This is a genomic window from Streptomyces sp. A1136, from assembly GCF_004795055.1.
Taxonomy (GTDB): domain Bacteria; phylum Actinomycetota; class Actinomycetes; order Streptomycetales; family Streptomycetaceae; genus Streptomyces.
Genome location: NZ_SSBJ01000006.1, coordinates 230,687 through 285,925 on the forward strand (window position 1 = coordinate 230,687; position 55,239 = coordinate 285,925).

Annotated in this window: 43 protein-coding genes and 1 pseudogene; 25 read left to right on the forward strand and 19 right to left on the reverse strand. The window is 71.4% G+C overall.

All coding sequences use genetic code 11. From position 1 onward, the window contains the following. Nucleotides 1-34: 34 nt before the first annotated feature. The 10 genes from acnA to E6R62_RS08365 all read left to right on the forward strand — a co-directional run bounded on the left by acnA (nt 35) and on the right by E6R62_RS08365 (nt 15,228). Complete coding sequence (gene acnA / locus E6R62_RS08320) at nt 35-2,749, forward strand: aconitate hydratase AcnA (RefSeq protein ID WP_136212663.1); 2,715 nt, start codon at nt 35-37, stop codon at nt 2,747-2,749. Nucleotides 2,750-3,062: 313 nt separating this feature from the next. Further along, nucleotides 3,063-4,511, forward strand: a complete 1,449-nt coding sequence (gene ngcE / locus E6R62_RS08325; RefSeq protein ID WP_136212664.1) for an N-acetylglucosamine/diacetylchitobiose ABC transporter substrate-binding protein — start codon at nt 3,063-3,065, stop codon at nt 4,509-4,511. A gap of 22 nt (nt 4,512-4,533) precedes the next feature. Beyond that, entirely contained in the window at nt 4,534-5,478 is a 945-nt protein-coding gene (locus tag E6R62_RS08330) for a carbohydrate ABC transporter permease (protein ID WP_136212665.1), read from the forward strand. A 14-nt stretch (nt 5,479-5,492) separates the two neighbouring features. Further along, a complete protein-coding gene (locus tag E6R62_RS08335; RefSeq protein ID WP_136212666.1) occupies nt 5,493-6,419 on the forward strand; it encodes a carbohydrate ABC transporter permease in 927 nt (308 codons plus the stop codon). Nucleotides 6,420-6,678: 259 nt separating this feature from the next. After that, complete coding sequence (locus tag E6R62_RS08340; protein ID WP_136212667.1) at nt 6,679-7,893, forward strand: ROK family transcriptional regulator; 1,215 nt, start codon at nt 6,679-6,681, stop codon at nt 7,891-7,893. A gap of 117 nt (nt 7,894-8,010) precedes the next feature. After that, nucleotides 8,011-9,123: a sugar ABC transporter substrate-binding protein gene (locus tag E6R62_RS08345; protein WP_136212668.1), complete on the forward strand. Its 1,113-nt coding sequence runs from the start codon at nt 8,011-8,013 to the stop codon at nt 9,121-9,123. 225 nt (nt 9,124-9,348) lie between these two features. Continuing rightward, nucleotides 9,349-10,137, forward strand: coding sequence for an ATP-binding cassette domain-containing protein (locus E6R62_RS08350; RefSeq protein ID WP_136212720.1), 789 nt, complete (start codon nt 9,349-9,351; stop codon nt 10,135-10,137). A 95-nt stretch (nt 10,138-10,232) separates the two neighbouring features. Further along, on the forward strand, nt 10,233-11,453 hold the full coding sequence (locus E6R62_RS08355; protein WP_240801551.1) for a sugar ABC transporter permease: 1,221 nt from the start codon (nt 10,233-10,235) through the stop codon (nt 11,451-11,453). Between the two features lie 253 nt (nt 11,454-11,706). Continuing rightward, on the forward strand, nt 11,707-13,623 hold the full coding sequence (dxs, locus tag E6R62_RS08360; protein ID WP_136212669.1) for a 1-deoxy-D-xylulose-5-phosphate synthase: 1,917 nt from the start codon (nt 11,707-11,709) through the stop codon (nt 13,621-13,623). Nucleotides 13,624-13,731: 108 nt separating this feature from the next. Next, entirely contained in the window at nt 13,732-15,228 is a 1,497-nt protein-coding gene (locus tag E6R62_RS08365) for an amino acid permease (protein ID WP_136212670.1), read from the forward strand. Between the two features lie 31 nt (nt 15,229-15,259). Here E6R62_RS08365 and E6R62_RS08370 read toward each other — a convergent pair whose 3' ends face one another. After that, entirely contained in the window at nt 15,260-16,330 is a 1,071-nt protein-coding gene (locus E6R62_RS08370; RefSeq protein ID WP_136212671.1) for an LCP family protein, read from the reverse strand. Between the two features lie 159 nt (nt 16,331-16,489). On the opposite strand from E6R62_RS08370, the gene E6R62_RS08375 reads away from it, so the two are divergent. The 6 genes from E6R62_RS08375 to E6R62_RS08400 all read left to right on the forward strand — a co-directional run bounded on the left by E6R62_RS08375 (nt 16,490) and on the right by E6R62_RS08400 (nt 26,685). After that, complete coding sequence (locus E6R62_RS08375; RefSeq protein ID WP_136212672.1) at nt 16,490-18,088, forward strand: hypothetical protein; 1,599 nt, start codon at nt 16,490-16,492, stop codon at nt 18,086-18,088. 222 nt (nt 18,089-18,310) lie between these two features. Then, on the forward strand, nt 18,311-19,492 hold the full coding sequence (locus tag E6R62_RS08380; RefSeq protein ID WP_136212673.1) for a CDP-alcohol phosphatidyltransferase family protein: 1,182 nt from the start codon (nt 18,311-18,313) through the stop codon (nt 19,490-19,492). After that, on the forward strand, nt 19,489-23,928 hold the full coding sequence (locus E6R62_RS08385; RefSeq protein ID WP_136212674.1) for a glycosyltransferase: 4,440 nt from the start codon (nt 19,489-19,491) through the stop codon (nt 23,926-23,928). The genes E6R62_RS08380 and E6R62_RS08385 overlap by 4 nt, the downstream gene beginning before the upstream one ends. A 21-nt stretch (nt 23,929-23,949) precedes the next feature. Continuing rightward, nucleotides 23,950-24,717, forward strand: coding sequence for a rhamnogalacturonan acetylesterase (locus E6R62_RS08390; protein WP_136212675.1), 768 nt, complete (start codon nt 23,950-23,952; stop codon nt 24,715-24,717). Continuing rightward, nucleotides 24,714-25,430, forward strand: a complete 717-nt coding sequence (locus E6R62_RS08395; RefSeq protein WP_136212676.1) for an Ig-like domain-containing protein — start codon at nt 24,714-24,716, stop codon at nt 25,428-25,430. Before E6R62_RS08390 ends, E6R62_RS08395 begins: the two co-directional genes overlap by 4 nt. Then, entirely contained in the window at nt 25,423-26,685 is a 1,263-nt protein-coding gene (locus E6R62_RS08400) for a phosphodiester glycosidase family protein (protein WP_136212677.1), read from the forward strand. The genes E6R62_RS08395 and E6R62_RS08400 overlap by 8 nt, the downstream gene beginning before the upstream one ends. 92 nt (nt 26,686-26,777) lie before the next feature. Here the strand turns inward: E6R62_RS08400 and E6R62_RS08405 are convergent, their stop codons facing one another. The 5 genes from E6R62_RS08405 to E6R62_RS08425 form a co-directional block, all read right to left on the reverse strand. Continuing rightward, complete coding sequence (locus E6R62_RS08405; RefSeq protein WP_136212678.1) at nt 26,778-28,907, reverse strand: 3-hydroxyacyl-CoA dehydrogenase NAD-binding domain-containing protein; 2,130 nt, start codon at nt 28,905-28,907, stop codon at nt 26,778-26,780. After that, nucleotides 28,904-30,130: an acetyl-CoA C-acyltransferase gene (locus E6R62_RS08410; protein WP_007267189.1), complete on the reverse strand. Its 1,227-nt coding sequence runs from the start codon at nt 30,128-30,130 to the stop codon at nt 28,904-28,906. The genes E6R62_RS08405 and E6R62_RS08410 overlap by 4 nt, the downstream gene beginning before the upstream one ends. A 387-nt stretch (nt 30,131-30,517) precedes the next feature. Further along, nucleotides 30,518-31,789 (reverse strand): ribonuclease D, encoded by a 1,272-nt coding sequence (locus tag E6R62_RS08415; protein WP_136212679.1) that lies wholly within the window; start codon nt 31,787-31,789, stop codon nt 30,518-30,520. 136 nt (nt 31,790-31,925) lie between these two features. Then, nucleotides 31,926-32,588 (reverse strand): response regulator transcription factor, encoded by a 663-nt coding sequence (locus tag E6R62_RS08420; RefSeq protein ID WP_007267191.1) that lies wholly within the window; start codon nt 32,586-32,588, stop codon nt 31,926-31,928. Nucleotides 32,589-32,872: 284 nt separating this feature from the next. Further along, on the reverse strand, nt 32,873-33,529 hold the full coding sequence (locus E6R62_RS08425; RefSeq protein WP_136212680.1) for a DUF3000 domain-containing protein: 657 nt from the start codon (nt 33,527-33,529) through the stop codon (nt 32,873-32,875). Nucleotides 33,530-33,620: 91 nt separating this feature from the next. Here E6R62_RS08425 and hemE point away from each other — a divergent pair, with 91 nt between their 5' ends. After that, nucleotides 33,621-34,685, forward strand: a complete 1,065-nt coding sequence (hemE, locus tag E6R62_RS08430; protein ID WP_136212681.1) for a uroporphyrinogen decarboxylase — start codon at nt 33,621-33,623, stop codon at nt 34,683-34,685. A 52-nt stretch (nt 34,686-34,737) separates the two neighbouring features. On the opposite strand, the gene E6R62_RS08435 is transcribed toward hemE, so the two are convergent. Continuing rightward, complete coding sequence (locus E6R62_RS08435; RefSeq protein ID WP_136212682.1) at nt 34,738-36,120, reverse strand: FAD-dependent oxidoreductase; 1,383 nt, start codon at nt 36,118-36,120, stop codon at nt 34,738-34,740. A gap of 161 nt (nt 36,121-36,281) precedes the next feature. On the opposite strand from E6R62_RS08435, the gene hemG reads away from it, so the two are divergent. Both hemG and hemQ read left to right on the forward strand, forming a co-directional pair. Then, nucleotides 36,282-37,742 carry a protoporphyrinogen oxidase gene (gene hemG / locus E6R62_RS08440; protein ID WP_206308685.1) on the forward strand — a complete coding sequence of 487 codons (1,461 nt, stop codon included), beginning with the start codon at nt 36,282-36,284 and terminating at the stop codon, nt 37,740-37,742. Between the two features lie 23 nt (nt 37,743-37,765). After that, on the forward strand, nt 37,766-38,479 hold the full coding sequence (gene hemQ / locus E6R62_RS08445; RefSeq protein ID WP_136212683.1) for a hydrogen peroxide-dependent heme synthase: 714 nt from the start codon (nt 37,766-37,768) through the stop codon (nt 38,477-38,479). A 113-nt stretch (nt 38,480-38,592) separates the two neighbouring features. Here hemQ and E6R62_RS08450 read toward each other — a convergent pair whose 3' ends face one another. The 4 genes from E6R62_RS08450 to E6R62_RS08465 form a co-directional block, all read right to left on the reverse strand. Beyond that, on the reverse strand, nt 38,593-40,131 hold the full coding sequence (locus tag E6R62_RS08450) for an alpha/beta hydrolase (protein ID WP_136212723.1): 1,539 nt from the start codon (nt 40,129-40,131) through the stop codon (nt 38,593-38,595). A 233-nt stretch (nt 40,132-40,364) separates the two neighbouring features. Further along, entirely contained in the window at nt 40,365-41,405 is a 1,041-nt protein-coding gene (locus E6R62_RS08455; RefSeq protein ID WP_136212684.1) for a TIGR04222 domain-containing membrane protein, read from the reverse strand. Next, a complete protein-coding gene (locus E6R62_RS08460) occupies nt 41,402-42,754 on the reverse strand; it encodes a DUF692 domain-containing protein (protein WP_136212685.1) in 1,353 nt (450 codons plus the stop codon). The genes E6R62_RS08455 and E6R62_RS08460 overlap by 4 nt, the downstream gene beginning before the upstream one ends. 130 nt (nt 42,755-42,884) lie before the next feature. After that, nucleotides 42,885-43,658 carry an aminoacyl-tRNA hydrolase gene (locus E6R62_RS08465; RefSeq protein WP_136212686.1) on the reverse strand — a complete coding sequence of 258 codons (774 nt, stop codon included), beginning with the start codon at nt 43,656-43,658 and terminating at the stop codon, nt 42,885-42,887. A 71-nt stretch (nt 43,659-43,729) separates the two neighbouring features. Here E6R62_RS08465 and E6R62_RS08470 point away from each other — a divergent pair, with 71 nt between their 5' ends. Both E6R62_RS08470 and E6R62_RS08475 read left to right on the forward strand, forming a co-directional pair. Beyond that, nucleotides 43,730-44,404: an AIM24 family protein gene (locus E6R62_RS08470; RefSeq protein WP_136212687.1), complete on the forward strand. Its 675-nt coding sequence runs from the start codon at nt 43,730-43,732 to the stop codon at nt 44,402-44,404. Between the two features lie 38 nt (nt 44,405-44,442). Next, nucleotides 44,443-44,670, forward strand: coding sequence for a hypothetical protein (locus tag E6R62_RS08475; RefSeq protein WP_136212688.1), 228 nt, complete (start codon nt 44,443-44,445; stop codon nt 44,668-44,670). 14 nt (nt 44,671-44,684) lie between these two features. On the opposite strand, the gene E6R62_RS08480 is transcribed toward E6R62_RS08475, so the two are convergent. The 5 genes from E6R62_RS08480 to zapE form a co-directional block, all read right to left on the reverse strand. Further along, nucleotides 44,685-45,575: a polysaccharide deacetylase family protein gene (locus tag E6R62_RS08480; protein ID WP_240801544.1), complete on the reverse strand. Its 891-nt coding sequence runs from the start codon at nt 45,573-45,575 to the stop codon at nt 44,685-44,687. Nucleotides 45,576-45,593: 18 nt separating this feature from the next. After that, nucleotides 45,594-46,493: a PPK2 family polyphosphate kinase gene (locus E6R62_RS08485; protein WP_136212689.1), complete on the reverse strand. Its 900-nt coding sequence runs from the start codon at nt 46,491-46,493 to the stop codon at nt 45,594-45,596. Nucleotides 46,494-46,565: 72 nt separating this feature from the next. Further along, complete coding sequence (locus E6R62_RS08490) at nt 46,566-47,915, reverse strand: alkaline phosphatase PhoX (protein WP_136212690.1); 1,350 nt, start codon at nt 47,913-47,915, stop codon at nt 46,566-46,568. A gap of 242 nt (nt 47,916-48,157) precedes the next feature. After that, on the reverse strand, nt 48,158-48,583 hold the full coding sequence (locus E6R62_RS08495) for an OsmC family peroxiredoxin (RefSeq protein WP_136212691.1): 426 nt from the start codon (nt 48,581-48,583) through the stop codon (nt 48,158-48,160). An 86-nt stretch (nt 48,584-48,669) separates the two neighbouring features. After that, on the reverse strand, nt 48,670-49,776 hold the full coding sequence (gene zapE / locus E6R62_RS08500) for a cell division protein ZapE (RefSeq protein WP_136212692.1): 1,107 nt from the start codon (nt 49,774-49,776) through the stop codon (nt 48,670-48,672). 36 nt (nt 49,777-49,812) lie between these two features. On the opposite strand from zapE, the gene E6R62_RS08505 reads away from it, so the two are divergent. The 4 genes from E6R62_RS08505 to msrB all read left to right on the forward strand — a co-directional run bounded on the left by E6R62_RS08505 (nt 49,813) and on the right by msrB (nt 53,105). Further along, entirely contained in the window at nt 49,813-50,586 is a 774-nt protein-coding gene (locus tag E6R62_RS08505; RefSeq protein ID WP_136212693.1) for a pyrimidine reductase family protein, read from the forward strand. Nucleotides 50,587-50,733: 147 nt separating this feature from the next. Beyond that, nucleotides 50,734-51,201, forward strand: a complete 468-nt coding sequence (locus tag E6R62_RS08510) for an indole-3-glycerol phosphate synthase (RefSeq protein WP_136212694.1) — start codon at nt 50,734-50,736, stop codon at nt 51,199-51,201. Between the two features lie 46 nt (nt 51,202-51,247). Continuing rightward, the gene (murC, locus tag E6R62_RS08515) at nt 51,248-52,675 is read left to right on the forward strand and encodes a UDP-N-acetylmuramate--L-alanine ligase (RefSeq protein ID WP_136212695.1); all 1,428 of its coding nucleotides are present in this window, start codon (nt 51,248-51,250) and stop codon (nt 52,673-52,675) included. 22 nt (nt 52,676-52,697) lie between these two features. Beyond that, nucleotides 52,698-53,105, forward strand: coding sequence for a peptide-methionine (R)-S-oxide reductase MsrB (msrB, locus tag E6R62_RS08520; protein ID WP_136212696.1), 408 nt, complete (start codon nt 52,698-52,700; stop codon nt 53,103-53,105). Nucleotides 53,106-53,249: 144 nt separating this feature from the next. Here msrB and E6R62_RS08525 read toward each other — a convergent pair. From E6R62_RS08525 to E6R62_RS08535, 3 genes and pseudogenes are all read right to left on the reverse strand, one after another. After that, a pseudogene (locus tag E6R62_RS08525) lies at nt 53,250-53,684 on the reverse strand (restriction endonuclease); the annotation flags it as partial. A gap of 88 nt (nt 53,685-53,772) precedes the next feature. After that, complete coding sequence (locus E6R62_RS08530; RefSeq protein ID WP_206308686.1) at nt 53,773-54,672, reverse strand: NAD(P)-dependent oxidoreductase; 900 nt, start codon at nt 54,670-54,672, stop codon at nt 53,773-53,775. Next, a partial coding sequence (locus tag E6R62_RS08535; RefSeq protein ID WP_136212698.1) for a cytochrome P450 occupies nt 54,669-55,239 on the reverse strand: 571 nt, incomplete at its 5' end. The genes E6R62_RS08535 and E6R62_RS08530, both read right to left, overlap by 4 nt.

Here is a 55,239-nt window from a genome sequence, read left to right on the forward strand (position 1 = left end):
TATACGCGCGAAATCATGCATGAAGGAGACTGTCGTGTCGGCGAACAGCTTCGACGCCCGCAGCACGCTGCAGGTGGGCGACGAGTCGTACGAGATCTTCCGGCTGGACAAGGTCGAGGGCGCGGCGCGTCTTCCCTACAGCCTGAAGGTGCTGCTGGAGAACCTGCTCCGTACCGAGGACGGCGCGAACATCACCGCCGACCACATCCGGTCCCTCGGCAACTGGGATTCGCAGGCGCAGCCCAGCGAGGAGATCCAGTTCACGCCGGCCCGCGTGATCATGCAGGACTTCACCGGCGTCCCCTGCGTCGTCGACCTCGCCACGATGCGCGAGGCCGTGAAGGCCCTCGGCGGCGACCCGTCGAAGATCAACCCGCTGGCCCCGGCCGAGCTGGTGATCGACCACTCGGTCATCGCCGACAAGTTCGGCACGAACGACGCGTTCGCCCAGAACGTGGAGTTGGAGTACGGCCGCAACAAGGAGCGCTACCAGTTCCTGCGCTGGGGCCAGACCGCCTTCGACGAGTTCAAGGTCGTCCCCCCGGGCACCGGCATCGTCCACCAGGTCAACATCGAGCACCTGGCCCGCACGGTCATGGTCCGAAATGGCCAGGCCTACCCCGACACCCTCGTCGGCACCGACTCGCACACCACCATGGTCAACGGCCTGGGCGTGCTCGGCTGGGGCGTCGGCGGCATCGAGGCCGAGGCCGCGATGCTCGGCCAGCCGGTCTCCATGCTGATCCCGCGCGTCGTGGGCTTCAAGCTGACCGGCGAGCTGCCGACCGGCACCACCGCCACCGACCTCGTGCTGACCATCACCGAGATGCTGCGCAAGCACGGCGTCGTCGGCAAGTTCGTCGAGTTCTACGGTGAGGGCGTCGCCGCCACCTCCCTCGCGAACCGCGCCACCATCGGCAACATGTCGCCGGAGTTCGGCTCGACCGCCGCGATCTTCCCGATCGACGACGAGACGCTGAAGTACCTGCGCCTGACCGGCCGCGACGCCCAGCAGGTGGCGCTCGTCGAGGCGTACGCCAAGGAGCAGGGTCTGTGGCTGGACCCGGCCGCCGAGCCCGACTTCTCCGAGAAGCTGGAGCTCGACCTCTCCACGGTCGTCCCCTCCATCGCCGGCCCCAAGCGCCCGCAGGACCGCATCGTCCTCGCGAACGCCGCCGAGCAGTTCGCCGTCGACGTGCGCAACTACGTCAGCGACGACGAGGAGGCCGGCAAGGAGTCCTTCCCGGCGTCCGACGCCCCGGCCTCCGCCGACGGCATCCCGACCAAGCCGACCCTGGTCACGCTGGCCGACGGCACCTCGTTCGAGATCGACCACGGCGCCGTCACCGTCGCCGCGATCACCTCCTGCACCAACACCTCGAACCCCTACGTCATGGTCGCCGCGGCGCTCGTGGCCAAGAAGGCGGCCGAGAAGGGCCTGACCCGCAAGCCGTGGGTCAAGACCACCCTGGCCCCGGGCTCGAAGGTCGTCACCGACTACTTCGACAAGGCCGGCCTGACCCCGTACCTGGACAAGCTGGGCTTCAACCTGGTCGGCTACGGCTGCACCACCTGCATCGGAAACTCCGGTCCGCTGGACGAGGAGATCTCGAAGGCGATCAACGAGGCCGACCTCGCGGTCACCTCGGTCCTCTCGGGCAACCGCAACTTCGAGGGTCGCATCAACCCCGACGTCAAGATGAACTACCTGGCCTCGCCGCCGCTGGTCGTCGCGTACGCCATCGCCGGCTCCATGAAGGTGGACATCACCAAGGACGCCATCGGCATCGACACCGAGGGCAAGCCGGTCTACCTCCAGGACATCTGGCCCTCCGAGGCCGAGGTCAACGACGTCGTGGCGAACGCCATCGGCGAGGACATGTTCAACAAGTCCTACCAGGACGTCTTCGCGGGCGACGCCCAGTGGCAGGCGCTGTCCATCCCGACCGGCAACACGTTCGAGTGGGACCCGCAGTCCACCTACGTCCGCAAGCCCCCCTACTTCGAGGGCATGACGATGGAGACCACCCCGGTCTCCGACATCGCCGGCGCCCGCGTGCTGGCGAAGCTGGGCGACTCGGTCACCACCGACCACATCTCCCCGGCCGGTGCTATCAAGGCCGACACCCCGGCCGGCAAGTACCTCACGGAGCACGGCGTCGAGCGCCGCGACTTCAACTCCTACGGTTCCCGTCGTGGCAACCACGAGGTCATGATCCGCGGTACGTTCGCCAACATCCGCCTGCGCAACCAGATCGCGCCGGGCACCGAGGGCGGCTTCACCCGCGACTTCACGCAGGCCGACGCGCCGGTCTCCTTCATCTACGACGCCTCGCAGAACTACCAGGCCGCCGGCATCCCGCTGGTCATCCTGGCGGGCAAGGAGTACGGCTCGGGCTCGTCCCGCGACTGGGCCGCCAAGGGCACCGCGCTGCTCGGCGTCAAGGCCGTCATCGCCGAGTCCTACGAGCGCATCCACCGCTCGAACCTGATCGGCATGGGCGTCCTCCCGCTCCAGTTCCCCGAGGGCGCCTCGGCGGCCGCGCTGGGTCTGACCGGCGAGGAGACCTTCTCCTTCACCGGCGTGGAGGAGCTCAACAACGGCACCACCCCGCGCACGGTCAAGGTCACCACCGACACCGGTGTGGAGTTCGACGCGGTCGTCCGCATCGACACCCCCGGTGAGGCGGACTACTACCGCAACGGCGGCATCATGCAGTACGTGCTCCGCAACCTGATCCGCGGTTAGTCACGCGGACGCCGAGCGGCACCGGAGGGCCGTATCCCCGAAAGGGGGTACGGCCCTTCCGCTTTTTCGGGACGTCGGGTATCGGCCGGCCAGGTGACGGTGAGGTCTCAACTCGGAAAAGCCGGGGCAGATACTTGTGCACGATCTTGCTCACCCGAGCGGAAGTGGACTATACCTGTGGCCGTCCGGGCCACCGAGAAGCGAGCGGCCCCGGACGGGGGGACGGTGGGGACCTGCGGCGATGCCGCGCGCACGGCAGCCGCCGTGGTGTTCCTTCCTCCTTCACACCCCTGACGAAGGCGAGGACTTGAGCATGGGATCCACCTCCGCCCACGGCGAGAACAGCACCGGTGAGGGCCTCGGCCGCCGGGACCTGATCAAGCGCTCCGCGGCACTCGGCCTGATCGCCGTCCCGACGATGAGCCTCCTTTCCGCCTGCGCCTCCGGCGGCGACACGACGACGAAGGGCCCCGCGAAGGGAGCCGTCTCCAAGGAGAACCCCTTCGGCGTGGCCAAGGGCGGCAAGATGGACGTCGTCGTCTTCAAGGGCGGGTTCGGCGACGACTACGCCAAGGCCTGGGAGACCGCCTTCGACAAGAAGTGGGGTACCACCAGCTCCCACCTCGGCACCCAGGAGATCACCGGCAAGCTCCAGCCGCGCTTCAACGGCGGCAACCCGCCGGACGTCATCGACGACTCGGGCGCCCAGCAGATCAAGGTCGACGTCCTCGCCAAGGGCGGTCAGCTGGCCGACCTCACGCAGGTCCTCGACGCGCCCTCCCTGGACGACCCGTCCAAGAAGGTCCGGGACATGCTGATCCCCGGCACCGTCGAACAGGGCACCCAGGGCGGCAAGTTCGTCGCCCTCTACTACGTCTACACCGTGTTCGGCTTCTGGTACTCCGGCAAGCTCTTCAAGGAGAAGGGCTGGACCGAGCCCAAGACCTGGGACGAGTTCCTCGCCGTCTGTACGAAGGCCAAGGAGGCCGGCATCGGCGGTCTCGCCCACCAGGGCAAGTACCCGTACTACATCAACGTCGTCATCATGGACCTGATCGCCAAGAAGGGCGGTCTGGAGGCGATGAAGGCGATCGACAACCTCGAACCGAACGCCTTCGAGGGCAACCCGGCCGCCCTCGCGGCGGTCGAGGCGGTGTACGAGGTCGTCGAGAAGGGCCTGCTGATGCCGGGCACCAACGGCCTCACCCACACGGAGTCCCAGACCGCCTGGAACCAGTACAAGGCGGCCTTCATCCCCTCCGGCTCCTGGCTGGAGAACGAGCAGCTCAAGCAGACCCCCGAGGACTTCGACATGAAGTTCCTGCCGGTCCCGCTGCTCGCCGACAGCAAGCTGCCCTTCGAGGCCATCCGCGCCGGGGCCGGCGAGCCCTTCATCGTCCCCGAGAAGGCCGCCAACAAGGCCGGCGGACTGGAGTTCCTGCGCTCGATGCTGTCACGCGAATGGTCGACCACCTTCGCCCAGCAGGCCAACTCCCTCACCGTCGTCAAGGACGGCGTCAACCCCGACGTCAAGCTGCGTCCGGGCACCCAGTCGGCGGTGGCGGCGGTCAAGGCGGCCGGGACCAACACCTTCAACTACCTGTACCCCGACTGGTACAGCGAAATGGACACCGACATCCAGAACGCGTCCAATGAGCTGATGGCGCAGCGGATCCAGCCCAAGGAATGGATCAAGCGGGCCCAGGCTGCGGTAGACAAGGCCGCCAAGGACCCGAACGCGAAGAACAACCGCCGCAGCTGACGTCACGGACGGGACGGACACCATGAGCCACGTTGCCCGCGGCAGAGGAGGGGGCGGTTTCATCACCGGCTTCCTGATCCTGCCGCTCGCGCTCTACCTGACCTTTGTCATCTGGCCCTACATCCAGACGTTCGGCTACTCCTTCACCAACTGGTCCGGGCAGTCGCCGACGTTCGGGTTCGTCGGCCTCGACAACTACGCGGCGTTGATGAAGGACGAGGTCTTCCGCGGCGCCCTGTGGCACAACCTGCTGCTCCTGGTGTTCGTCCCGGTGATCACCATCCTGCTCGCCCTCTTCTTCGCCTTCATGGTGAACGCGGGCGGCCGCAGCGGCGCCGGCGGGGTGCGGGGCGTCCGGGGATCGGGAATCTACAAGATCGTCTACTTCTTCCCGCAGGTCCTCTCCCTCGCCATCCTCGCCGTGCTCTTCGGCGCCGTGTACCGCAGCGACGGGGGCGGCCTGCTCAACGGTTTCCTCGTCAAACTCGGCCTCGTCGACCCGACCCGCCCCGTCGAATGGCTCAACGAGCCCAACCTCGTGCTGTGGTGCCTGCTCATGGTCGTCGTCTGGCACGGCGTCGGCTTCTACCTGGTGCTCTTCTCCGCCGCGATGCAGTCCGTCCCGAAGGACATCTACGAGGCCGCGCTGCTGGACGGCGCGGGCCGGGCCCAGACCTTCTTCAAGGTCACCCTGCCCCTGCTGTGGGACTCGGTACAGACCTCCGCCGTCTACCTGGGCATCGCCGCCATGGACATGTTCGTCCTCGTGTCCACCATGACCTCGGGTCAGTTCGGCGGCGGCCCGGACCACCACAGCGAGGTCATGGCCACGGTGCTGATGCGCAACTTCCTCTACTTCGGCAAGAGCGGATACGCCTGCGCCATGGGCGTGGTCATGCTCGTCCTGACCATGATCCTTTCCATCGTCACGCTGCGCGCCACCCGCCGCGAGCGCATCGAGTTCTGAGCGGGGAGACACCGATGACCACAGTGATCAAGGCCCCCGGAGAGGGCGCCACCGAGCGGCCCGGCGGCGCCGGCCGCGCCAAGGAGGGCGGCGGCGGCCGCTCCGACGGCACGGTGCTCAACGTCTTCTCGCACGGGTTCCTGGCCGTCTGGGCGATACTGATCGTCCTGCCCCTGATCTGGCTCGCCCTCGGTTCCTTCAAGACCGACTCGCAGATCGGCGGCTCGGCCCTGAGCCTGCCCTCCAACTGGCACTTCGACGCCTTCTCCCGCGCCTGGGACAAGGGCATCGGCGACTACTTCGCCCACACGCTGATCGTGCTGGTGTTCTCGGTGCCGCTGACCATGCTGCTCGGGTCGATGGCGGCGTACGTGCTGGCCCGCTACCCCTTCCCGGGCAACCGGGTCGTCTACTACTTCTTCGTCAGCGGGGCGATGTTCCCCGTCTTCCTGGCGCTCGTCCCCCTGTTCTTCATGGTCAAGCGCCTCGACATGCTCAACACGTACCAGGGCCTGATCCTCGTGTACGTGGCGTACTCGATGCCGTTCACCGTCTTCTTCATGCACTCGTTCTTCCGGACGCTGCCGACGGCGGTCCACGAGGCCGCGGTGATCGACGGGGCGTCCGACACCCGGATCTTCTTCCAGGTGATGCTGCCGATGGCCAAGCCCGGCCTGATCAGCGTGGGGATATTCAACGTCCTGGGCCAGTGGAACCAGTACATCCTGCCCTCCGTGCTGATGCAGCCCCAGAGCGGCTCGGACCCCGAGCGCTACATGCTCACCCAAGGCCTGATCCAGCTCCAGTACCAGATGGGATACGAGACGGACCTGCCGGTGCTGTTCGCCGGCGTGACCATCGCGATGATCCCGATGCTGGTGGTCTACCTCTCCTTCCAGCGCCAGATCCAGGCCGGTCTGACCTCCGCCACCCTCAAGTAGCGACGCCCGCGGGCGGGCCCCGGGGGGTCGGACCGGCCCGGGGCCCGCGGCGGCCGTCTCACGATATGGAGTGGCTTCGTCCCATAAACATCCCCTGGTGACCGATTCGTGCCGCGTCAGCCTCTTGACGTCTGGAGAGCCAAAGGCTCGACTTAAGGTTCACAAGTTGGAGAGACGCCGGTGTCTCGGAGCACTCAGCCCTGATCGCCGGCCGGGGGGCGACGGTCCGCCGTCGCTTATGGGCAGGAGTGGATGAGTCGTGCAGACTCCCGGATCGCAGTCGTCGCTGCATCGCGCGAACCTCGAACGCGTCGTACGGGCCGTCCGGCTGGCGGGCTCCCTGACGCAGGCGGAGATCGCCCGTGCCACCGGACTGTCGGCGGCCACGGTCTCCAACATCGTCCGCGAGCTCAAGGAAGGCGGGACCGTCGAGGTCACCGACACCTCCGCGGGCGGCCGGCGGGCCCGTAGCGTCTCGCTCAGCGGGGACGCGGGCATCGTGATCGGCGTGGACTTCGGTCACACCCACCTGCGGGTCGCCGTGGGCAACCTCGCCCACCAGGTACTCGCGGAGGACTCGGAGCCGCTGGACGTGGACGCCTCCTGGACGGAGGGCTTCGACCGCGCGGAAGCGCTGGTCGGACGGCTGATCGAAGGCGTGGGGGTGGGACGCGACAAGGTCATCGGCGTGGGCCTGGGCGTCCCCGGCCCGATCGACGTGGAATCCGGCACCCTCGGCTCCACCGCGATCCTGCCGGGCTGGGCGGGGATCAATCCGCGCCGGGAGCTGTCCAGCCGTTTGGGCGTACCGGTCTACGTGGACAACGACGCCAACCTGGGCGCCCTCGGGGAACTGGTCTGGGGGAGCGGTCGCGGGGTCAAGGACCTCGCCTACATCAAGGTCGCGAGCGGTGTCGGTTCCGGCCTGGTGATCAACGGCCAGATCTACCGCGGACCCGGCGGCACGGCGGGCGAGATCGGGCACATCACCCTCGACGAATCGGGCCCCGTCTGCCGCTGCGGCAACCGCGGCTGCCTGGAGACCTTCGCCGCCGCCCGCTACGTCCTGCCCCTCCTCCAGGGCAGCCACGGGCCGGAGTTGACGATGGAACGGGTGGTCGAACTGGCCCGCGAGGGCGACCCCGGCTGCCGTCGGGTCATCACCGACGTCGGCCGTCACATCGGCAGCGGCGTGGCCAGCCTGTGCAACCTGCTGAACCCCAGTCGGGTGGTGCTGGGCGGCTCGCTCGCCGAGGCGGGTGAACTCGTGCTGGCCCCCATCCGTGAATCGGTGGGGAGGTACGCGATCCCCAGCGCGGCCCGGCAACTGTCGGTGCTCACGGGCTCGCTCGGCGGGCGCGCGGAGGTGCTCGGCGCGTTGGCCCTCGTGCTGAGCGAGATGGGCGATTCGACGCTTTTGGCGGAAAATGGAATCGGAGTACGGGCTCCCGCCCTGTTGTCTTCAGTTAGATAACGGATGGCACCGTTGTCATCTCGTTAAGGATTCACTCCTTGACGGCAAACTGCGGCCGGGGTTGACTCGCATCCACCTCGGCCGCACTGCTGCGGCCTCGTCAGGGAGGTTCAACCAATGAACACTCGTATGCGCAGAGCCGCTGTTGCCGTCGCCGCCGGCGCCATGGCCGTTTCCCTCGCCGCATGTGGGAGCGCGAAGGAGTCCGGCGACAAGGCGAAGGAATCGGCTGCCGCCAAGGGTGACGCGGTCACCGTCGGCCTGCTCCTTCCCGAGAACCAGACGGCCCGTTACGAGAAGTTCGACAAGCCGCTCATAGAGAAGAAGGTCGCCGACCTCACCGGCGGCAAGGCCAAGGTGGTCTACGCCAACGCCAAGCAGGACGCGACCACGCAGAACTCGCAGGTCGACACGATGATCACCAACAAGGTGGACGTCCTGATCGTCGACGCGGTGGACGCCAAGGCCATCGCCGGCTCGGTCAAGAAGGCCAAGGACGCCGGCATCCCGGTCGTCGCCTACGACCGCCTCGCGGAGGGCCCGATCGACGCCTACACCTCCTTCGACAACGAAGAGGTCGGCAAGGTCCAGGGCAAGGCGCTGCTCGACGCGCTGGGCGACAAGGCCAAGGACGGCCAGATCGTCATGATGAACGGCTCCGTCACCGACCCGAACGCCGCCCTGTTCAAGAAGGGCGCGCACTCCGTCCTCGACGGCAAGGTGACCATCGGCAAGGAGTACGACACCAAGGAGTGGAAGCCGGAGAACGCCAACACCAACATGGCGGGCGCCCTCTCGGCGATCGGCAAGGACAAGGTGATCGGCGTCTACTCGGCCAACGACGGCATGGCCGGCGGCATCATCACCGCCCTCAAGGCGGCCGGTCTGTCCCCCCTGCCCCCCGTGACCGGCCAGGACGCCGAGCTCGCCGGTGTGCAGCGCATCGTCGCGGGTGAGCAGTTCATGAGCGTCTACAAGCCGTACGCGCCGGAGGCCTCGGCCGCCGCCGAGATGGCCGTGGCGCTCGCCAAGCACGAGAAGATCAGCGACATCGTCAACCAGAACGTCGACAGCCCGACCACCAAGGGCGTCCCGTCCGTGCTGATCCCGGTCGTCTCGCTCACCAAGGCGAACATCAAGGACACCGTCGTCAAGGACGGCGTCTACACGACCGACGAGATCTGCACCGACAAGTACGCGGCGGCCTGCGCCGCCATCGGCCTGAAGTAAAGGCCCCGGCCCGAGGCCGAGGCGCCGGGCTTCAACCGAAGCCCTCCGCCCGAACCGAAGGCCACGTCGCCCCGAACGGGACGACCCCCCGCCTGTCCGGCGCCCCGCCCCCTTTCCCCGCCATCCGCGGGGCGCCGGTACAGAAACGTTCCCTCTGTATTTCCCAGCCCCATTCGCGTTCCTGCTCTTTTGCACGACATCCCCGCCGGTCAGGCGGCGAAGGAGATGGTTCATGTGTCCGCTGCGCCCGTGCTGGCGTTGCGAGGGGTCTCGAAGCGGTTCGGCGCCGTTCAGGCCTTGACCGACGTAGAACTCGAGATCCACTCCGGTGAGGTGGTCGCCCTCGTCGGTGACAACGGCGCCGGCAAGTCCACGCTGGTCAAGACGATCGCCGGCGTGCACCCGATCGATGACGGAGTCATCGAGTGGGAGGGCCGCCCGGTCTCCATCACCAAGCCCCACGACGCCCAGAACCTGGGCATCGCGACGGTCTACCAGGACCTCGCGCTGTGCGACAACATCGACGTCGTCGGCAACCTCTTCCTCGGCCGCGAGCTCAAGCGCCGCGGCGTCCTCGACGAGGTGGAGATGGAGCGCCGCGCCCGCGAGCTCCTGACCACCCTGTCCATCCGGATACCCAGCGTCCGGATTCCCATCGCCTCGCTGTCCGGCGGTCAGCGCCAGACCGTGGCGATCGCCCGTTCGATGCTCGGCGAGCCCAAGCTCGTCATCCTCGACGAGCCCACGGCGGCCCTCGGCGTCGAGCAGACCGCCCAGGTCCTCGACCTGGTGGAGCGGCTGCGCGAGCGCGGCCACGCCGTCATCCTCATCAGCCACAACATGGCCGATGTGAAGGCCGTCGCCGACAAGGTGGCGGTCCTGCGGCTGGGCCGCAACAACGGCGTCTTCAGCGTCGCCGACACCTCGCAGGAAGAGATCATCTCCGCCATCACCGGGGCCACGGACAACGCCGTGACCCGTCGGGCGGCCCGCACCGGGGAGGCCCGCAAGTGAGCACCCAGAATCCTCCCGCCGGTCCGCTGGACAAGGGTCCCGCCGACCAGGCGCAGCACGTCGATCCGGTCAACCCGGCCGCCGCGACGAACGCCATCCCGGCCGTGGACCCGCGCCTGCTCGTCCGCGAGCAGGGCCTCGCCGGCTACCTCAGCGAGTTCGGCCGCAAGATGAAGGCCGGCGACCTCGGGTCCATCCCGGTCGTCCTCGGCCTGATCATCATCTGGGGCATCTTCCAGGGGTTGAACGCGAACTTCCTCTCCCCGGAGAACCTCACCAACATCGCCATCACGATGGTCGCCACCGGCATGATGGCCGTCGGCATCATCTTCGTGCTGCTGCTCGGCGAGATCGACCTCTCGGTCGGCTCGGTCAGCGGTGTCTCCGGCGCGATCGTCGCCGTCCTCGCCGTCACGCACGGCGTGAACGAGTGGCTCGCGATCCTGGTCGCCGTCGCGGGCGGCGCGCTGATCGGCGCCATCCACGGGTTCTTCTTCGCCCGGATCGGTGCCCCGGCCTTCGCCGTCACCCTGTCGGGCCTGCTGTTCTGGTCCGGCGCGATGCTGCAGATCCTCGGCAGCAACGGCACGATCAACCTCGACCCGGACGGCGTCGTCGGGCAGCTCACCACGTACTACTTCACGGACGTGGCCGCCGCCTACGGCCTCGCCGCGATCGCCGTGGCGGCCTACTTCCTGGCCTCCTTCTTCGACAACCGCCGCCGGCAGGCCGCGGGCGTCCCCTCCCGGCCGCTCGGCGAGATCGTGCTGCGCACGGCCGTGCTCGCGGTGTTCACCTTCGGCCCGGCCGCGGTGTTCAACCAGTACAAGGGCCTCCCGCTCGCGGTGGTGCTCTTCCTGGTCGTGCTGGTCGGCACGGACTTCGCCTTGCGCCGTACCTCCTTCGGCCGCAACATCTTCGCGCTCGGCGGCAGCGTCGAGGCCTCCCGGCGAGCCGGCATCAACGTCACCGGCATCCGCATCGCGGTCTTCTCCATCGCCGGCACCTTCGCCGCCATCGGCGGACTCTTCTGGGCGTCCAAGATCGCGGCGGCCAACCAGAGCGCCGGCGCCGGCGACCTGCTGATGAACGTGATCGCGGCGGCCGTCATCGGCGGCACCAGCCTCTTCGGCGGCCGGGGCCGGACCTGGAACGCCCTCCTCGGCGTCATGGTCATCACCTCGATCCAGTACGGTCTGGCCCTGGAAGGCATCGCGACGCCGATCCAGTACATGATCACCGGCGCGGTCCTGCTGGCGACCGTGGTCATCGACTCGGTCACCCGCAAGACCCAGAAGACGGCCGGACGCGCCTGACGGCGCGGTCGCCGGGGGTGACCCGGCGGTAAGAACCGTCACAGTGCCCGGCGCCACTTCGTGTGGCGCCGGGCACGTGTGCGTACATGTGTGCGTACGACTGTGTGGGTATGGGCCCGTTTGGGATGTGTGACTTCGCAAGGACGTGTACAGGTATGTCAAAGGCGTGACCGTCCCGGTATCGCCCGATGATGCTCGTCGCGAGCGGAACATTAGACTCGACAGACCAGCAAGCAACTGCAAGGAGGCACGGGTGCTGCTGACCCGCATCAAGGGACCGCGCGATCTGGACCGGCTCAGTCAGGAGGAGCTCACTCAGCTCGCCGCCGAGATCAGGTCCTTCCTCGTCGACGCCGTCTCCAAGACCGGCGGGCACCTCGGCCCCAACCTCGGCGTGGTCGAACTGACGATCGCCCTGCACCGGGTCTTCGACTCGCCCAAGGACAAGGTCCTCTTCGACACGGGCCATCAGGCCTACGTCCACAAACTGCTCACGGGCCGCCAGGACTTCGGGAACCTGCGCTCCAAGGGCGGGCTGTCCGGCTACCCCTCGCGCGCCGAGTCCGACCACGACGTGATCGAGAACTCGCACGCCTCCACGGTGCTCGGCTGGGCCGACGGCCTGGCCAAGGCCAACGAGGTGCTCCGCCGCGAGGACCACCACGTCGCCGCCGTCATCGGTGACGGCGCGCTGACCGGCGGCATGGCCTGGGAGGCCCTCAACAACATCGCCGCCGCCAAGGACCGCCCGCTCGTCATCGTCGTCAACGACAACGAGCGCTCCTACGGGCCCACCATCGGCGGCCTGGCCAACCACCTGGCCACCCTGCGCACCACGGACGGCTACGAGCGCTTCCTCGCCCGCGGCAAGGAACTCCTGGAACGTACCCCGGTCGTCGGCAAGCCGCTCTTCGAGACCCTGCACGGCGCCAAGAAGGGCCTGAAGGACTTCATCGCCCCGCAGGGCATGTTCGAGGACCTGGGGCTGAAGTACATCGGCCCCATCGACGGCCACGACATCGAGGCCCTGGAGTCGGCGCTCCAGCGCGCCAAGCGCTTCAGCGGCCCCGTCATCGTGCACTGCCTCACCCAGAAGGGCCGCGGCTACACCCCGGCCCTGGAACACGAGGCGGACCGTTTCCACGCGGTCGGGGTCATCCACCCGGACACCGGCCTGCCGGTCAAGACCGCCGCCGCCAGCTGGACCTCCGTCTTCGCCGACGAGATGGTCAAGCTCGGCCACGAGCGCGAGGACATCGTCGCCATCACCGCGGCCATGCTCCACCCGGTCGGCCTCAACAAGTTCGCCGAGGCCTTCCCGGACCGCATCTTCGACGTCGGCATCGCCGAGCAGCACGGCGCCACCTCGGCCGCCGGCCTCGCCACCGGCGGCGTCCACCCGGTCTTCGCGGTCTACGCGACCTTCCTCAACCGCGCCTTCGACCAGGTCCTGATGGACGTGGCCCTGCACAAGTGCGGGGTCACCTTCGTCCTGGACCGGGCGGGTGTCACCGGCGACGACGGCGCCTCCCACAACGGCATGTGGGACATGTCCATCCTCCAGGTGGTCCCGGGCCTGCGGTTGGCCGCCCCGCGCGACGCCGAGCAGCTGCGCGCCCAGCTCCGCGAGGCCGTCGCGGTCGAGGACGCGCCGACCGTCGTGCGCTTCTCCAAGGGCGTCGTCGGCCCGGCCGTCCCGGCCGTCGGCCGGATCGGCGGCATGGACCTGCTGCGCGCCCCGGCACCGGAGGTCACCCGGCCCGACGTCCTGCTCGTCTCGGTGGGCGCGCTCGCCCCGATGTGCCTGGAAGTCGCCGACCTGCTCGACAAGCAGGGGATCTCCTCCACCGTAGTCGACCCGCGCTGGGTCAAGCCCGTCGACGAGGCGCTGGCCCCGCTCGCGGAGCGGCACCGCGTGGTCGTGACCGTCGAGGACAACGGCCGCACCGGCGGCGTGGGCGCCGCCGTGTCGCAGGCGTTGCGCGACGCGGGTGTCGACGTACCGCTGCGCGACTTCGGCATCCCCCAGCGCTTCCTGGACCACGCGCTGCGCAAGGAGATCCTCGCCGAGATCGGGCTCACCGCGCCCGACATCGCCCGGCAGGTCACGGGCCTGGTCGCCAAGCTGGACGGCCGCTACGACAACGAGCCGGCCGCCACCGTCGACTGACCGAACGGGCCGCGCGCGGTTGCACGCGACGGGCCGGGAGATCACCCTTGAGGGGGTGGGCCTCCCGGCCCGTTCTCGTGTGCCTCGTCACCCGCCGGAGGTGCGTCGGTGAGCAGGAATCTGAAAAGCCCCTTCCGGACCAAGACGGTGGAGCAGTCCATCCGTGACACGGAAGAGCCGGAACACGCGCTCCGGAAGTCGCTCTCCGCCTGGGACCTGACGGTCTTCGGGGTCGGCGTCATCATCGGCACCGGCATCTTCGTCCTCACGGGCATCGCGGCGCGCAACAACGCCGGACCCGCCACCGCCCTGGCCTTCGTCGCGGCGGGCATCGTCTGTGCCCTCGCGGCGCTCTGCTACGCGGAGTTCGCCTCCACCGTGCCGGTGGCCGGTTCGGCGTACACCTTCTCCTACGCCTCGATCGGCGAACTGCCCGCCTGGATCATCGGCTGGGACCTCGTGCTGGAGTTCGCCCTCGGCACCGCCGTCGTGGCGGTCGGCTGGTCCGGGTACGTACGCCACCTCTTGAGCACCAACCTGGGCTGGGACATGCCCGCCGCGCTGTCGGGGCCCGACGGGGGAGGCACCTTCGACCTGTTGGCCTTCCTGCTGGTCCTGGTGCTGACCGCGATCCTCGTCGTGGGGACGAAGCTGTCGGCCCGGATCACCGCGATCGTCGTCGCCATCAAGGTGACGGTCGTGCTGCTCGTCATCGTCGCCGGCCTGTTCTTCATCAAGGCGGACAACTACAAGCCGTTCATCCCCCCGGCCCAGGAGCAGCCCCCGGGCAGCGGTTGGAAGGCGCCCCTGGTGCAGCTCATCTTCGGCTACGCCCCCACCAACTTCGGTGTCATGGGCATCTTCACCGCGGCCTCCCTCGTCTTCTTCGCCTTCATCGGCTTCGACGTCGTGGCCACCGCGGCGGAGGAGACCAAGAACCCCCAGCGGGACATGCCGCGCGGCATCCTCGGTTCGCTGGTCATCTGCACGGTGCTCTACGTCGCCGTGACGCTGGTGGTCACCGGCATGGAGAAGTACACGCAGATGTCGGCCACCGCCCCGCTCGCCGAAGCCTTCAAATCCGTGAACCAGCCCTTCTTCTCGGGCGCCATCAGCCTCGGGGCGTCCGTCGGCCTGATCACGGTGTGCATGATCCTGCTGCTCGGCCAGACCCGCGTGTTCTTCGCGATGAGCCGTGACGGACTGTTGCCCCGCTTCTTCTCCGTCACCCACCCGAAGTACCGCACGCCCTACCGGGCGACCATCACGCTCGGCGTGCTCATCGCCGTCATCGCGGGCTTCACGAGCCTGGAGAAGCTAGCGGAACTGGTCAACATCGGCACGCTGTTCGCGTTCGTGGTCGTCGCCCTCGGCGTCATCGTCCTGCGCCGCACCCGTCCGGACCTCCACCGGGCCTTCCGTACTCCCTGGGTGCCGGTGGTGCCGATCCTGTCGATCGCGGCGTCGCTGTGGCTGATGCTCAACCTGCCCGCCGAGACCTGGCTGCGGTTCGGCGTCTGGATGGTCATCGGCTTCGTCGTCTACTTCCTGTACAGCCGGCGCAACAGCCGCCTCGCCCGCGCGGGCCAGGCGGCGGAGTTCTAGTCGCCGGGGCGCGCGGGCCGGGTGTCAGGGGTCAGCCCTTGGCGGGGGAGTCCTTCGCCGAGGCGGGGACCTTCTGGTCCGCGCGCAGGGCGTCCCACAGTTGGGAGGCCTGCGGCTGGGCGACGATGACCCGGTTGGGGTCGACCTTGTCGTAGGCCACCGGCAGCATGATGGTCTCCATCGTCTCCGGATCGACGCCCTTCATGCTCTGCGCGAAGTCGGCCAGCGCGGTGAGCGAGGCGAGCTGGGAGTCGGTGGTCAGCGACTTGGTGCCGGCGTCGGCGAGCTTGTAGAGCCGCGCCGGGTTGCCCAGCGCGTCCTGCTTCTTCATCTCGGCCAGCATGGCCAGCATGAACTTCTGTTGGAGCCCTATGCGTCCGAGGTCGCTGCCGTCGCCGTAGCCGTAGCGGGTGCGGACGAACTTCAGCGAGTCGGTGCCGTCCAGCCGGTGCGTGCCCGCGTCCAGCTTGAGGCCGCCCTTGGCTCCGCTCATCGGCTTGTCGAGGGTGACTGTGACCCCGCCGAGGGCGTCGACCAGTTCCTTGAAACCGGCGAAGTCCACCTCGACGAAGTGGTCCACGCGGATGCCGGAGAGCTGCTCCACGGTCTTGACCACGCAGGCCGGACCGGCCACCGAGTAGACGGAGTTGAACATGACCCGGTTCGCGGGCGGCACGGTGGCGCCGTCCTTGTCCTTGCACTCGGGCCGGCTGATCAGGGTGTCGCGGGGGATGCTCACCGCGGTGGCCCTGGACCGGCCCTCGGGTATGTGGACCAGCATCGCGGTGTCGGAACGGGCTCCGCTGACGTCGCCGTGGTCGAGCTCCCCGTTGGCGCCGGCCCGTGAATCGGAGCCCAGGACCAGGACGTTCTGGGCGTTCTCGACCACCTTGGGCGGGCGGTTGTCGCCGATCGCCCGGTCCAGGTCGACGCTGTCGATGTTGCCGTTCAGGTGGCTGTAGGCCCACCAGCCGGCTCCCGCGGTGCCCAGGATCAGCACGGCGGCCACGAGCAGGACGATCCTCAACGCCCGGCGCTTGCGCGGGCGCGGCCCCCGGTCCGCGGTCCTGCGGCGCCTGCGGGTGGCGGTGTCTTGGGTCATACTGCTCGAATCCTCGGGGGGCCTGGGGCGGACGTCCGGATGCCGCTGCACTATAAGCAGATTTCTGAGTCGCAGGGGAGAGCGCTTATCGTCCTCCTGGTCCGTCGCGAAGCGGAAGTCCCGGAGTCCGCGAGGCGCCAGGGAGGAGGAGAGGAAGCCGTGGCCCGAGCAACCAGACGCCGTGCCCGACGCGGTGAGACGTCCCGCGAACCGCTGCCGGGTACCGGTCCGCGACCCGGCCGCGCGGCGCCGGTGGCGATCGTCGTGGCCGGCCCCGCGGATGCCGTCCCCTTCATCCGTTCCGAACCGGCCGGCTCCGTGATCGCGGTCGTCTGCCTCGACGGCGGCGGTGACGCCGAGTACCGCGCGTTGGAAGCGGCCGTCACCGAGGCGCGCGGACGCGGTTGCGTCTTCCGCGGAGAACCGTTCTTCCTCGATGCCGAGGCGGGCAACCTCACCGGCCGGATCCTCGACACCCTCCACGACATCGGGCCGCTGCGCGTGCGGACCCTCGATCCGGATCCCGTTCACGACGACATCGACAAGGAACGCAAGCTGCCGGTCGTCAACGAGCCGGAGGCGCGCGGCCGGGTGGCCCGCAGTGCGTTGAGAGCCGCCCGCCGCTACCAACTGGCCGTCGGCACACCGGTCTTCGTAGAGTGCCGCAGGGCCGGCGTGGAGGCCGGCCTGCCTGCCGAGGCATGCACGCGCTACCCGCTGCCCACCCGGTGGCTGATGGCCGGGACGGACGGTCGGCTGTCCGCCTACCTGCCCACGGCCGCCGGCGTGGTCCGCTGGACCGAGGGGGCCACCGAGTCAGAGAGGTGGCGGGGCCCGGAGCTGCTCGAGGGCCCGGAACTGATGCCCGGGCTGACCGTGCTACGGGGCCCCGAGGGCTACGCGCACCTGATCGGGCTGAGCCGGTCCAAGCGCAGGGAAGGCGGTTTCGCCGTCGAGGTGGTGTGTGCGACCCAGTACCAGACGGGCCGTCCGGTCGGGCCCTGGACATCGATCGGCAACCCCAACGGCGCGAGCTGGCAGAAGGCCCGCGAAGTCGGTTTCCCGGCGGCCACCTTCGACGCCGCGGGCGTACTGCACCTCTTCGTCCGCAATTTCGGGCATAGTGTCAGCGCCCGGAGGCAGTCCCCCAAGGGTGTCCTGAGCGGCTGGGAAACGCTCGGAGGCATGCGGACCGCCGACGAACTGACCGCCTTCCCGGCCGGCGACGGCGGGGTGCACATGGTGGCAAGGGCGCGCGACGCCCGGGCCGCCGTGCACTGGTACCGGCGGGACGCGGCGTCGGGGTGGATGGAGGACCGCCGGATCCCGGTGAGCCCCTTTCCTGGGAGCCTCTCCGCGGCCCCCGAGGCGGGTCTCGTCCGCTTCCGTTACGCCGCCAGCAACGAGGTCTGCGTCTGGTGGCCGGGTGCGCAGGCGCCGATCGGCCTCGGCGGGCCGGACGGGGTCGGCCCGATCGGCGGGGTGACGGGCGCCGACATCCAGGGGTGGGGCTGCACGGTCCTCGTACGCGGCGGCGCCGGGGGAGTGGCGGTCATCGGCGCACACCCGGACGGGCGGCCGGACACGGGCGTGTGGTGGGCGGAGTCGGGAGAGCCCTCTTTGGTGCCGCCCGCGGCCGCATTCGACAGCCGGGGCCGTGTGGTGATCGCCACAGTCGGAACGGACGGGAGACTGCGTGTGGCCCGGCAGCAACTGGGACCTACCGGCCTGGAGTTCACTCGCTGGGACGTCCAGTAAGGGCGATTCTGGTGGTTCACACTGGGTTTGGTGTCAGCAGTTGTCATTTCGCGCTCTGGCTGGCGTCACATGTGACTTGTTATGGTCGTTCAGCGCCCTTTATCTAAAACACAGGTGAACGTTTGGCGTCACGGTGGCGGCGCCTGCTGTCGCCCGTGCTCGTGGGTTCGAGCGTTGGCGCCCCTGTAGGCCAGGTTCGACGCCGTTGACGACTGAGGGGTTATGTCCAAGCTGTCACTGAAGGCCGTCCAGAAGCTGACCTGCAAGAAAAGGGACGCCTGGTGGACGGTCCTTCTGGTCGACCCGGTAGCGACCCGCCTCGTCTGTCTGTTCGCCCGTTGGAACTTCGTGACGCCCAACCGCGTGACCTGGGCCGCGCTCTACGTGGGCCTCGGCTCGGCCTGGTTCTTCCTCCAGGGCGACTGGCTTTCCCTGTGCATCGGCGCGGGCCTCTACCACGTCAGCTTCATCCTCGACTGCATCGACGGCAAGCTCGCCCGCCTCAAGGGCAACGGCACCATCTTCGGCGGCTGGCTCGACTACGTCTTCGACCGCATCCGCGTGCTCTTCTGCGCGCTGGCCCTGATGGGTGGGCAGTTCCTCATCCACGACGAGGAGATCTACCTCCTCGCGGCCCTCGCCGTGATCTTCCTCGACATGCTCCGCTACGTGGACGCACTCCAGATCTACAAGATGCGCATGTCCATGCGGAACAAGATCGAGGCGGTCACCCTCGCCCGCCAGGCGGAGCAGGGGCTTGAGGAGGAGGATCGGAAGGTCGTCTTCATCGAAGACCTGTTGCGGGAGAACCCCCTGGGTGAGGCCGACGCCCTCAAACGGGAGAAGGCCGAGACCGACCAGGCCGAGGTCATCGACCTGCACCAGCAGTTCCGCGAGCGCTTCCCCTGGTACGCACGGGTCCGCCACGCCCTGGTGCAGAGCCGCATCCGGCCGCACCTCATCAGCGGCATCGAGTTCCAGATGTTCATCTTCATCGTCGGCCCGGTCATCGGCCACGTGCTGTGGACCACCGCCGTGTCGGCCGTGCTGATGGGCGCCTTCGAGCTCGTCATCATGTTCAAGTTCTGGCTCTCCACCCGCGACTTCACGCGCACGATGGAACGGCTGGACCCGGGCAACACCCCCTCGCGCGCCGGCTCCATCGCCCCCCATCTGCACGCCGGACGTCACCGTCGCCGCGGCGAGGAGGACGCGCGCGCGATGCGGGCCGACCAGATGTTCCCCGCGCCCGAGCCGTACGAGGACCCCGGCTTCCAGCCTTACCCGCGGCCTTACACGGACGAGTACACAGGTGGTGTGACCGACACCATGCAGTTGCACAAGATCCCGTCCCAGCCGTCGCCGCGACCTGACTACGCCGAACCGGAGCGCCACCCCAGATGAGCTTCCCGGTCGACACATCGCAGTACCGCGTCACCATCGTCATCCCGGCCTTCAACGCGAGCGCCACGCTGGCCCGAGCGCTCCAGTCGGCCCTGGCCCAGACGCACCGCGGCATAGAGGTGCTCGTCGTCGACGACTGCTCCACCGACAACACCCTCGGGGTCGCCCGCCAGTTCGCCGGCCAGGACGGTCGGGTCCGCGTCATCGAGCGATCGCACAACAGCGGCGGTTGCGGCGCCCCCCGCAACAACGGCATCGAAGCCGCCTCCGGCCAGTTCGTGATGTTCCTCGACGCGGACGACGAGCTCCCGCTCAAGGCCGTGGAGACGCTGCTCTCCTCCGCCCTCACGACGGGCTCCGAGGTCACCGCCGGCCGTGTCGTGCGCATCAACCTCGCCACCGACGAGATCACCGTCTGGCAGCCGCAGCTGTACCCTGCCGAGCAGACGGTGGGGGGCCTGGGCGCGATGCCGGAGCTCTTCGAGGACCCGATCGCGGCCGGCAAACTGTACCGCCGGGACTTCCTCGACAGCTTCGGCATCCGCTTCCCCGAGGGCGTCTTCTTCGAGGACACCTATTTCTCCACGGTCGCGAACTTCCACGCCCGGTCCCTGACCATCCTCGCCACCCCCGTCTATCGGTGGATGTGGGAGCGGGAGTCGGACCAGCCCTCGATCACCAATCGGCGGGGCGAACTGCGCAGCATCCGCGACCGCGTCCTGGTCCACCAGTACACCGACAGCTTCCTGCACAGCGTCGGCCGCCCGGACCTGCTGGCCCGCAAGGCGGCCAAGTTCCTCTCGCACGACCTGCGGCTCTACACCCCCGAGCTGCGCACCTCCGACCGCGCCTACCACAACGGTTTCCTGGCCGCCGTGGCCCCGTACCTGCACACGCTCGAACCCGCCGCCTTCGAGCTGTGCGGACCAATGGAGCGGGTGCGTGCCTTCGGTCTGATGCACGGCCGGGTCGACATCGCGGTCTCGGCCTCCGACTACATGCGCCGCCGCAGCGTCATCAGCTCCGACATCGTCGAGCGGGACGGCCGGGTGTTCTGGTCGGCGTCGCTTCTCGGCCACCCCGACGCCGAGCGGTTCCTCGACGTCACCGAGTTGGAACTGACCGGTCAGAAGCTCGCCGACGCCCGCCTGTACAACCAGGCGACGTCGGTCGAGCTGGTCGACGGCGAACTGCACATCTCGGGCGCGATACGCAACCAGTTCGGCCGGTTCCACCCCGGTGACAAGGTCGAGCTCATCGCGGTGCTGCGACGCCGCAGCACCAAGACGGACTACCGCTTCCCCGTCTCCGGCGTGGAGATCGACGCGGACTGGATCCGCTACCACAGCACCGTGGACCTCGCCTCCGCCGTGGACAAGGCCGACCAGGCGGGCCACTGGAACTTCTTCGTCCAGCTCCGCCACGACGGCGAACGCGCCTCCACCGCCCTGAACATCAGCGGCCTCGACGTCACCGGCCTGCGCCACCCCGGCAAGGCCGGAGTCCTGGAGGTCTACGAGACCGTCAGCGGCAACCTGGGGCTGCGCCCGGAGACCGAGCGACGGCAGGTGACCACCTCCGAGCGGGGCACCCCCTGGCTGTGGTGGCAGGACGTCGCCCCGGCCGTCCCCGTCGCGCCGCCCGAGCAGTACGACGCGGCGATCGTCGTCCAGTGCCACAACGACGAGTACCACCTGCGGGAGTTCCTCTCCTCGCTCGTCGCGCAGCGCAGCTTCCCCGGCACCCAGGTGGTGTTCGTCGACGACGGGTCGAGCGACAGCACCGCGCGGCAATTGGCGGCCTTCGCCGCCTACTACCGCAACGCCGTCGTCGTCACCCAGCACCGCCTCGGCGTGCGCACCGCCTTCGACCACGGGCTGCGGTACGTCGCGGCCCCCTACGTGATGTTCGCCCGCGCCCGGGACATCCTCGGCGAGGACTCCGTCGGCAGGCTGCTCACGGCGGCCCGCCGCGTCCGGGGCGCCGACGTGGTCGTGGGCCAGGCGGACAACTTCCCGGGCCCGTGGCGCGGCGCGGACGAGCCGTGGCAGCGGTACTTCAGTGCCAAGCAGCCCGTTCGCAGACTGGCGGACGCCCCGTACCTCGTCTTCTCCACGCTGCTCGGCGCGAAGCTCTTCAAGACCTCCCACGTCCGTGCGCACGGCTTCCGCTGCGGCCCGGGCCCCGGCCCCGAGGACGACTGGTTCACCGTCCCGGCCGTGCTGTACGCGAAGTCGGTGACCATCGCACCGGACGCGCGCTTCTTCGAACGCGAGGAGCAGAAGCAGGACTCGCTCTTCGACCACCCCTGGAACGACCCCGCCAAGGCGGTGGAGCGGGTCCGCTTGGCCGCGTACGTCCTGGACTCGGTCCGCGGGGCCCCGGCCCGCGTGGTGCGCCTGGCCCAGCGATTCGTGGTCCGTACGACCCAGCCCTACGTCCGCAACATGCACCGGATCATGAGCAGACCGGAGCTCGCCGCGGTCCTCCCCCTGCTGAGATCCGTCTACGGCCAGATCCCCGACGAGGTGATCCTCCAGTACGCGACGCACCCCCAGTCCAAGGTCCAGCACCACGCGATCGTCACGGGCAACCTCGACCTCTTCGACGACCCGCTGGGCAGACCCGACTACCTGCCCACCCTCTTCCTGGACGAAGAGGGGATGTACCGCAGGCTCGCGAGCGACCCGGTGCCGACCAAGCTGCTGCGCATCCAGCGGGCCGGCGCCGTCCTGGAGACGTTCGTCTGGGACGACGACGAGATGCGTTTCGAAGGGCTCCTCGTCTTCTCCGGTGTGGACATCGACACCGCCTTCACCAACCGCGTCCAGCTGGTGCTGTCCGACGGGGAGCGGGAGGTGACCATTCCCGTGGAGCAGGTCTACCGGCGCGACCGCTGGCGTACCCGCAAGAACCAGGACTGGCTTTCCGGCTGGCGCGCCACGGTCCGCCCGTCCGCGCTCGACGCGCTGCGCAACGCGGAGCTGACCTTGACCGTCCGCGTGCTCAACGGAGAGCTCCACCACGACATCCACGTGGCGGCCCGGCAGATGCTGCACCGGTTCAAGGGGGTGCACACCTCGGGACGGCAGCGCTTCGTCCTGTCGATCGACGAGGACGAACAGGTCACCGTCCGTTGGGTACGCGGCCTCCTGGCCCGGCGCAAGGACAAGCTGCGCCGGTTCGGTCGGGAAGTGCGCAACTCGCTCCCGGGCCGCCCCGGCTGGCGCACCCGCCTGATGTACTGGCTGACCTACCCCTACCTGCACGGCCGGGGCATATGGATCATCGGCGAGCGCGAGGACACCGCGCAGGACAACAGCTACCACCTGTTCGCCTGGATCCGGCAGAACCGGCCCAAGTGCAAGATCTACTACTCCATCAACGGAGACTCCCCCGACTGGGACAAGGTCGCCCGCTACGGGCAGGTCATCGACCGGCTGTCGTGGAAGCACCGGGCGTACCTGCTCCACGCGGAACGCCTGATCAACGCCTACGACCTGGAGGCCTACCTCGGCTTCCCGGGCCTGCACAAGCGCGCCTTCCTGCGGGGGTACGGCGACCTGCTGCGCTACAAGCGGGTGTTCCTCCAGCACGGTGTCGTCTACAACGACGTCGTCGCCTCGGTCCACGGCCAGGCCACCAATGTCGACATGGTGCTCACCACGGGGCGCAGCGAGCGGTCCTACTACGCCGAGCACTGCGGATACGGATACGAGCGCGTCGCGGCGACGGGCCTGCCGCGCTTCGACGCCCTGAAGCCGGTGCCGGGGCTGCGACGGGTGTTGGTCATGCCGACCTGGCGCCGGGACATCGTGGCACCGTCCTACAACAGGGCGGCCAAGCCGGAGATACCGTTCCCCGCGTCCGAGTACTACCGGTTCTTCTCCTCGCTGCTGCGCAACGAGCGGCTGCTGAAGGCGCTCCAGTACCACGGCGTCGAGCTGGAGTTCATGCCGCACTACGAGATCCGGCCCTACCTCAACCACTTCAAGATCGACCATCCGTCGATCACCGTGTCCTCGACCGGCCGGGACGTGCAGCTCGCGATGCGCGAGTGCTCGATGCTGGTCACCGACTACTCGTCCGTCTTCTTCGACGTGGCCTACATGGGCAAGCCCATCGTCTACACGAACTTCGACGACGAGTCCTTCTACAGCAAGCACTACAAGCGCGGCTACTTCGACCTGGCACGCGACGGCTTCGGTCCGGCCTGCCGTACCGTCGACCACGCGGTCGACGAGATCATCGCGATCATGGACCGGAACTTCGAGGTGGAGCCCCGGTACCGGCAGCGCGCCGAGGAGTTCTTCGTCCTGCGCGACACCTCGAACTGCGAGCGCGCCTACCAGGTGATCGAAACGATGGATGCGAACGCCGTGGGTGACCAGCGGGCGCAGCTGTACCTCGGAGCACGTGGCTTCGGGGAGTTCTGAGAGGTACGTGACAGTCGCACCATGACGTCGGTATTCCTGGCGGGCGAATCCACTGTCTGTGATCGCCAGCGCAGCAGGGCCCCCATGGCCGGTTGGGGCCAGGCCCTGCCCCTGTTCCTCCATGGGCCCGCGGTAATCAATTGCGCGCGGGCCGGGGCCAGCAGCACGAGCTTCGTGCGGCGCGGGCGCCTGGGGTGGATCCTGGAGCACATCACCCCCGGAGACCTGCTGCTCATCTCCTTCGGCCTCAACGACATGAAGCCGGAGGAGGACGTGTTCGCCGCGCCCTTCGAGGGGTTCCAGGCCAATCTGCGGCACTACGTGAACGAGGCGCGGGACCGGGGCGCGCACCCGGTGCTCGTCACTCCCCACGAGCGGCGGGTGTTCGACCGTTTCGGCAACATGCGCCGACCGCTACATCTGTACCCGGCCGCGATGCGCGACGTGGCCGTGCGGCTGTCCGTACCGCTGATCGACCTGAACGAGTGGAGCGTCGCCTGGTGGCGGCAGGCCGGCCCGGAGGGCACCAGGGCGATATTCCTCCACCTGGCACCGGGAGAGCACCCCAACTACCCCGAGGGCGTGGCCGACAACACCCACCTGCGGGACGCCGGCGCGATCGAGTGTGCCCGTTTCGTCGCGAGCGAGATGCGGGCGCGGGTCCTGCTGCCGGCCGCCTGCTTCCGGAACCTGGAGACGGCCTTCGACCCCGAGCGGGCCCTGGAGTTCCCCGACGACGCCGCCTTCGCGTACCTGACCAAGACCCGGACCACGGGAGGCAGGCCATGAGCGGCTGGTTCCCGCTGGTCCGCGCCTGGGTCGCGCAGGGCCCGTACGGGGGTGTGGTCGACCTGGCGGCCACCGCCGATCCGGCGCTCGCGCTCGTACCCGGGCAGCGGTTCCGGCTCGCCATGACGGTGACCCCGAGCGGCGGGGCCTACCGGACGTACGGCTATCTCCTGGGCGAGGACCTGGGCGACGCGGTGATCCTGGAAGAGCCGCAGGACCTGCGCCGGCTGCCCAACGGCCGGTACGCCGCCTTCGCCTCGCAGACCCAGGCGATCACCGCCACCTGCGTGGTCAGGGTGCGGGACGACGCCCCGGACGGCTCCGTCGTGATGCCGCGCGTCGTGGTCGGCCTCATGACCGCCCAAGGCGAGAAACTCGTCCCGTCCGCGGGTATCGAGGACCGCGGCTTCCACGTGCGCCGCCGGACGGTCCCCGGCCGGCCGCTGCTCCTCGCTCCGGGCGGACACGTCACACTGCCCGGAGGAACCGCGGACGGGCTGAAACTGAGCGCGGTCTCCCCCGCCCGTCGCGGAATGCTCAGCTGCGCCCCCGACGGGTCGGTCACCTACCAGGCACCCCCGTCCTACCAGGGATACGACCGGTTCACCTGCATCTACGAGGACCTCGTGGGGCACACCCATCCGTCCGAGGTGGTCATCCACATCGGTGACCTCGGCATGTCCCCGGGGGCGCTGAATGTATTCCATGGCTAGAAGGACCGCCCTGGCGGTCGCGCTGACCACGGCCCTCGCCCTCACGGGCTGTTCCGGCTCGACGAGCGCCCCGGACGGCCGTGACTCCTCGGACGAGCAGGTCCGCGACGTCTCCCTGCCCCAGGGCGTCGCGTACCGCACGTTCGTCCGGAAACTCGACGGCCGCTCGCCCTCGCACATCCACGTGCTGACCATCGCCCCCGACGCCCGGGCCCGGGTGGGCGGCCTGCACGGCGCCAACCTCGCCGGCGCCGAGACGGTGCGGGGGATGGCCGAGTCTGCCGGGGCGCTGGCCGCCGTCAACGCCTCCTACTTCGACATCCACACCGGCAAGTACTACAGCGGATACGAAGGCGATCCACTGGGCCTCTACGCCGAGGGCGGCAAGGTGCTCAGCGAGGCGACGAACGGCCGACCGGCGTTGCTCCTCGGCTACACCGGCGGCCGGCTCGACGCCCGCGTCGACGAGATCACCACCGACGACCAGGTGACATCGGACGACGGTGAAGGCCACGAACTGGACGGCTTCAACCGGGTCCCGGGCCGCGTACTGGGTTGCGGAGGGGTCGGCGGCGACCGGCTGTCCGACACCGAGGAACCGATGCAGGAGCCGTACGGCGGGCTGTGCACGGACACGAGCGAGCTCGTGGTGTTCACGCAGGAGTGGGGCGACTGGACTCCGCCCGGCCCCCCGGGCAGCATGGAGGCGCTGCTCGACGCCGACGGGCGGGTGGTGGGCGTACGCAAACCGGCCGGCGGGAACATGCCGAAGAACGGCAGCACGCTCTACGCGATCGGGTCCGACGTCGACTGGCTGCGCACCCACGCGGCCAAGGGCAGTGTGATCAGGCCTTCGGTGGGCATGAAGGACGCGATGGGGCGGACGGTGCCCGGGCCCGTCGAGACGGCGGTCGGCGGACGCTACCGGCTGCTGCGTGACGGGGTGTCCGCGCTCGGGGAGAACGCCGCGCTCACCAGGAGGGCCCCGCGCACGGCGGCCGGAGTCACCGCAGACGGCAGTCTCCTCCTGGTGACGGTCGACGGCCGGGAATCCCGGGTGAGCGCCGGGGCCACGCTCAGCGAGGCCGCCGACCTCATGGCCTCGCTCGGCGCCGAGAACGCCGTCGGCCTCGACGGCGGCGGATCCACGACGATGGTCGTGGGCGGGAAACTGCGCAACAGGCCCCGGGAGACCGCGGGGCAACCGGTCACGGAACGGCCCGTGGCCAACGCACTGGGGCTCTTCGACCACTGAGCGTCCCGGGGCCACCGCCGAGAACGGCCGATGCCGCACCACCCGCCGGGGTGGTGCGGCATCGGCCGTTTCGCGCGCGGCGCGGACCCGGATCAGGCCGGGACGCTCGCCAGGCCGGGAGCGAGGAACCTCTTGCCGTTCACGCGCTCGGAGACACCCTCGCGGTCCAGGTACGGCGTGATGCCGCCCAGGTGGAAGGGCCAGCCGGCGCCCGTGATGAGGCAGAGGTCGATGTCCTGGGCCTCGGCCACGACACCCTCCTCCAGCATCAGGCCGATCTCCTGCGCCACCGCGTCCAGGACGCGGTCGCGCACCTGCTCCTCGGTCAGGACGACATCGCCCTGGACCAGGAGCGCGGCGACCTCGGGGTCCAGCTCCGGCTTGCCGGAATCGTAGACGTAGAAGCCGCGCTTGCCGGCCTTGACGACCGCCGCGAGGTTCGGGGAGACGGTGAAGCGCTCCGGGAAGGCGCGGTTCAGGGTCTCGGAGACGTGCAGACCGATCGCCGGGCCGACGAGCTCCAGCAGCACCAGCGGCGACATCGGCAGACCGAGCGGCTCGATCGCCTTCTCGGCGGTGACCACCGGGGTGCCCTCGTCGATGACGTTCTGGATCTCGCCCATGAAGCGGGTCAGGATGCGGTTCACGACGAACGCCGGGGCGTCCTTGGTGAGGACCGCGGTCTTCTTCAGCTTCTTGGCGACACCGAAGGCCGTGGCCAGCGAGGCGTCGTCGGTCTGCTCGCCGCGGACGATCTCCAGCAGCGGGAGGATCGCGACCGGGTTGAAGAAGTGGAAGCCGACCACGCGCTCCGGGTGCCGGAGCTTCGAGGCCATCTCCGACACCGACAGGGAGGAGGTGTTGGTGGCGAGGATCGCGTGCGCCGGGGCGACCGCCTCGACCTCCGCGAACACCTTCTGCTTGACGGACATCTCCTCGAACACGGCCTCGATGATGAAGTCCGCGTCCGCGAAGCCCTCGGCCTTGTCCAGGACACCGCTCACCAGGGCGGTCAGGCGGTTGGCCTTGTCCTGGTTGATGCGGCCCTTGCCGAGCAGCTTCCGGATCTCCGCGTGGACGTAACCCACACCCTTGTCCACGCGCTCCTGGTCGATGTCGGTGAGGACCACCGGCACCTCCAGGCGGCGCAGGAACAGCAGCGCCAACTGTGAGGCCATCAGGCCCGCGCCGACCACGCCGACCTTGGTGACCGGACGGGCCAGGGACTTGTCCGGGGCGCCGGCCGGGCGCTTGGCGCGCTTCTGGACCAGGTTGAAGGCGTAGATGCCCGAACGCAGTTCGCCGCCCATGATGAGGTCGGCGAGCGCCTTGTCCTCGGCGTCGAAACCGGCCTGGAGGTCGCCGTCCTTGGCCGCCGCGATGATCTCCAGCGCGCGGTAGGCGGCCGGGGCCGCGCCGTGCACCTTGGAGTCCGCGATGAAGCGGCCCTTGGCGACGGCCGCGTCCCAGGCGTCACCGCGGTCGATCTCGCCGCGGACGACCTCGGTCTCGCCGTTCAGCACGCGGGCCGTCCACAGCAGCGACTGCTCCAGGAAGTCGGCGCCCTCGAACAACGCGTCCGCGATGCCGAGTTCGAAGACCTGCTTGCCCTTCAGCTGCCGGTTCTGGTTCAGCGAGTTCTCGATGATCACCGAGACCGCGCGCTCCGGGCCGATCAGGTTCGGGAGCAGGGCGCAGCCGCCCCAGCCGGGAACCAGGCCGAGGAAGACCTCGGGGAGGGAGAAGGCCGGGATGGCCTTCGAGACGGTGCGGTAGGTGCAGTGCAGACCGACCTCGACACCGCCGCCCATCGCCGCGCCGTTGTAGTACGCGAAGGTGGGGACGGCCAGCGCCGACAGCCGCTTGAAGACGTCGTGGCCGCCCTTGCCGATGGCGAGCGCCTCGTCGTGGTTCTTGAGCAGCTCGACACCCTTGAGGTCGGCGCCGACCGCGAAGATGAACGGCTTGCCGGTGATGCCCGCGCCGACGATGGAGCCGGCGGTGGCCTCCTGCTCGACCTGGTCGATCGCCGCGTTCAGGTTGGCGAGGGACTGCGGGCCGAAGGTGGTCGGCTTGGTGTGGTCGAAACCGTTGTCCAGCGTGATGAGCGCGAAACGCCCGGCGCCGAACGGCAGGTCCAGGTGGCGCACGTGCGCCTGGGTCACGACCTCGTCCGGGAACAGCTCGGCCGCGCCCTTCAGGAGCTCAGCGGTGGTGCTCACTTGGAGTCTCCCTCGGCGTTGAAGTTCGGGTTCTCCCAGATGACCGTCGCGCCCATGCCGAAGCCGACGCACATCGTGGTCAGGCCGTAGCGGACGTGCGGCTGCTCCTCGAACTGGCGGGCCAGCTGCGTCATCAGGCGGACGCCGGAGGAGGCGAGCGGGTGGCCGAACGCGATCGCGCCACCGTACTGGTTCACGCGGGCGTCGTCGTCGGCGATGCCGTAGTGCTCCAGGAACGCGAGGACCTGGACCGCGAACGCCTCGTTGATCTCGAAGAGACCGATGTCGTCGATGGTCAGGCCGGCCTGGGCGAGGGCCTTCTCGGTGGCCGGGATCGGGCCGTAACCCATGACCTCCGGCTCGACGCCCGCGAAGGAGTACGAGACCAGGCGCATCTTGACCGGGAGGTTGTTCTCCCGGGCGAAGTCCTCGGACGCGATGATCGCGGCGGTGGCGCCGTCGTTGAGACCGGCGGCGTTGCCCGCGGTGACCCGGCCGTGCGTACGGAACGGGGTCTTCAGGCCGGCCAGGTTCTCCAGCGTGGTGCCCGGGCGCATCGGCTCGTCGGAGGTGACCAGGCCCCAGCCCGTCTCGCCCGCCGCCTCGTTGGTGTTGCGCACCGAGATCGGGACCAGGTCCTGCTGGATCTTGCCGTCGGCGTAGGCCTTCGCGGCCTTCTCCTGCGAGCGCACGGCGTACTCGTCGGCGCGGAGCTTGGTGATCGTCGGGTACCGGTCGTGCAGGTTCTCGGCGGTCATGCCCATGAAGAGGGCGGACTCGTCGACCAGCTTCTCGGAGACGAAGCGCGGGTTCGGGTCGACGCCCTCGCCCATGGGGTGGCGGCCCATGTGCTCGACACCGCCGGCGAGGGCGACGTCGTAGGCGCCGAAGGCGACACCGCCCGCGACGGCGGTCACGGCGGTCAGCGCGCCGGCGCACATGCGGTCGATGGAGTAACCCGGGACCGACTGCGGAAGGCCCGCGAGGATGCCGGCCGTGCGGCCCAGCGTCAGGCCCTGGTCGCCGATCTGCGTGGTCGCGGCGATGGCGACCTCGTCGATCTTCTTGGGGTCCAGGTCCGGGTTGCGGCGCAGCAGCTCCCGGATCGCCTTCACGACGAGGTCGTCGGCGCGGGTCTCGTGGTAGATGCCCTTCGGGCCCGCCTTGCCGAACGGGGTGCGGACGCCGTCGACGAAGACGACGTCCCTGACGGTACGAGGCACGTTGGCTCTCCTCCAGGTGCGGGGTGGCACTGCTGCGCGGGGGCGGCTCGGCACGACGTGCTGAGCGCCCGCTCACCCGGCCATGCTACTTGCCGGTAACCGGCGTGCACACCCCCTCCCCGAACAGCGGCGAAGGTCACACCCGGGATCGCCCGCGCCCGTGCCCCGACGCCGCGTCCGGCCGGCTGATGGATCGCTGGGTGAGCCGTCAGGTGCCCGGGGAGTGCCCGGCGGGCCTGGCGCACACCATGTGCGAGCGATGGCTCAGGGCGCGGGAAGGTCGGGGGCGCCGCCTCCGGCGCCTACGGCAGGGACGACGACGGGGACGACGACGGGGTCCTCACACCCATGGTGTGAGGACCCCGCGCGCGCCGTGTTCCGGCCGGGTCAGGCGGTCGCCGCCAGGGCCTCGGTCAGGGCCGGGGCGACCTGCTCGATCTGCCACGGGCGGGCGCCGTAGCCCGCGAGGGCCTCGGCCACCGCCTCCGGCTCCCGCCGCTGCGGCGGCTCCCAGCACAGCCGGCGGACCGTGTCCGGGGCGATCAGGTTCTCCTGGGGCAGGTTCAGCCCCTCCGCAAGCGCGGAGACGGCGGCCCGGGCGGCCGACAGCCGCGCCGCGGCGGCCGGGTCCTTGTCCGCCCAGGCGCGCGGGGGCGGCGGCCCGGCCGGGGTCGCCCCCGGCTGCGGCAGTTCGCTCTCGGGCAGTGCCCGCGCCCGGTCCACTGCGGCCATCCACTGTTCCAACTGCCGGCGCCCCATCCGCTGCCCGAAGCCGGGCAGCGCGGACAGCGCGGTGGCGTTCGCCGGAAGGGCCAGGGCGGCCTCGACGATCGCGGCGTCCCCGAGGACCTTGCCCGGCGAGACGTCGCGACGCTGGGCGATCCGATCGCGCGACTCCCACAGCTCCCGTACGACGGCCATCTGCCGGCGCCGGCGCACCTTGTGCATGCCGGACGTACGGCGCCACGGGTCCTTGCGGGGCGGGGCGGGCGGCGCGGAGGCGATGGCCTCGAACTCCTGGTGGGCCCACTCCAGCTTGCCCTGCCGGTCCAGCTCCTTCTCCAGCGCGTCCCGCAGGTCGACCAGGAGCTCCACGTCGAGCGCGGCGTAGCGCAGCCACGGCTCCGGAAGCGGGCGGGTGGACCAGTCGACGGCGGAGTGGCCCTTCTCCAGCACGTAGCCCAGCACGCCCTCGACCATCGCGCCGAGTCCGACCCGCGGGAAGCCTGCCAGTCGGCCCGCCAGCTCGGTGTCGAACAAGGAGGTGGGGGTCATGCCTATTTCACGCAGGCACGGCAGGTCCTGGGTGGCGGCGTGGAGGATCCACTCCGTACCGCTCAGGGCGTCGCCGAGCGTGGAGAGGTCGGGGCACCCGACCGGGTCGATCAGCGCCGATCCGGCGCCTTCGCGGCGCAGCTGCACGAGGTAGGCGCGCTGGCCGTACCGGTAGCCGGAGGCGCGTTCGGCGTCGACGGCGACGGGTCCGGTGCCCGCGGCGAAAGCCGCGACCACCCGGGCCAGGGCGTCCTCGTCGGCGACCACCGGCGGGATGCCCTCGCGGGGTTCGAGCAGGGGAATCGGCGCCTTGTCGACGTCGTCCGGGGGGCCGCCCCCGGTGGTGGTGCGCAGGTCTGCTGCGGTCTCTTGGGCGTCGGTCACCGCTCAAGGGTATCCGTGGATGTGACGCGCCCGTCGCCGGAACGTTCCGTCGACGGGCGCGGGGGTGGAGCGGGGGTGCGGTGCGGGCGTTTCCCGGGGGTTCCCCGGGACGTCGCCCAGGAGCCTCCGGGCGGGATCAGTGGATGATCCCGGTCCGCAGCGCGACGGCGACCATCCCGGCCCGGTCGCCGGTGCCCAGCTTGCGGGCGATCCGGGCGAGGTGGGACTTGACGGTCAGGGCGGACAGGCCCATCGATACGCCGATGGCCTTGTTGGACTGGCCCTCCGCGACGAGGCGCAGGACCTCGACCTCGCGGCCGGAGAGCTCGCGGTAGCCGCCCGGGTGGCTCGGGGCACCCGGGGGGCGGCGGTGCATACGGGCGGCCGCGGCGCCGATGGGGGCGGCGCCGGGTCGGGTGGGGAGCCCGATGTTGGTCCGGGTTCCGGTGACGACGTAGCCCTTGACTCCGCCCGCGAGGGCGTTGCGTACCGCGCCGATGTCGTCGGCGGCGGACAGGGCCAGGCCGTTCGGCCAGCCGGCGGCGCGGGTCTCGGAGAGCAGGGTGAGACCGGAACCGTCGGGCAGGTGTACGTCGGCCACGCAGATGTCGCGCGGGCTGCCGACGCGGGGGCGGGCCTCCGCGATGGACGACGCCTCGATCACATCACGTACTCCGAGGGCCCACAGATGGCGGGTCACGGTGGAACGGACGCGCGGGTCGGCCACGACGACCATGGCCGTCGGCTTGTTCGGGCGGTAGGCGACCAGGCTTGCGGGCTGCTCGAGAAGAACGGACACCTAGGCCTCCTGGGGGAGTGGCGGGGCGTCCGGCTCGGGGAAGGAAAGCCGGTGCGCACCGTGCTGATGGTCACTGACTCCTTCGGCACGTCACCCGCCCGGCTTTAGGGAATGATCACGATTTGGTGAGTAACAATTCGGGCAATTCGGACGCCTGATCGATCAAGCGATGATCAGAAGGCCGCAACGGGCGTCCTGTTCTGACCGCCCTCGGCGGCGACCGGGCCGGCCGGGCGCGTCGCCGCACGTCCCCTCAGGCGCCCACTGGGCCGTACGGCCCCTCTCTACGGGTGGTGCGGGCCGCGTCGCTGTGGCAGGGAGACCACGCCCGTGCCGGAGTCCGTCGGACCCACCGGCGGCAGGCCCGCGATCTGGCACAGCAGCTCGCACCAGGCCGACAGGTGCGCCGCGGTGTCCGGCACGCCGCCCACCCCCTCACGGGGCGTCCAGGAGGCCCTGATCTCGATCTGGGTCGCCGGCCGCCGCTCCGCGAGGCCGCCGAAGTAATGCGAGCTCGCCATGGTCACGGTGCCGCTCGCCTCCCCGTACGTCAGGCCGCGCGCGTCCAGCGCGCCCGTCAGCCAGGACCAGGACACCTCCGGCAGCAGCGGGTCCCCGGCCATCTCCGGCTCCAGTTCCGCCCGTACCAGCGTCACCATGCGGAAGGTGCCCTGCCAGGCGTCGTGGCCGGCCGGGTCGTGGAGCAGGATCAGTCGGCCGTCGGCCAGGTCGTCCTCGCCGTCGACGACCGCCGCCTCCAGCGCGTAGGCGTGCGGGGCCAGTCTCTGGGGCGGCTTCGTCGGCTCGATCTCGATGCCCGTGCGCAGCCGCGCCTTCTTCAAGCCGTCGACCGCCCGCCGGAACGGGAGCGGGACGGAGCTCTCCTTCGCGCTGTCCGTACCGTCAGCGCCATCTGAAAATCGTCCCTGAGCCGCAGCCATGCGGGGAAGACTAGGCGGAACGGGAGCCCGTACGGCGCAGGGACACCCGCGCCGGGCCGCGCACTTCTTCATACGTGCGAAGATTTGGCGCGTGAGCGCCATTGACCGCCCGACGGGCCAGCCGAGTCAGACGTACGATTCCGCCTTCCTGAAGGCGTGCCGGCGAGAGCCGGTGCCGCACACCCCCGTGTGGTTCATGCGGCAGGCCGGGCGCTCGCTTCCCGAGTACCGCAAGGTCCGCCAGGGCACGGCCATGTTGGAGTCCTGCATGCGCCCCGACCTGGTCACCGAGATCACCCTGCAGCCGGTGCGACGCCACGGCGTGGACGCCGCGATCTTCTTCTCCGACATCGTGGTGCCGCTGAAGGCCATCGGCGTGGACCTGGACATCAAGCCGGGCATCGGCCCGGTCGTGGCCCAGCCGATCCGCCGCCGCGAGGACCTCGCACAGCTGCGCGACCTCACCCCGGAGGACGTCTCCTACGTCACCGAGGCGATCGGCATGCTCACGGGTGAACTGGGCTCCACGCCGTTGATCGGCTTCGCCGGCGCGCCTTTCACCCTCGCGAGCTACCTGGTCGAGGGCGGCCCGTCGAAGAACCACGAACACACCAAGGCCCTGATGTACGGGGACCCGCAGCTCTGGGCGGACCTGCTGGACCGCCTGGCGGAGATCACCGCCGCGTTCCTGAAGGTCCAGATCGAGGCCGGCGTCTCCGCGATCCAGCTCTTCGACTCCTGGGTCGGCGCGCTGGCCCCGGCCGACTACCGGCGCTCGGTGATGCCCGCGTCGGCGAAGGTGTTCTCGGCCGTCGAGTCGTACGGAGTGCCGCGCATCCACTTCGGTGTCGGCACCGGCGAGCTGCTCGGCCTGATGGGCGAGGCCGGCGCGGACGTCATGGGCGTCGACTACCGGGTCTCGCTGGACGAAGCCGTCAAGCGGGTCGGCCCCGGCAAGGCGCTCCAGGGCAACCTGGACCCCGCCGTGCTGTTCTCGACCCCGGAGGCCGTCGAGGCCAAGGCGGACGAGGTCCTCGCGGCCGCCGCCGGTCTGGAGGGCCACGTCTTCAACCTCGGTCACGGCGTGCTCCCCACCACGGACCCCGACGCGCTGACCCGCCTGGTGGACTACGTCCACACCCGCACCGCACGCTGAAGCCGTCGGACCCGCGGGCCCCGGGGCGCCACGCCCCGGGGCCCGCGGCCCGTCACGCGTCCGCCGCCCGCACCGCGGACACCGCCTTGCGGGCCGCCACCTGGATCGGGTCCCAGACCGGGGAGAACGGCGGCGCGTAGCCGAGGTCCAGGGACACCACCTGGTCCACCGTCATCCCCGCAGTCAGGGCCACCGCCGCGATGTCCACCCGCTTCGCGGAGCCCGCGCCGCCGACGATCTGGACGCCGAGCAGCCGGCCGGTACGGCGCTCCGCCAGCATCTTGACCGTCATCTTGGCCGCGCCCGGGTAGTAGCCCGCCGTCGTGGTCGACTCGATCGTCGCCGAGACGAAGCGCAGCCCCGCCGCCAGCGCGTCCTTCTCGCGCAGTCCCGTCCGGGCGATCTCCAGCTCGCACACCTTGCTCACCGCCGTCCCCACCACCCCCGGGAACGTCGCGTAACCGCCGCCGACGCCCGAGCCGATCACCTGCCCGTGCTTGTTGGCGTGCGTGCCCAGCGGGATGTGCCGGTTGCGGCCGGCCACCAGGTCCAGGACCTCCACGCAGTCGCCGCCCGACCAGATGTTCTCGTGGCCGCGCACCCGCATCGACAGGTCCGTCAGCAGCCCGCCCGACTCGCCGAGCGGCAGACCGGCCGCCCGGGCCAGGGAGGTCCGGGGCTCGACGCCGATGCCGAGGACGACCACGTCCGCCGGGTACTCGTCGCCCGCCGCCGTGGCCACCGCCGAGGCCCGACCCTCCTCGTCCGTGAGGATCTTCGTCACCTCGGCCCCGGCCACCGTGCGGATGCCCATGCCGTTCATGGCGGCGTGCACCAAGGCGCCCATGTCCGGGTCCAGGGTGGCCATCGGCTGCTCGCCGCGGTGCAACACGGTCACCTCGAAGCCCCGCCCCACCAGGGCCTCCGCCATCTCCACACCGATGTAGCCGGCGCCGACCACGACCGCCCTGCGGCCCGACGTCCGCTCCAGGGTGTCCATCAGGCGCTGCCCGTCGTCCAGGGTCTGCACCCCGTGCACCCCGTGCGCGCCGATCCCGGGCAGGCGCGGGCGGACCGGGCGGGCACCCGTCGCCAGCACGAGCTTGTCGTAGTCCGTCCAGCTCTCGGCGCCCGACCCGAGGTCCCGGGCGCGGACCCGCTGCCCCGCGAGGTCGAGCTCGACGACCTCCGTGCGGGTGCGCAGGTCGATGTCGCGGGCCCGGTGCTCCTCGGGGGTCCGGGCGATCAAAGCGTCCCGCTCGGGGACCCGGCCGCCGACCCAGTAGGGGATGCCGCACGCGGAGTACGAGGTGAAGTGCCCGCGTTCGAAGGCGGTGATCGCGAGCTCCGTCGGACCCTTCAACCGCCGGGCCTGGGAAGCGGCGGCCATTCCCGCCGCGTCGCCGCCGACCACCACCAGTCGTTCCGCTGCCATCGTCCGCACCGTCCTCCGCCTGCGCCACCGTCACGTGGGGGACACGCTACGGGTGAACGACCGCATACGTGTGCAGTTCCCGGTCCCGCTCCCCGCCCCGACCGCCGTCGACGACGAGGACTGCGGTCCGGCCGCGGTGATCGGTCTGAGACGATGTGTCCATGCACGAAGCGGACATGCGTACGGACCGGCCGGGACCCCCCGGTCACGTCGTCGTCATCGGCGGCGGCATCGCCGGCCTGGCGGCCGCCCACCGGCTGCTCGGCGACGGCGTCCGCGTCACGCTCCTGGAGGCCGGCCCGCGCCTAGGCGGCAAGCTGTACGCCGGGGAGCTGGCCGGCGCCCCCGTCGACCTCGGGGCCGAATCCATGCTCGCCCGCCGGCCCGAAGGCGTGGACCTGGCCCGGGCCGTGGGGCTCGGCGACGCGCTCCGGTCGCCCGCCACCGCCACCGCCCACCTGTGGACCCGCGGCGCGCTGCGCCCCATGCCCCGCGGTCATGTCATGGGCGTCCCGGGCGACTTGGGGCCCCTCGCCGCCTCCGGGGTGCTCTCCGCCGAGGGCCTGGCCCGGATCGAGGCCGAGCCGACGCTGCCCCCCGCCGAGATCGGCGAGGACGTCGCCGTCGGCGAGTACGTCGCCGCCCGCCTCGGCCGCGAGGTCGTCGACCGGCTGGTCGAGCCGCTGCTCGGCGGGGTCTACGCGGGCGACGCCTACCGGATCTCCATGCGGGCCGCCGTACCGCAGCTCTACGAGGCCGCCCGCGCCCACGCGCTCCTGGGCGACGGCGTACGGGAACTGCAGCGCCGGGCCGCGACACAGAACCGGACGGCCGGCCCGGTCTTCGCCGGGATCGAAGGCGGCGTCGGACGGCTCCCGCTCGCCGTGGCCGAGGCCTGCCGGGCCGCGGGAGCGGACCTGTACACCGGGCGTCCCGTGCGCGAGCTCCTGCGTACGCCCGAAGGCTGGCGCGTGGTCACCGCGTCCGAGGTCATCGAGGCCGACGGCGTGGTCCTGGCCACCCCCGCCGGACCCACCGCCCACCTGCTCGACGCGCTGGTCCCCACGGCCGCCGCCGAGCTGCGCGCAGTCGAGTACGCCTCGATGGCCCTGGTGACCATGGCCTTCCGGCGCACCGACCTGCCCCCCGCGATCACCGACGGCGGCGCCAGCGGGTTCCTCGTGCCGCCGGTCGACGGTCACACCATCAAGGCCTCCACCTTCTCCGGCAACAAGTGGGCCTGGTCGGACGCCGATCCGGACCTCTTCCCGCTGCGCACCTCCGTCGGCCGCCACGGCGACGAGGCCGAGCTGGAGCGCGAGGACGCCGAGCTGGTCGAGGTCTCCCTCCGCGACCTCGGCGAGGCCGTGGGCCTCAGCGGCCGCCCGGTCGCCTCCACCGTCACCCGCTGGGACGGCGGCCTGCCCCAGTACCCCGTCGGCCACCTCGCCCGGGTCGCGCGCGTCCGGGCCGCCGTCGCCGCCCTGCCGGGCCTCGCGGTGTGCGGCGCGCTCTACGACGGGGTGGGCATCCCGGCGTGCGTCGCGAGCGCGGGCAAGGCCGCCGACGTGGTGCTCGGCGCGCTCGGGGGCACGTTCGGCACCCCTGGCACAGACCACTGATCAGCACACGGGACAATAGGCACATGACTGCACCAGAGAAGATTCCCAACGCGGGGAAGAAGGCGAAGGACCTGAACGAGGTCATTCGCTACACCCTGTGGTCCGTCTTCAAGCTGAAGGACGTTCTCCCGGAGGACCGCACCGGCTTCGCCGACGAGGTCCAGGAACTCTTCGATCAGCTGGCCGCCAAGGACATCACCGTCCGCGGCACCTATGACGTCTCCGGCCTGCGCGCCGACGCGGACATCATGATCTGGTGGCACGCGGAGACGGCGGACGAGCTGCAGACCGCCTACAACCTCTTCCGCCGCACCAAGTTCGGCCGCACGCTGGAGCCGGTCTGGTCGAACATGGCCCTGCACCGCCCGGCGGAGTTCAACAAGTCCCACATCCCGGCGTTCCTGGCCGACGAGAACCCGCGCGAGTACGTCAGCGTGTACCCCTTCGTGCGCTCGTACGACTGGTACCTGCTGCCCGACGACGACCGCCGCCGCATGCTCGCCGACCACGGCAAGATGGCCCGCGGCTACCCCGACGTGCGCGCCAACACCGTCGCCTCGTTCTCGCTCGGCGACTACGAGTGGCTGCTGGCCTTCGAGGCCGACGAACTGTGGCGCATCGTCGACCTCATGCGTCACCTGCGTGCCTCCGAGGCCCGTATGCACGTCCGTGAGGAGGTGCCCTTCTACACCGGGCGCCGCAAGTCCGTCGCCGATCTGGTGGCAGGGCTCGCCTGATACCTCCCCTGGGGGGAAGGACCGGCGCAGTGCCCCCGTGACTGGGGGGCGGCCGCCGGTGATCGGGAGGCCCCGCCCCCGAATCGACGCAGCCGGAGATCCCGCCCGGAAGTTCAGACGACCGGCGGCGACAGTGCCCTGGGAGCATTCCCCGGGACCTGGGCCGCCCGCTCGTCCAGCGACACCGGTGCGGGCTCCGGATGCGGCGCGCACGCGACACCCCGCCCCGGGGTGCCGCCCGTCAGCAAGTACCGCTCCACGTGCCGGTCGACGCAGTCGTTGAGACCGCCGACCACCCCGTGCGTCCCCGCCCCCTCCTCCGTGACCAGCGCGGCCGACGGCCCGAGCCGCCGCCGGAGCTCCAGCGCCCCCGGGTAGGGGGTGGCCCCGTCCCGTTCCGCCGCCACGATCAGGGTGCGGGGGAGCGACGGCCGCCGGGCCCCGACATCCACCGGACGTCGCCGCCCCCGCACCGGCCAGGACGCGCAGGGCAGGTTGAGGAACGCGTTGGCCCAGGTCTCGAAGGGCGCCCGGCGCGCCACCTCCGTGTTGTCCCGCTCCCAGGTGTCCCAATCGGTCGGCCAGGGGGCGTCGTTGCACAGCACCGCCGTGTAGACGGCCGTCGCGTTCTCCGCGGCGACGGCGCGCGCCGGGTCCGGCGCCGCCTGCTCCGTCAGCGGGCCCGGGTCGCCCCGCAGGAAGGCGGCCAGCGCCCGTGCCCGGTCCGGCCAGACGTCGTCGTAGTACGCGGTCTGGAGGAAGGCGGCGTGGAGTTCGCCCGTTCCCACCACCCCGCCGGCGGGGGTGCGCGCCACCGCTTCCCGGACGCGTTCGTAGGCACCCAGCACGGCCTCCGGGGTCGCGCCGAGACCGTACGCGGCGTGGTGGCGGGCGACCCAGGCGCGGAAGTCGTACCAGCGGCGCTCGAAGCCGGGGCCCTGGTCGAGGTTGTTCCGGTACCAGACGCGGCGCGGGTCCGGGTCGACCGCCGAGTCGAAGACCATCCGCCGCAGCCGGTCCGGGTAGAGGGTGGCGTACACGGCCCCCAGGTAGCTGCCGTACGAGGCCCCCACGAAGTTCAGCCGCGACTCGCCGAGCGCGGCGCGGAGCACGTACAGGTCCCGGACGTTGTCGAGGGTCGTGTAGTACGGCAGCGCGGCGCCGGCCCGCCGCGCGCAACCGAGCGCGTAGGCGCGGGCGGCGGCGAGCCAGCGCCTCTTGTACGCGGCCGAGGGCTCGGCCGGGACCTGGGTGGGCGCCTCGGCGCGGGCGGCCGGGTCCTGACAGGACAGGGCGGCGGAGCGGCCGACCCCGCGCGGGGCGTAGCCGACGAGGTCGTAGGCGGCGGCGACGCGCTCCCAGGCGGGGAGGGCGCCGAAGAGCGGGAAGCCCATCCCCGAGGCACCGGGTCCGCCCGGGTTGTAGACGAGGGCGCCCTGCCGCGCCGCCCCGCCGCGCCCGGTGGCCGGGACCCGACTCACGGTGAGGGAGATCCGGGGGCCGCCCGGGCGGGCGTAGTCGAGCGGGACGCGCAACGTTGCGCACCGGACGGGGTCCGGCAGCGACTCGGCGGCGGTGCAGGGCCCGAAGGTGAGCGGCGGGGTATCGCGGGCGACGCGTTCGGCCCCGGCCGCCTCGGCCGCCTCGACCATCCGGTCGGATTCGGATTCCCCGCCGGCGGCCCGGGCGGGGACGGGACCGGCCAGGGCGAGGCAGAGGACCGCCGCCGTGGCCGTGCGGCGTGTGGGCTTCCTCCGCATGGGGGACCTCGCATCTCATCGGCTGGTCCGATGAGATGCCGTCCGGCCGCCCCGTGTACAGCACCCCGACCCGGGTGTCGCCCCAGCTCCCCCCTTTGCCTCAGCGCGCGCCGCCTGGCATCCGGTCAGGAGCTGCTGGAGCAGCTGGAACCGGAGGAACAGCTCGACCCGGACGAGCAACTGGAGCCGGACGAGCAACTGGAGCCGGACGAACAGCTTGACCCCGACGAGCAGCCGGAGCCGGCGGAACAACCGGAGCCGGCGCCCCCGCAGCTCGAACCGGCGCCCCCGCACGAGGAGCCGGAGCCCGCCCCGTCGGTCGCCGCGCACCACACGAGCGGCGCCACGTCGGCGGCCGACACGGACGAGCCGGAACCGCCGCCGCTCTGCCGGGGGCCCGACTGGGCCGCGGCCAGGCGGGTACCGCGGGCGGCCGGTACCAGCTGCTGCCGCAGGTACGGGTCCCGCAGACCGCGCAGCCCGAACAGGGCCGTCCGGACGCGCGGGGTCCGGTCGATCGCGTACCGGGCCCGCATCGCGCCGAGCGCCTCGCGTCCCGCCGGGGTGATCCGCTGCCGGGCCCGGCGGGCGCCGACGACCCCGAACGCGACGCCGGCCACCAGCGCGGGCAACACCTCGGTGACGAACGGCACCTGGAAGCCGGAGTCCGAATCCCACGCCACGAAGGTGAGCACCAGCGACACCGGCACCATCAGCACGCACAACACCGCCTGCGCCAGCCCCCAACGGCGCCGCCCCCGCCCCGAACCGGGCACGGTGATCAGTCCCCGGTCGGCCAGCGCGTCCCCGGTCTCCTGTACGGACGGGTCGACCATGGCCGCGTAACGCACCTGGTACAACCACCCCGAGGGCGCCTCCCGCAGGGCTTGGAGCACGGCCCGCTCGCCGACGTCGGCGGCCCGTACCCCGGGCCGGGCGTGCACGATGCCCGGGCCGCCGACCACCAGCCGGCCGTCACAGAGCATGGAGACGAGCGCGGTGTCCACGACCGCCCCCGGCCCACCCGCCAGGAACGCGGCCTCGGACAGATCATGCAGGTACGGCGCCGAGCCGGACGAGGCGGAACGCCGCCCGCGCGGGCCGCGGAAGAGCAGTACGGTGGAAGTGGCCACGGCGAGCCAGACCGCGAGGGCGAGGAGGTTCACGCCGCCCTCCCCACCAGAGCCCGCGCCCAGCGCGCGATCCGGCGCGGCGGGCGCGCCCCGGCCCGCTCCCGCCACCAGGCGGTGAGCCGGCGGCGGGAGTCCCGGTCGGCCGGGAGGTCACGGATCAGCAGGTGCTCGGCGAAGTCCAGGGCGTCGCGGCGGTATCCGGCGGTCATCGGGCGGCCTCGGGCGTACCCGAGGAACGCGGTGCGGTACGCGTCCTGCCCGCCCAGGATCTCGGGCAGCTCGGGCGCAGACCTGGCCACCACCGAAGCCCGCTTGGCGGCCAGCGCGCGGGCCTGGATGCGGATGCGCTGCCGGTCGAAGCCCTCCGGTACGGGAGTGCTCGCGACCAGCGCCGACAGCAGCGCCGCCTGCCGGAGCCCGAGCCGGGTCCGGACCGCGTCCGTCACGGTGTCGGCGTCCGTCACGGCGGCCGCGTCCGTGAGGGCGGCCGCGTCCGTGACCGCGTCCGCGTCCGGGGCGGTGGTCCCGGCAGGCGCGGTGCGCCGTCCCGGTGCGGGCGAGGCCGGGCGGGCAGCCAGCACCGCGCGGATCGCCCGGAGTTCCGCCTCCAGTTCGCGCTCCGGCGGGAAGTCGTCGTCCCGCTCCAGCAACACCCCGGCGGGCTCCATCCGCTCCCGCAACCGCGCCAGTACGTCCAGCACCTCCCCCGACACGGGGTGCGCGTGCGTGTCGTGCCACACCCCGTCCCGCTCCACGCCCCCCGCGACGTGCACGTACGCCAGCGCCGCCGGCGGGATCGCGTCCAGCACCGCGGCCGGGTCCTCGCCCCGGTTCACCCGGTTGGTGTGGAGGTTCGCCACGTCGATGAGCAGCCGCACCCCGGTCCGCTCCACCAACTCCGTCAGGAACCGCGCCTCCGACAGCTCGTCCCCGGGCCACGGGAACAGCGCGGCGATGTTCTCCAGCGCCAGCGGAACGGGCAGCGCGGCCTGCGCGATGCGGACGTTCTCGCAGAGCACGTCCAACGCGTCGCGGGTGCGTGGCACCGGCAGCAGGTGCCCCGCTTCCAGCACCGGCGAGGAGGTGCGTACGAAGGCGATGTGCTCGGTGACCAGCGGCGCGCCCAGCGCCACCGCCCGCTCACCGAGCGCGGCCAGCTTCCCGGAGTCCGGCCGGTCGGCGCCGCCGAGGCCCAAGGAGACCCCGTGCGGGATGACGCGGACGCCGCGCTCCAGCAGCCGCGTCAGCGGGTCGGGCAGGTGGCCGGGGCAGATGTTCTCCGCCACCACCTCGACCCAGTCCAGGCCGGGCAGCCGTTCCACCGCTTCCGCGATCTCCGGCCGCCAGCCGATGCCCACCCCCAGGTGTGCCATGGGCTTCATGTCCCCCGCCCCCCTTCCATCGGTCCGTTCGCCGGTGTGATGGCCCCGGCGCGGTCCCGCCAACCCGCCGGAGGGGACGTTCAGAGCAACATTTGAGGTTCCGCCGCGGACCGGCCCCGCGCCGGCGGACCTACAGCCGGGCCCGGAGCGCCGGGTGGTCCGAGACCACCGTGCAGGACCCGGGCGCGATCTCCGTGAACCCCGCGTCCCGCACCACCGGCAGCCCGCTCGCGCTCAGCTCCGCCCACCGCTCGCGCGGAGCCGTCCGTACGGCCAGTCGGAAACCGGAGTCCCGCCACGCGCCGCGCTCCGCCGGGGTCAGCTCCCACCACGCCAACTGCGCCGCGTGCCCGGCCTGGGCCATCGCCTTGCCGGCCGACATGTCGAGGTCGGGGTTGAGCCACAGCACCGGCACCCCGGGCGCCGCCGGGGCGACCGGCTCGGGGTCGTCGAGGTCGGTGCCCGACACCTGGAGCTTGGCCAACTCCTTCGGCCAGCCGTCGAGCGGCACCGGCGGGAAGACCCGTACCTCGGTGTCCGCCCCCGAGGGGCCGTCGCCGTGGACCGTGACCCCGGGCAGGGTCCCGGCCTTGCGCCATTCCGCCCCGCGGGCCCGCCGGACCACCTTGCGGATACGCGCGTCCTGCCAGTCCCGGACGGCCGCGGCCCACTCGCCGTCGCCGTGCGAGCGCTCGTCCGTCAGCAGCACCAGCACCGCGCGGGCCGCCGTCTCCAACGCGTCGGTCCTGGCCGGCGGCGAGGTCTTCTCGATCCGCACGACCAGCGGCAGCACGAACTGGGGGGCCTCGTCGCGGGTGGCGTGCTCCTTGCGGAACGGGCTGTCGGCCCCCACGGCCGGTGCGGGGGCGGTGTCCGGGCGGGCCTGGGTGTCCTCGGTGCTCATCCGACCCAGTCTGCCGGCCTCCGACTTCAGGGGGATGCCGCAGGGGTGGCGTCCGGGCGAGGATCGAGCCCATGAAGAGTGATCTTTTCGCGTCCGAGAACCTGGTCCGGTCATCCGCCGTACCCGGCATGACCCTCCAGAACGCCAAGTCCGTCAAGTACACCGTCAACGGGGAGATGCTGGCCCGCCAGGGCTCGATGGTCGCCTTCCGCGGCAACCTCCGGTTCGAGCGCAAGGGGCAGGGCATAGGCGGCATGCTCAAGCGCGCCGTGACCGGTGAGGGCCTGGCCCTGATGTCGGTGCGCGGTCAGGGCGAGGCCTGGTTCGCCCACCAGGCCGCGAACTGCTTCATCGTGGAGTTCGAGCCCGGTGACGCCCTGACCATCAACGGACGCAACGTGCTGTGCTTCGACCCGTCGCTGTCCTACGAGATCAGGATGGTCAAGGGCGCGGGCATGACCGGCGGAGGCCTGTTCAACAGCCTGTTCACCGGTACCGGCAAGCTCGCGGTGATCTGCGACGGCAACCCGATCGTCATCCCGGTCACCGCACAGGCGCCGGTCTACGTGGACACGGACGCGGTCGTCGGATGGAGCGCCTCCCTGGAGACCGGACTGCACCGCTCCCAGTCGATCGGGTCGATGATCCGCGGCGGCTCCGGGGAGGCCGTCCAACTCGAACTCAGCGGCGAGGGCTTCGTCATCGTCCGCCCCAGCGAGGTCACCGAGGCGCCCGCGGCCCACTGAACGGCCCCCTTGCGGACGAGGTGCGTACCCTCGTCCGTATGGACCGTGAACAGCGGAACGAACAGCGGAACGAAGAACGGGACGAGGGGCGCGACGCCTCCTACTGCCCCGCCCCGGCCGCGCCCGCCGGGCGGGTGGACGGGCCGCCGTACGCCGACTGCGTGGAGTGCGGCAAGCCCACCGAGTACGGGGTCGCCACCCCCGGCGTGGTGCTGTGCCCGGTGTGCGAGTGGCAGGACGCGCAGCGCTCCGCCTGTTCGGGATAGACCCGTCCCGCCGCCTACTTCCCGATCAGGTCGGAGACCTTCACGAAGCGGTAGCCGCGCTTGCGCAGCTCGGGGACGACCTTGCGGACGGCCTCCTCGGTGACCGGCGCGGCGCTGCGCGTGCAGTGCATGACCACGACCGAGCCCGGCTTCACCCCGCTCAGCACCTGCTCGGCCACCGCCTCGGGGTCCTTGGCGAAGGCGTCGCCGCTGACGACGTCCCATTGCACGGCCGTCACCCTGGCCGGGGACAGCGCCCGTAGGGCCTGGTCGTCGTAGCACCCGCCGGGGAAGCGGAAGTAGGGGACGGTGTTGACCGCGCCCGCCGTCCGGAAGGCGGCGAACGCCCGGTCCACGTCGGCCTTCGCGGCGGCGGCGTCGAGCGCGGGGAGCCCGTAGCAGGGGGACTTGAAGGCGTGGTGGCTGTACGAGTGGTTGGCGATCTCGAAGTTGGGATCGCTGCCGATGGCCTTCGCCTGGTCGGGGTACTCCTCCGCCCAGCGGCCGGTCATGAAGATCGTGGCCGGCACCTTGAGGGCGCGCAGCGAGGAGATCAGCTGCGGGTTGTCGAAGCGTTCCCCCGAGGCGGCGCGCGGGCCCTGATCGGAGGTCATGTCCGCGTCGAACGTCAGGGCCACGGTCTTGTCGGTCCGCTGCTTCGCCCGTTCGAAGACGGGTGTCAGGCCGTTCGGACCGGGTGGCAGGACCGCGACCGCGGCCGGCGCGCCGGCCTTCGGCGAGCCCGAGGGGGTGGCGGACGGCGAGGCGGGCGCGGGCGCCGCCGAGGTGCCCGTCCGGGCCTGGTTCGCGGGCTTCGGCGAGCCGGTGCCGCCCCCGCAACCGGCGAGGGCGGCACCGAGGGCGGCCACGGCCGCGGCATTGCGCACTGCTACGGAGAGGGTCACGCCAGGCAAAATATCCGACTATGTGGCAAGTAGACGCGCGCGGCACTCGTCTACGTCGAAATCAGCACTCGGATAGCGCGGGTCCATGTCCTCCAGATGCTCCGTCAGGAGCCTGCCGATGGCCCAGTTGCGATACCACTTGCGGTCGGCGGGCACCACGTACCAGGGCGCGGCGTCCGAGGCGCAGCGCTCCAGCGCCACCTCGTAGGCGCGCTGGTACGCCGGCCACAGTGCCCGGTCGTCGATGTCGCCCGGGCTGAACTTCCAGTGCTTGGACGGGTTGTCGAGCCGGGCCAGCAGCCGTTCGCGCTGCTCCTCGTAGGAGATGTGGAGGAAGGCCTTCACGACGGTGACGCCGTCCTCGGCGAGCGACTCCTCGAAGCGGTTGATCTCGTCGTAGCGCCGGTTCAGCTCGGGGCGGGGAACCAACGCGCGGACGCGGGCGACCAGGACGTCCTCGTAGTGCGAGCGGTCGAAGATGCCGAACTCGCCGGGCCGGGGGAGGGCCTTCGTGACCCGCCACAGGAACGGATGGCTCCGCTCCTCGGGGGTGGGCGCCTTGAAGGCCCGGACGCGGCAGCCCGAGGGATTGAGGAAGCCGATCACGTGCTTGACCGTGCCGCCCTTGCCGCTGGTGTCCATGCCCTGGAGCACGAGCAGGACCCGGCGCCGGTCACCCGCGGTGCTCGCCGCGTACAGCCGTTCCTGGAGCGAGGCGAGCGGATCGGCCATCCTCGCGGTGTCGGCCACCCCGTCCGCCTTGCGGGACGGGCCGCCCGGGGTCGAGGACGGGTCGACGGCGCCGAGGTCGACCCGGCCGGGCGGGACGCGCAGCAGCGCGCGCAGGGAGGACTTCCCCGTCTTCTTGCCCTGCCGGTCCTTCTCCGCGGCGCGCTTCGCCCCGTCCTTCTTCGCCATCGCCGTCCACCCCGATCAGTCGACTTCGTCCGATCATCCGACATCGGGGGCGGCGGCGCACGGTGGGGCGCCTCAGTGGTTCCAGGGTCCCGTCACCGCGAAGGTGGTCCCGGGGGTGTAGGCGTTGACGTACAGCGTCCGGGCTCCGGGGGAGAAGGTGACCCCGGCGAACTCGGCCCGTTGCGGGGCGCCGGGCTTGCCGATGTCCTCCGCGTTGCGGGCCACCGGGTACACCTCGCCGTCCAGGGTCACGCCGAAGACGTACTGGTCGCCGCCACCGTCCTCGCACACCATCAGACCGCCGTCCGGGGCCGGGCAGATGTTGTCGGGGCAGTCCCCGGGCAGGGTGATGTCGGTGGACGGCCCGAACACCACGCCCAGGCGCAACCGGGCGCGGCGCGGATCGTAGAACCAGACCTGCCCGTGGTGGTCGGCGGCCGCTCCCTCGCGGCTGCGGGCGTAGCTGGAGACGAAGTGGACGCCGGTCCCGCCCCAGTAGCAGCCCTCCAGTTTCTGGGCGTGGGTGATCCCGCCCCGGCCGAAGTCCTGGAAGCGGACGGCCGTCCCGGCCGCCGAGGGGTCCGGCACGGGGACCCACTCCACCGGGAACTCGGCCCCCGGCTCGTCCACGACGGACAGGTCCCGCACGCCGGGCACCCGCAGCGCCTGGAGGGCGCCGCCCGCCCGCAGGGAGCCGAGGCCGCCGAGGGGTCGGGCGGGCAGGAACCGGTAGAAGAGCCCGAACGGCTCGACGAACGCGTCCTCGGTCTCGTAGACGACCCCGGTGTACGGGTCCACGGCGACGGCCTCGTGCGCGAAGCGGCCCATCGCGGTGAGCGGGACGGCGCCGGAGCGGAGGGGGTCGGCCGGGTCGACCTCGAAGACGTACCCGTGGTCCCGTGCGTACCCGTCCGTCCCCGCCCGGTCCTCGGTCTCCTCGCAGCTCAGCCACGTGTTCCACGGGGTCCGCCCGCCCGCGCAGTTGACGGCCGTCCCGGCGAGGGCGACGCGCTCGGCGGTGAGGTCCCCGGCCGGGTCCACGGTGAGGACCGTGCAGCCGCCCAGGGCGCCCGGGTCGTAGGTCAGGCCGTCGACGGCGGGGACGCGCAGGGCGGCCGTGGCGCGGTTCTCGTGGTTGCGGACCAGACGTACGCCGCCGCGCGGCCCCGCGCCGAAGGCGGCCATGCCGTCGCAGTTGCCCGGCACCAGGCCCCCGCCGGAGCGCAGCGGCGTCCCGGCGCGGGAGAGCACCCGGTAGGAGAACCCCACCGGCAGGTCCAGCAGCCCGTCCGGGTCGGGGACGAGCGGCCCGTACCCCCGGCGGACCGGGGTGGCGCCCGCCGCTCCGCCGAACAGCGCGCCGAGCGCCCCGCTGAAGGTGATGCCGGCCGCGGCGAGCAGGCTGCGTCGGGTGACGGACATCGGCGACTCCCGGCTGCGGGGCGGACCAAGCGACCGGGCCGTGGTACCACGCCGACTCCGCCCCGTCCGGTGCCCCGCGCCGAGTGGTCACCCCCGCGGGTGGCGCCGGACGGGCGACGATGGGCCCGACGCCGTCGCGATCGGCCCGGGGCCCGCGCGGCCGGGGCGGGAGCCCGCGCGGCCGGTCGGCGGGGCGGCGTCCGCCACCGAGGCGACCGGCCGCGTCCGGAGCCGGGTCGGCGTCAGATCAGTTCGGCGCTCAGGGTGATCGTCGTACCCGTCAGGGCCTGGCTCACCGGGCAGTTCTTCTTAGCGTCCTCGGCGGCGGCCGCGAAGGCGTCGGCGTCCAGACCGGGGACCTCGGCGCGCACCGTCAGGTGGATGCCGGTGATGCCCTCACCGGGCTGGAACGTCACGTCCGCCTTGGTCTCCACCCGGGTGGGCGGGGTGCCGGCGCCGTCGAGGCCGTGCGAGAGGGCCATCGAGTAGCAGCTGGAGTGGGCGGCGGCGATCAGCTCTTCCGGGCTGGTCTTGCCGTTCGCGGCCTCGGCGCGCGAGGGCCAGGAGACGTCGAACGAACCCCGGCCCGAGGAGTCGAGGGTGACGACACCCGAGCCCTTGAGGAGGTTGCCCTGCCAGTCGGTGTGCGCGGTACGCGTGGTGGCCATGGTGGATCCCTTCGCAGAAGTGGAAACGACCGAACCGGACGTACGCGTGACGATCCGTACGCGCGAACGGCCCGGCGCGACCCAACCTACTGGGCCACCAGCCCCTTCGCGTCGCGTGCCAGGGCGGTGAGCCGCGATATGGCGCGGAAGTACTTCTTGCGATAGCCCCCGCCCAGCATCTCGTCGCTGAACAGGCGGTCGAACGGCACGCCGGAGGCGAGGACCGGTATCTCGCGGTCGTACAACCGGTCGGCGAGGACCACCAGTCGCAGCGCCGTCGACTGGTCCGGGACGGCACCGACATCCGTCAGGCACACCGCGGATATGCCGTCGGTCAGCGCTCCGTAGCGGCTCGGGTGCACCTGGGCCAGGTGCTCCAGCAGCCCCGGGAAGTCGTCCAGGCTCGCGCCGGGCGTCGCGTACGCGGCCTTGGTGACCTGCTCGTCGGAGAACGGCGCCGGGGCCTCGGGCAGTCCCCGGTGCCGGTAGTCCTGGCCGTCGATCCGCAACGGCCGGAAGTGCGCGGACAAGCCCTGGATCTCCCGCAGGAAGTCGGCGGCGGCGAACCGGCCCTCGCCGAGCTTGCCGGGCAGCGTGTTGGAGGTCGCGGCCAGTGCCACGCCCTGCTCGACGAGCCGGCTGAGCAGTGAGGACACCAGCACGGTGTCGCCCGGGTCGTCCAGTTCGAACTCGTCGATGCACAGCAGCCGGTGGCCGCCCAGGGTCTGCACGGTCTGCTGGAAGCCGAGCGCGCCGACCAGGTTGGTCAGCTCCACGAACGTCCCGAAGGCCTTCAGCGCGGGCTCGGCCGGGGTGGCGTGCCACAGGGACGCCAGCAGGTGCGTCTTGCCGACGCCGTAGCCGCCGTCGAGGTAGACCCCGCGCGGGGCGGCGGCCGGGGCGGGCGCCTTCTTTTGGAACCACTTGCGCTTGCCGGCGCCGGCGGCGTGCGCCCCGCCGAGACCGGCGGCGAAGGCGCTCAGCACGGTGACGGCCTCGCGCTGGCTGGGCTGGGTGGGGTCGGGCTCGTAGGTCTCGAAGCGCACCGAGTCGAAACGCGGCGGCGGCACCATCTCGGCGACCAGTCGTTCGGCGGGCACGCGGGGGGCCCGGGCGCACAGGGCCTGGGGGCCCGCGTCGGCTGTCGGCTGCCGCCCGGAGGCCTGACCAGAGGTCGTGAGAGAGGTTGACACAGCCCTTAACTCTACGGGCCGTGGCACACTGCGACGATGCGACGCCTGTTCCCTGTGACCGATCAGACATCAGCAGACCGGAGCGACCGCCCGTGGTCGCCGGACGAGCTCGCGGAGGCCTACGCGTATCCCGAGCTCGGCCCCGACGGCCACTGGCTGCGGGCCAACATGGTCTCCACCCTGGACGGGGCCGCCCAGCACGACGGCCGCTCCCAGCCCATCTCCAGCGAGACCGACATGCAGATCTTCGGCACCCTGCGCGCCCTGGCGGACGTGATCGTCGTGGGCGCGGAAACGGTTCGCCAGGAGGGGTACCGCCCGGCTCGGGCCCGGCAGGCGTTCGCGGAGCGCCGCAGCGCCTCGGGCCAGGGTCCCGCGGCCGCCATCGCGGTGATCACCGCGAGCATGGACCTGGACTTCTCCCTGCCCCTGTTCACCTCCCCCCTGGTACCGACGCTGGTCCTGACCGGCGCCGCCGCGCCCGCCGAACGGGTGGCGGAGGCGACCGGGGCCGGGGCGCAGGTGGTCATCGCGGGCGACGGGGCGGTCGTGGACCCCGTACGGGTGGTGCGGGAACTCGCCGCGCGCGGGCTGCGTCGTCAGCTCACCGAGGGCGGCCCCCGGCTGCTGGGGCAGTTCGTGGCCGCCGACGTGCTGGACGAGCTGTGCCTGACGATCTCCCCGATGCTCACGGCGGGGGACGCCCAGCGCATCGCCGGAGGCCCCTCCGTCACGGTTCCGCACCGGCTCGCGGCGGCCGGTGTGCTGGAGGAGGCCGGCTTCCTCTTCACCAGTTACCGTCGAATCTGAACAAGGGGCGGAATTCGTCGTTCCGCTTTGCTTCCGCTGGGCACATACCTGGGCAGAGATATCCGCGCAAGCCCGCGCGAGAGCGGGGCAGGATGGTTTCCGCAGAGGCCGGCCCACCGGCCTCGGCCCATGAAGGAGAGGGCGTCCGTGTTCACGAGCGTATTGATGATCGAGCAGCCGCTGACCCCGGTGGACGTGGACTTCGTCACCACCCTGCACGGAGACGACGAGGTCTCGTTCGTCGTCCTCATGCAACCGAGGGGTGACCAGGACAGGCTGTTGCGCGCGATCGACGACGTGGCGCTGGGTGAGCTCCCCGAGGCCCTCCACGAGGGCGACGAACCGGAGGGCGCCGCCGCCCGCCGCCCCGCCGCCCAGGCCCTCGAACACTCGCTGGAAGCCCTGCGCAGAAAGGGCGCCAAGGCCGTGGGGCAGCTCGTCGAGGACCACCCGCTCGACCGGCTCAAGGCCGTCGTGGACGAGACCGCGGCCGATGAGGTGATCGTCTTGACGGCCCCGCACTTCGTCGAGGAGTTCTTCCACCGGGACTGGGCCTCCCGCGCGCGGCACAAGGTCGGCGTTCCGGTGCTCAAGCTCTTCGCCCACAACGAATAGGCTGGCCCCGGCTCACCCCTAGCAATCGATACCTGGAGCGACCTGAATGAAGCCCGGCCTGCCGACCGCCATGGAACGGCCCCACTTCATCGGCATCGGCGGAGCCGGCATGTCCGGCATCGCGAAGATCCTCGCCCAGCGCGGCGGGCGGGTGGCCGGCAGCGACGCCCGTGACTCCGAGACCGCCCAGGCGCTGCGCGCCCACGGCGTCACGGTGCACATCGGGCACGCCGCCGGCCACCTCGCGGACGACTCCACCTGCGTGGTCGTCTCCAGCGCCATCCGCGCCGACAACCCCGAGCTGGCCCGCGCCGCCGAACTCGGCATCCCGGTCGTGCACCGCTCCGACGCCCTCGCCGGCCTGATGGACGGCCTGCGGCCGATCGCCGTCGCGGGCACGCACGGCAAGACCACCACCACCTCGATGCTGGCGGTGTCCCTCTCGGCCCTGGGCCTGGACCCCTCCTACGCCATCGGCGGCGACCTGGACGCCCCGGGTTCCAACGCCCACCACGGCGAGGGCGACATCTTCGTGGCCGAGGCGGACGAGAGCGACCGCAGCTTCCACAAGTACGCCCCGCAGGTCGCGATCATCCTCAACGCGGAGCTCGACCACCACGCGAACTACGCGTCGATGGAGGAGATCTACGAGTCCTTCGAGACGTTCGTCTCGAAGGTCGTCCCCGGCGGCACCCTGGTCGTCGCCCACGGCCAGGCCGGTGCGGCCGAGATCGCCGCCCGCGTCGCCGGGCGCGAGGGACTGCGGGTCGTCACGTACGGCGAGGAAGCCGACGCCGACGTCCGGATCACGAAGATCACCCCGCGCGGGCTGACCAGCGAGGTCACGGTGGTCCTGGACTCCCGGATGCTCACCTTCACCGTCTCCGTGCCCGGCCGCCACTACGCGCACAACGCCGTCGCGGCGCTCGCCGCCGGAGTCGCGCTCGGCATCCCGGCCCACAACCTCGCCTCCGCCCTCGGCAAGTACACCGGCGTCAAGCGCCGCCTCCAGCTCAAGGGCGAGGCCGCGGGCGTGCAGGTCATCGACTCCTACGCGCACCACCCCACCGAGATGACCGCCGACCTGGAGGCCATCCGGGGCGCCGTCCGTGGGGGCACCTCCCACGCCGAAGGCGTAGGGGGAGACTCCCGCATCCTCGTCGTCTTCCAGCCCCACCTCTTCTCGCGCACGCAGGAACTCGGCAAGGAGATGGGCCTGGCCCTGGCCCTGGCCGACGCCTCCGTGGTCCTGGACATCTACCCGGCCCGCGAGGACCCCCTCCCCGGCGTCACCAGCGAGATCATCATCGAAGCGGCCCGGACGGCGGGCGCCGACGTCGCCGCCGAGCACGACAAGGACGCCGTCGCCGACGTCATCGCGGGAATGGCGAAGCCCGGTGATCTCGTTCTCACCATGGGCGCGGGCGACGTCACGGATCTGGGACCGCAGATCCTCGCCCGCCTGTCGGGCTGAGAGCCAGAGGAGCGGGAACGTCATGGCGTACGAGGTCGAGAAGACGGACGAGCAGTGGCAGGCGGAGCTGACCCCGTCCGAGTACCGGGTGCTGCGCCTCGCGGGCACCGAACCGGCCTTCCGGGGTGAGTACACGGACACCAAGACGGAAGGCGTCTACTCCTGTCGGGCGTGCGGCTCCGAGCTGTTCCGCTCCGACACGAAGTTCGAGTCGCACTGCGGCTGGCCGTCCTTCTACGACCCGAAGGACAGCGACGCCGTCGAACTCATCGCGGACACCTCGCACGGCATGGTCCGTACCGAGGTCCGCTGCGCGAAGTGCGGCTCCCACCTGGGCCACGTCTTCGAGGGCGAGGGCTACCCGACCCCCACCGACCAGCGGTACTGCATCAACTCGATCTCCCTCCGCCTGACCCCGACGGAGGGCTGACCGCCCGAGTGCTGCCCCCCCGGCTCCCGCCGGGGGACCACAGGGCCGGCCCTGTGGTCACGCCGGTCGGGCAGGCGCGGACACCGTCCCGGCCGGCGCCGTCAGGTCCCATCCGACGGCGCCGCCGACGCGCCCCGCCTGGGTGGGGTCGAAGTACCGCTCCAGCAGGAGGCGGGCCGCGTCCGCGAGCGTGCCCGGGTCGGCGAGCAGGGTCTCCACCTCGGGCCGCAACCGCCCGCGGGCGCCCTGGGCCCGCAGCCGGTTGCCCCGCTCAGGGGCGTCCGAAGCGATGGGCCGGCCGTCGCTGTCGCGCGGGTCCCACAGCGTCCGCTCCAGGTGTACGAAGGGCATCGCGGCCCGCTCCCGCGCCCGGGCCTGGCTCGTCACGTCGGGCCCGAACTCGTTGATCAGTCCACTGACGGGTTCCTCCAGGTCGGCGTAGGTGACCGACGTACTGCCCGTAGCGGCGAACCGTCCCAGGAGCCAGAGCACCAGCAGGGGCTTGTGCGGGGCACGTTGTCCGGCTATCCGTGCCAGGCGCAGCCCGGACAACACGTTCAGGAGTTCGTCACGGGTCACGATGCGCACACTCCCGGGGACGGGTCGCTGGACGGTCACGCCGGGCAGCATAGGGGGCCTGCGGCGTCGACGGTTCCCCTGCCGCGGCTCAACCCTCCCGCGCGGTGAGGTAGTCGGTAAGGGTGCGGGTCGGGGTCCAGCCCTGGGAGCGGGCGCGGGTGAGGTCCAAGACCACCGGGTGGGCGAGTTGGTCCACCGCGTAGCGGCTCAGGGCCGGCTCGCCGCGGGAGAGCGTCTGCGAGATCCGGGCCGCGGCGAGGGCCACGCCCGGTGGGAGGTGCCGGATGCGGGCCCGCACCCCGTGCGCGCGCAGGACCGCCCCGACGGCGGCGTCGCGGGAGTAGGGGTGCGCGTCCGCGATGTTGTACGCGCCCGGTGCCCAACCCGCCGCCGCCAGGCAGGCGTCGGCGAGGTTCTCCACCGCCGTCAGGCTGAGTCGTACGTCGGGGCCGGGCAGCAGCAGGGTCCCGGCCCGGACGCGGGACAGCAGCCGGGGCAGCAACTGGGTGTCGCCGGGGCCGTAGACGGCCCTCGGGCGCAGTACCACCGCACCGGCGGCCAGCGCCAAGGCCTCGGCCGCCGCCTTCGTGCGGCCGTAGGCGTTGAGCTGTCCGGCCCGCGGGTGGTCCTCGCGCACCAGGGAGCGGTCCCGGCGCGGGTCGTAGACGCTGGCGCTGCCCACCCAGACCACCGGGCGCCCGGCCGCTGCCCGCAGCAGCCGGGCGGTGCCGTCGACGTTCACCGCCCGCATCGCGGCCTCGGCGGCCGGGCCGGGGGAGGGGTCTCCGACCGCCGCCGCGCAGTGCACCACCAGGTCGGTGTCCGACAGGTCCGGTTCCGCGCGGGCCGCGTCCCAGTACCGGTGCGAGCCGACCGGCCCGGGACGGCGGCCCACGCACACCACCTCCGCCCCGCTCGCGGCGGCCGCCCGGGCCACGTGCCCGCCACAGAAGCCACTCGCGCCGGTCACGGCGATACGGAGCCTCACGCGCCCGCCCCCACCCTCAGGACGCGCCACCCCGGCAGGGCCGCCCGCCGGTCCACCCGGGCCCGGGTCACCACCGGCCGGTGCGGGGCCAACGCCGCGAGCAGGTCGAAGAGTTGGGCCCGGGCGAGTGCCGCCCCGGGACACGCGTGCGGCCCCGCCCCGAACACCAGCGCGGCCACGCCCGCCGGGGCGGGCCGGCGGGCGTCCGGATCACGCCGGTGGGCTTCGGCGGCGTGCCGCGCGAACAGCAGCAGCCGGTCCCCGGCGCGCACCGGGCAACCCCCGACCGAACCGTCCGCCGCGGCCACCCGGGGCAGCAGCGGCGAGGCCGCCGTGACCCGCAACAGCTCATCCACCAGCCGGGGCCGCAGCCCCGGATCGTCCGCCTGGTCCCACAGGCGGGCGTCGGCGCACCAGGCCACCGCCCGGGGCAGCGCCGCCACGGTGGTGTTGACGGCGGCCACCGCGGCCATCGCCGCCAGGGCGTCGTCCGACCCGCCGCCCAGCAGCTCCCGCAGCCGGGCCGCGGTACGGGCCGCCGCGGCCCGCGCCCCCGGCCGGGGCGGC

Coding starts and splice junctions, on each gene's coding strand:
- ngcE (WP_136212664.1), top strand. CDS start 3,063: ATGGGATCCACCTCCGCCCACGGCGAGAACAGCACCGGTGAGGGCCTC.
- E6R62_RS08330 (WP_136212665.1), top strand. CDS start 4,534: ATGAGCCACGTTGCCCGCGGCAGAGGAGGGGGCGGTTTCATCACCGGC.
- E6R62_RS08335 (WP_136212666.1), top strand. CDS start 5,493: ATGACCACAGTGATCAAGGCCCCCGGAGAGGGCGCCACCGAGCGGCCC.
- E6R62_RS08345 (WP_136212668.1), top strand. CDS start 8,011: ATGAACACTCGTATGCGCAGAGCCGCTGTTGCCGTCGCCGCCGGCGCC.
- E6R62_RS08350 (WP_136212720.1), top strand. CDS start 9,349: ATGGTTCATGTGTCCGCTGCGCCCGTGCTGGCGTTGCGAGGGGTCTCG.
- E6R62_RS08370 (WP_136212671.1), bottom strand. CDS start 16,330: ATGACCCAAGACACCGCCACCCGCAGGCGCCGCAGGACCGCGGACCGG.
- E6R62_RS08380 (WP_136212673.1), top strand. CDS start 18,311: ATGTCCAAGCTGTCACTGAAGGCCGTCCAGAAGCTGACCTGCAAGAAA.
- E6R62_RS08385 (WP_136212674.1), top strand. CDS start 19,489: ATGAGCTTCCCGGTCGACACATCGCAGTACCGCGTCACCATCGTCATC.
- E6R62_RS08390 (WP_136212675.1), top strand. CDS start 23,950: ATGACGTCGGTATTCCTGGCGGGCGAATCCACTGTCTGTGATCGCCAG.
- E6R62_RS08395 (WP_136212676.1), top strand. CDS start 24,714: ATGAGCGGCTGGTTCCCGCTGGTCCGCGCCTGGGTCGCGCAGGGCCCG.
- E6R62_RS08400 (WP_136212677.1), top strand. CDS start 25,423: ATGGCTAGAAGGACCGCCCTGGCGGTCGCGCTGACCACGGCCCTCGCC.
- E6R62_RS08425 (WP_136212680.1), bottom strand. CDS start 33,529: ATGGCTGCGGCTCAGGGACGATTTTCAGATGGCGCTGACGGTACGGAC.
- E6R62_RS08435 (WP_136212682.1), bottom strand. CDS start 36,120: ATGGCAGCGGAACGACTGGTGGTGGTCGGCGGCGACGCGGCGGGAATG.
- hemG (WP_206308685.1), top strand. CDS start 36,282: ATGCACGAAGCGGACATGCGTACGGACCGGCCGGGACCCCCCGGTCAC.
- hemQ (WP_136212683.1), top strand. CDS start 37,766: ATGACTGCACCAGAGAAGATTCCCAACGCGGGGAAGAAGGCGAAGGAC.
- E6R62_RS08450 (WP_136212723.1), bottom strand. CDS start 40,131: ATGGTCGAGGCGGCCGAGGCGGCCGGGGCCGAACGCGTCGCCCGCGAT.
- E6R62_RS08460 (WP_136212685.1), bottom strand. CDS start 42,754: ATGAAGCCCATGGCACACCTGGGGGTGGGCATCGGCTGGCGGCCGGAG.
- E6R62_RS08465 (WP_136212686.1), bottom strand. CDS start 43,658: ATGAGCACCGAGGACACCCAGGCCCGCCCGGACACCGCCCCCGCACCG.
- E6R62_RS08470 (WP_136212687.1), top strand. CDS start 43,730: ATGAAGAGTGATCTTTTCGCGTCCGAGAACCTGGTCCGGTCATCCGCC.
- E6R62_RS08475 (WP_136212688.1), top strand. CDS start 44,443: ATGGACCGTGAACAGCGGAACGAACAGCGGAACGAAGAACGGGACGAG.
- E6R62_RS08485 (WP_136212689.1), bottom strand. CDS start 46,493: ATGGCGAAGAAGGACGGGGCGAAGCGCGCCGCGGAGAAGGACCGGCAG.
- E6R62_RS08490 (WP_136212690.1), bottom strand. CDS start 47,915: ATGTCCGTCACCCGACGCAGCCTGCTCGCCGCGGCCGGCATCACCTTC.
- E6R62_RS08495 (WP_136212691.1), bottom strand. CDS start 48,583: ATGGCCACCACGCGTACCGCGCACACCGACTGGCAGGGCAACCTCCTC.
- E6R62_RS08505 (WP_136212693.1), top strand. CDS start 49,813: ATGCGACGCCTGTTCCCTGTGACCGATCAGACATCAGCAGACCGGAGC.
- murC (WP_136212695.1), top strand. CDS start 51,248: ATGAAGCCCGGCCTGCCGACCGCCATGGAACGGCCCCACTTCATCGGC.
- msrB (WP_136212696.1), top strand. CDS start 52,698: ATGGCGTACGAGGTCGAGAAGACGGACGAGCAGTGGCAGGCGGAGCTG.